The organism is Mycobacterium hainanense, assembly GCF_041890355.1.
Classification (GTDB): domain Bacteria; phylum Actinomycetota; class Actinomycetes; order Mycobacteriales; family Mycobacteriaceae; genus Mycobacterium; species Mycobacterium hainanense.
Window position 1 is genome coordinate 3,259,535 of record NZ_CP169059.1, and the last position, 57,671, is coordinate 3,317,205.

General features: G+C 69.0%; 48 protein-coding genes and 1 tRNA gene (2 of these 49 running past the window's edge). 21 read left to right on the top strand and 28 right to left on the bottom strand.

Features of this window, described 5'->3' with window-relative positions:
* From ACEL92_RS15095 to infC, 4 genes are all read right to left on the bottom strand, one after another.
* On the bottom strand, positions 1-266 hold the start of the coding sequence (locus ACEL92_RS15095; protein ID WP_374026226.1) for a TrmH family RNA methyltransferase. Its footprint begins 526 nt before the window's first position; the window shows 266 of its 792 coding nt (coding positions 1-266); the start codon lies at positions 264-266; the stop codon falls past the left edge of the window.
* 3 nt (positions 267-269) lie between these two features.
* Positions 270-665, bottom strand: coding sequence for a 50S ribosomal protein L20 (gene rplT, locus ACEL92_RS15100; RefSeq protein ID WP_067281580.1), 396 nt, complete (start codon positions 663-665; stop codon positions 270-272).
* 67 nt (positions 666-732) lie between these two features.
* Positions 733-927: a 50S ribosomal protein L35 gene (gene rpmI, locus ACEL92_RS15105; RefSeq protein WP_374021550.1), complete on the bottom strand. Its 195-nt coding sequence runs from the start codon at positions 925-927 to the stop codon at positions 733-735.
* A gap of 29 nt (positions 928-956) precedes the next feature.
* Positions 957-1,565, bottom strand: coding sequence for a translation initiation factor IF-3 (gene infC, locus ACEL92_RS15110; protein WP_082950068.1), 609 nt, complete (start codon positions 1,563-1,565; stop codon positions 957-959).
* 422 nt (positions 1,566-1,987) lie between these two features.
* Here infC and lysX point away from each other — a divergent pair, with 422 nt between their 5' ends.
* The 4 genes from lysX to ACEL92_RS15130 all read left to right on the top strand — a co-directional run bounded on the left by lysX (position 1,988) and on the right by ACEL92_RS15130 (position 9,085).
* Complete coding sequence (gene lysX, locus ACEL92_RS15115) at positions 1,988-5,329, top strand: bifunctional lysylphosphatidylglycerol synthetase/lysine--tRNA ligase LysX (RefSeq protein ID WP_374021551.1); 3,342 nt, start codon at positions 1,988-1,990, stop codon at positions 5,327-5,329.
* Positions 5,330-5,404: 75 nt separating this feature from the next.
* Positions 5,405-6,889 (top strand): alpha/beta hydrolase, encoded by a 1,485-nt coding sequence (locus tag ACEL92_RS15120; RefSeq protein ID WP_374021552.1) that lies wholly within the window; start codon positions 5,405-5,407, stop codon positions 6,887-6,889.
* Positions 6,890-7,068: 179 nt separating this feature from the next.
* A complete protein-coding gene (locus ACEL92_RS15125; protein WP_374021553.1) occupies positions 7,069-7,314 on the top strand; it encodes a hypothetical protein in 246 nt (81 codons plus the stop codon).
* Between the two features lie 31 nt (positions 7,315-7,345).
* Entirely contained in the window at positions 7,346-9,085 is a 1,740-nt protein-coding gene (locus ACEL92_RS15130) for a serine/threonine-protein kinase PknH/PknJ (protein WP_374021554.1), read from the top strand.
* Between the two features lie 6 nt (positions 9,086-9,091).
* On the opposite strand, the gene uvrA is transcribed toward ACEL92_RS15130, so the two are convergent.
* A complete protein-coding gene (gene uvrA / locus ACEL92_RS15135; protein ID WP_374021555.1) occupies positions 9,092-11,995 on the bottom strand; it encodes an excinuclease ABC subunit UvrA in 2,904 nt (967 codons plus the stop codon).
* 111 nt (positions 11,996-12,106) lie between these two features.
* On the opposite strand from uvrA, the gene ACEL92_RS15140 reads away from it, so the two are divergent.
* Positions 12,107-12,793, top strand: a complete 687-nt coding sequence (locus tag ACEL92_RS15140; protein ID WP_374021556.1) for an MBL fold metallo-hydrolase — start codon at positions 12,107-12,109, stop codon at positions 12,791-12,793.
* A 90-nt stretch (positions 12,794-12,883) separates the two neighbouring features.
* Here the strand turns inward: ACEL92_RS15140 and ACEL92_RS15145 are convergent, their stop codons facing one another.
* Entirely contained in the window at positions 12,884-13,327 is a 444-nt protein-coding gene (locus ACEL92_RS15145; RefSeq protein ID WP_374021557.1) for a universal stress protein, read from the bottom strand.
* A gap of 284 nt (positions 13,328-13,611) precedes the next feature.
* Between ACEL92_RS15145 and ACEL92_RS15150 the strand changes: the two genes are divergently transcribed.
* Together ACEL92_RS15150 and ACEL92_RS15155 are read left to right on the top strand one after the other, a co-directional pair.
* Positions 13,612-15,177: a hypothetical protein gene (locus ACEL92_RS15150; protein ID WP_374021558.1), complete on the top strand. Its 1,566-nt coding sequence runs from the start codon at positions 13,612-13,614 to the stop codon at positions 15,175-15,177.
* Positions 15,178-15,229: 52 nt separating this feature from the next.
* Complete coding sequence (locus ACEL92_RS15155; protein ID WP_374021559.1) at positions 15,230-15,949, top strand: MgtC/SapB family protein; 720 nt, start codon at positions 15,230-15,232, stop codon at positions 15,947-15,949.
* 12 nt (positions 15,950-15,961) lie between these two features.
* On the opposite strand, the gene ACEL92_RS15160 is transcribed toward ACEL92_RS15155, so the two are convergent.
* From ACEL92_RS15160 to ACEL92_RS15170, 3 genes are all read right to left on the bottom strand, one after another.
* The gene (locus ACEL92_RS15160) at positions 15,962-17,368 is read right to left on the bottom strand and encodes an MFS transporter (RefSeq protein WP_374021560.1); all 1,407 of its coding nucleotides are present in this window, start codon (positions 17,366-17,368) and stop codon (positions 15,962-15,964) included.
* Between the two features lie 57 nt (positions 17,369-17,425).
* Complete coding sequence (uvrB, locus tag ACEL92_RS15165) at positions 17,426-19,585, bottom strand: excinuclease ABC subunit UvrB (protein WP_374021561.1); 2,160 nt, start codon at positions 19,583-19,585, stop codon at positions 17,426-17,428.
* A gap of 82 nt (positions 19,586-19,667) precedes the next feature.
* Positions 19,668-21,713, bottom strand: a complete 2,046-nt coding sequence (locus ACEL92_RS15170) for a serine/threonine-protein kinase (protein ID WP_374021562.1) — start codon at positions 21,711-21,713, stop codon at positions 19,668-19,670.
* 297 nt (positions 21,714-22,010) lie between these two features.
* On the opposite strand from ACEL92_RS15170, the gene ACEL92_RS15175 reads away from it, so the two are divergent.
* A complete protein-coding gene (locus tag ACEL92_RS15175) occupies positions 22,011-24,647 on the top strand; it encodes an FHA domain-containing protein (protein ID WP_374021563.1) in 2,637 nt (878 codons plus the stop codon).
* Positions 24,648-24,659: 12 nt separating this feature from the next.
* On the opposite strand, the gene ACEL92_RS15180 is transcribed toward ACEL92_RS15175, so the two are convergent.
* Entirely contained in the window at positions 24,660-25,406 is a 747-nt protein-coding gene (locus tag ACEL92_RS15180; protein ID WP_374021564.1) for an SDR family oxidoreductase, read from the bottom strand.
* Between the two features lie 84 nt (positions 25,407-25,490).
* Between ACEL92_RS15180 and ACEL92_RS15185 the strand changes: the two genes are divergently transcribed.
* From ACEL92_RS15185 to ACEL92_RS15195, 3 genes are read left to right on the top strand one after another with little or no spacing between them, the layout of a single operon-like run.
* Positions 25,491-25,931, top strand: coding sequence for a DUF402 domain-containing protein (locus ACEL92_RS15185; protein ID WP_374021565.1), 441 nt, complete (start codon positions 25,491-25,493; stop codon positions 25,929-25,931).
* Positions 25,916-26,899 (top strand): non-homologous end-joining DNA ligase, encoded by a 984-nt coding sequence (ligD, locus tag ACEL92_RS15190; RefSeq protein WP_374021566.1) that lies wholly within the window; start codon positions 25,916-25,918, stop codon positions 26,897-26,899. The genes ACEL92_RS15185 and ligD overlap by 16 nt, the downstream gene beginning before the upstream one ends.
* 41 nt (positions 26,900-26,940) lie before the next feature.
* Entirely contained in the window at positions 26,941-27,357 is a 417-nt protein-coding gene (locus ACEL92_RS15195) for a hypothetical protein (RefSeq protein WP_374021567.1), read from the top strand.
* 71 nt (positions 27,358-27,428) lie between these two features.
* Here ACEL92_RS15195 and ACEL92_RS15200 read toward each other — a convergent pair whose 3' ends face one another.
* From ACEL92_RS15200 to polA, 4 genes are all read right to left on the bottom strand, one after another.
* A complete protein-coding gene (locus tag ACEL92_RS15200) occupies positions 27,429-28,394 on the bottom strand; it encodes a DUF2889 domain-containing protein (RefSeq protein WP_374021568.1) in 966 nt (321 codons plus the stop codon).
* 6 nt (positions 28,395-28,400) lie between these two features.
* On the bottom strand, positions 28,401-29,615 hold the full coding sequence (gene coaE, locus ACEL92_RS15205; RefSeq protein ID WP_374021569.1) for a dephospho-CoA kinase: 1,215 nt from the start codon (positions 29,613-29,615) through the stop codon (positions 28,401-28,403).
* A 12-nt stretch (positions 29,616-29,627) separates the two neighbouring features.
* Positions 29,628-31,070 carry a 30S ribosomal protein S1 gene (gene rpsA / locus ACEL92_RS15210; RefSeq protein ID WP_374021570.1) on the bottom strand — a complete coding sequence of 481 codons (1,443 nt, stop codon included), beginning with the start codon at positions 31,068-31,070 and terminating at the stop codon, positions 29,628-29,630.
* A gap of 159 nt (positions 31,071-31,229) precedes the next feature.
* Positions 31,230-33,890 carry a DNA polymerase I gene (gene polA, locus ACEL92_RS15215; RefSeq protein ID WP_374026227.1) on the bottom strand — a complete coding sequence of 887 codons (2,661 nt, stop codon included), beginning with the start codon at positions 33,888-33,890 and terminating at the stop codon, positions 31,230-31,232.
* Between the two features lie 146 nt (positions 33,891-34,036).
* On the opposite strand from polA, the gene ACEL92_RS15220 reads away from it, so the two are divergent.
* Entirely contained in the window at positions 34,037-34,489 is a 453-nt protein-coding gene (locus ACEL92_RS15220) for a Zn-ribbon domain-containing OB-fold protein (protein ID WP_374021571.1), read from the top strand.
* Positions 34,489-35,685, top strand: coding sequence for a lipid-transfer protein (locus ACEL92_RS15225; RefSeq protein ID WP_374021572.1), 1,197 nt, complete (start codon positions 34,489-34,491; stop codon positions 35,683-35,685). Before ACEL92_RS15220 ends, ACEL92_RS15225 begins: the two co-directional genes overlap by 1 nt.
* Before the next feature lie 8 nt (positions 35,686-35,693).
* On the opposite strand, the gene ACEL92_RS15230 is transcribed toward ACEL92_RS15225, so the two are convergent.
* Positions 35,694-36,323 carry an ANTAR domain-containing response regulator gene (locus tag ACEL92_RS15230; protein WP_374021573.1) on the bottom strand — a complete coding sequence of 210 codons (630 nt, stop codon included), beginning with the start codon at positions 36,321-36,323 and terminating at the stop codon, positions 35,694-35,696.
* A 114-nt stretch (positions 36,324-36,437) separates the two neighbouring features.
* Here ACEL92_RS15230 and ACEL92_RS15235 point away from each other — a divergent pair.
* A tRNA-Leu gene (locus ACEL92_RS15235) sits at positions 36,438-36,514 on the top strand.
* A gap of 35 nt (positions 36,515-36,549) precedes the next feature.
* On the opposite strand, the gene ACEL92_RS15240 is transcribed toward ACEL92_RS15235, so the two are convergent.
* Complete coding sequence (locus ACEL92_RS15240; RefSeq protein ID WP_374021574.1) at positions 36,550-36,909, bottom strand: hypothetical protein; 360 nt, start codon at positions 36,907-36,909, stop codon at positions 36,550-36,552.
* Positions 36,910-37,068: 159 nt separating this feature from the next.
* Here ACEL92_RS15240 and ACEL92_RS15245 point away from each other — a divergent pair, with 159 nt between their 5' ends.
* The 6 genes from ACEL92_RS15245 to cydC all read left to right on the top strand — a co-directional run bounded on the left by ACEL92_RS15245 (position 37,069) and on the right by cydC (position 44,985).
* A complete protein-coding gene (locus tag ACEL92_RS15245) occupies positions 37,069-38,409 on the top strand; it encodes an adenylate/guanylate cyclase domain-containing protein (protein ID WP_374021575.1) in 1,341 nt (446 codons plus the stop codon).
* A 28-nt stretch (positions 38,410-38,437) separates the two neighbouring features.
* Complete coding sequence (locus tag ACEL92_RS15250) at positions 38,438-39,028, top strand: HdeD family acid-resistance protein (RefSeq protein ID WP_374021576.1); 591 nt, start codon at positions 38,438-38,440, stop codon at positions 39,026-39,028.
* Positions 39,029-39,113: 85 nt separating this feature from the next.
* A complete protein-coding gene (locus ACEL92_RS15255) occupies positions 39,114-40,586 on the top strand; it encodes a cytochrome ubiquinol oxidase subunit I (protein ID WP_374021577.1) in 1,473 nt (490 codons plus the stop codon).
* Positions 40,587-40,623: 37 nt separating this feature from the next.
* Complete coding sequence (gene cydB, locus ACEL92_RS15260; protein WP_374021578.1) at positions 40,624-41,664, top strand: cytochrome d ubiquinol oxidase subunit II; 1,041 nt, start codon at positions 40,624-40,626, stop codon at positions 41,662-41,664.
* A gap of 74 nt (positions 41,665-41,738) precedes the next feature.
* Positions 41,739-43,352, top strand: coding sequence for a thiol reductant ABC exporter subunit CydD (gene cydD / locus ACEL92_RS15265; protein ID WP_374026228.1), 1,614 nt, complete (start codon positions 41,739-41,741; stop codon positions 43,350-43,352).
* On the top strand, positions 43,339-44,985 hold the full coding sequence (gene cydC / locus ACEL92_RS15270; protein WP_374021579.1) for a thiol reductant ABC exporter subunit CydC: 1,647 nt from the start codon (positions 43,339-43,341) through the stop codon (positions 44,983-44,985). The genes cydD and cydC overlap by 14 nt, the downstream gene beginning before the upstream one ends.
* On the opposite strand, the gene ACEL92_RS15275 is transcribed toward cydC, so the two are convergent.
* The 11 genes from ACEL92_RS15275 to ACEL92_RS15325 all read right to left on the bottom strand — a co-directional run bounded on the left by ACEL92_RS15275 (position 44,969) and on the right by ACEL92_RS15325 (position 56,905).
* Entirely contained in the window at positions 44,969-45,886 is a 918-nt protein-coding gene (locus ACEL92_RS15275; RefSeq protein WP_374021580.1) for an LLM class F420-dependent oxidoreductase, read from the bottom strand. The genes cydC and ACEL92_RS15275 overlap by 17 nt on opposite strands.
* 43 nt (positions 45,887-45,929) lie before the next feature.
* Complete coding sequence (locus ACEL92_RS15280) at positions 45,930-47,327, bottom strand: bifunctional lysylphosphatidylglycerol flippase/synthetase MprF (protein WP_374021581.1); 1,398 nt, start codon at positions 47,325-47,327, stop codon at positions 45,930-45,932.
* Positions 47,328-47,470: 143 nt separating this feature from the next.
* A complete protein-coding gene (locus ACEL92_RS15285) occupies positions 47,471-48,412 on the bottom strand; it encodes an acyl-CoA thioesterase II (RefSeq protein ID WP_374021582.1) in 942 nt (313 codons plus the stop codon).
* Complete coding sequence (gene pyk, locus ACEL92_RS15290) at positions 48,381-49,799, bottom strand: pyruvate kinase (RefSeq protein ID WP_374021583.1); 1,419 nt, start codon at positions 49,797-49,799, stop codon at positions 48,381-48,383. Before pyk ends, ACEL92_RS15285 begins: the two co-directional genes overlap by 32 nt.
* Positions 49,800-49,865: 66 nt before the next feature.
* Entirely contained in the window at positions 49,866-50,297 is a 432-nt protein-coding gene (locus ACEL92_RS15295) for a DUF2752 domain-containing protein (protein ID WP_374021584.1), read from the bottom strand.
* Positions 50,298-50,326: 29 nt separating this feature from the next.
* Positions 50,327-51,613 carry a prolipoprotein diacylglyceryl transferase gene (locus ACEL92_RS15300; protein ID WP_374021585.1) on the bottom strand — a complete coding sequence of 429 codons (1,287 nt, stop codon included), beginning with the start codon at positions 51,611-51,613 and terminating at the stop codon, positions 50,327-50,329.
* Positions 51,613-52,425, bottom strand: coding sequence for a tryptophan synthase subunit alpha (trpA, locus tag ACEL92_RS15305; protein ID WP_374021586.1), 813 nt, complete (start codon positions 52,423-52,425; stop codon positions 51,613-51,615). Before trpA ends, ACEL92_RS15300 begins: the two co-directional genes overlap by 1 nt.
* Positions 52,422-53,684 (bottom strand): tryptophan synthase subunit beta, encoded by a 1,263-nt coding sequence (gene trpB, locus ACEL92_RS15310; RefSeq protein WP_374021587.1) that lies wholly within the window; start codon positions 53,682-53,684, stop codon positions 52,422-52,424. Before trpB ends, trpA begins: the two co-directional genes overlap by 4 nt.
* A 74-nt stretch (positions 53,685-53,758) precedes the next feature.
* Complete coding sequence (gene trpC, locus ACEL92_RS15315) at positions 53,759-54,577, bottom strand: indole-3-glycerol phosphate synthase TrpC (RefSeq protein WP_374021588.1); 819 nt, start codon at positions 54,575-54,577, stop codon at positions 53,759-53,761.
* Positions 54,578-54,690: 113 nt separating this feature from the next.
* The gene (locus ACEL92_RS15320) at positions 54,691-55,374 is read right to left on the bottom strand and encodes a TIGR02234 family membrane protein (protein ID WP_374021589.1); all 684 of its coding nucleotides are present in this window, start codon (positions 55,372-55,374) and stop codon (positions 54,691-54,693) included.
* Positions 55,367-56,905, bottom strand: coding sequence for an anthranilate synthase component I (locus ACEL92_RS15325; RefSeq protein WP_374021590.1), 1,539 nt, complete (start codon positions 56,903-56,905; stop codon positions 55,367-55,369). Before ACEL92_RS15325 ends, ACEL92_RS15320 begins: the two co-directional genes overlap by 8 nt.
* A 163-nt stretch (positions 56,906-57,068) precedes the next feature.
* On the opposite strand from ACEL92_RS15325, the gene ACEL92_RS15330 reads away from it, so the two are divergent.
* Positions 57,069-57,539 (top strand): peroxiredoxin, encoded by a 471-nt coding sequence (locus ACEL92_RS15330; RefSeq protein ID WP_374021591.1) that lies wholly within the window; start codon positions 57,069-57,071, stop codon positions 57,537-57,539.
* Here ACEL92_RS15330 and ACEL92_RS15335 read toward each other — a convergent pair.
* Positions 57,529-57,671: the 3' end of a calcium:proton antiporter gene (locus tag ACEL92_RS15335; protein ID WP_374021592.1), read on the bottom strand. Its footprint extends 952 nt past the window's final position; only the last 143 of its 1,095 coding nucleotides appear in the window; its start codon lies off the right edge, out of view; its stop codon occupies positions 57,529-57,531. The two genes, ACEL92_RS15330 and ACEL92_RS15335, sit on opposite strands and share 11 nt — an antisense overlap.

Genomic DNA, 57,671 nt, shown 5'->3' on the forward strand with positions numbered 1-57,671 from the left:
ACCAGCCCGGCCGGGGTGACGGTGTCCGACAGCGCCTTTGCCGCCCGCTCGGTGACCAGCTGCACCGAATCACGCTGGGCCTCGAGCAAAGCCGCATATCGTTGCGCGGCGGCCTCGGTGACGAAGACATCGCGGACCAGGCCGCGGGCGGCCGCGGCCTGGACCAGGTTGGGGCCCTCGGCCAGGAATCGGCCCGCCCGCCGCCGGCCGACGTGCCGATGCAGTTTGACCGCCGCGGCGACGCGGGCCGAACGTTCGGTCAGCAGGGGCTAGGCGGCCTCTCCGGAATCCGACGGGGCGTTGACGTCCTCGGGCAGCGCGGCCCGGGCGACGTCAACCAGCGCGGTGAACGCCGCGGGGTCGGTGATCGCGATGTCGGCGAGGTTCTTGCGGTCCACTTCCACACCGGCGGCCTTCAGACCCTGGATCAGCCGGTTGTAGGTGATGTCGTTGGCGCGCGCCGCCGCATTGATCCGCGAGATCCACAGTTTGCGGAACTCGCCCTTGCGCGCGCGGCGGTCGCGGTAGGCGTAGTTCAGCGAATGCAGTTGCTGCTCTTTGGCTTTGCGGTAGAGCCGCGAGCGCTGGCCGCGATAGCCCTTCGAGGCCTTGAGAATGCTGCGCCTCTTCTTTTGGGCGTTGACCGCCCGCTTCACGCGTGCCATGGATGTTCCTACTCTCTAAGTAATGGTCGGGTGCCGGCAGCGGTGCCGGCACTCGGCTTGTTGTCGGTCAGCCGTTCAGCAGCTTGTTGACCCGCTTGGTGTCGTTGGCCGACACGTTGGTGCGGCCTTCCAGACGACGGGTCCGGGTGGACGGCTTGTGCTCGAACAGGTGCCGGCGGTTGGCTTTCTCGCGCAGGATCTTGCCGGTTCCGGTGCGCCGGAACCGCTTCGAAGCCCCGCTGTGGGTCTTGGCCTTGGGCATGTTTCCTCTGATTCTCGATTCGTGCCGGGTCAGTTGGGTGAAGGGTTGGTGTCGGCGCCCGCATCGGCGTCCGATGCCGCGCCCTCCCCGGGTCCTTCGGGGTGCCGCGCCCTGGCGCGGGTTTTCGCGCCGCGGTGCGGGGCCAGCACCATCGTCATGTTGCGGCCGTCCTGCTTGGCGGACGTCTCGACGAAGCCGTATTCGGCGACGTCCGCGCCCAGCCGCTGCAGCAAGCGGTAGCCCAGTTCGGGCCGCGACTGCTCGCGTCCGCGGAACATGATGGTGACCTTCACCTTCGAACCCGCCTCCAGGAAGCGGATCACGTGACCCTTTTTGGTCTCGTAATCGTGATCGTCGATCTTGGGTCGCAGCTTCTGCTCTTTGACGACGGTCTGCTGCTGGTTGCGGCGGGATTCGCGCGCCTTCTGCGCCGCCTCGTATTTGAACTTGCCGTAGTCCATGATCTTGCAGACCGGGGGTCTGGCGTTCGGGGCGACTTCGACAAGGTCGAGATCGGCGTCCGCAGCGACGCGCAGTGCGTCTTCGATGCGCACTATGCCTACCTGCTCTCCCCCGGGGCCGATCAATCTGACTTCAGGTACGCGGATGCGCTCGTTGACGCGGGTCTCAGTGCTGATGGGGCCTCCCTTGTTGGGCTTATACGTGTCGCGACCGGGCCTGGGTCGGATCCAGCGGCGGAAACACCACACCACCAGCAGAAAAGCCCTGCAATAGCAGGGCCCAATGCCGACCGATCGAGGCTTGCCAATGGCGAAGCCGCCCGCGTCGCTCGCGGAACAGACACGCATGCGCGATGCCTGTGACCGGACCGCGAAGCCTTGAAAGAAATCGTGGCTCGCGGTGGGAGTGGGACTCCACTTACTGTTTCCTGGCCTTCGCCGGGATGGTCGCAATCGCCAGTTTAGCAGCCACGGGACGGCTTTCCGTACTTCGCCCTTCGACCCCCTGCGGCGGCGTCGGGCGACGAGGCGAACTATTGCCAGCCGCTCTTAGCGCTTCGCCAAGCTTTTCACGGATTGAGGGCATATCCTCGCGGTCTGTGACACTCGCTTCATCTCGTTCGGGGCCCCGTTCGGGGGCCCGCGGTCGGTCGCAGTCCCGGTATCGCTGGGTACCGGCGGCGGCCGGGTGGACCGTGGGCGTCATCGCCACGGTGTCATTGCTGGCCAGTGTGTCCCCGGCCCTGCGGTGGCTGATCAAAGTCCCGCACGAGTTCATCAACAACTACCTGTTCAACTTCCCCGACACCAGCATCGCGTGGTCGTTCGTGCTGGCGCTGCTGGCGGCCGCCCTGACCGCGCGGAAACGGATCGCCTGGCTGGTGCTGCTGGGCCAGATGATCCTGGCCGCGGCGTTGAACGCCGCCGACATCGCCGCGGGCGACAACACCGCCGCCGAGACCTTCGGGGAGAACCTCGGGTTCGCGGTGCACATCGTCGCGATCGTGCTGCTGGTGCTGGCCTACCGGGAGTTCTGGGCCAAGGTCAGAAAGGGCGCGCTGGTCAAGGCCGCCGCGGTGCTCGTCGCCGGCGACGTGATCGGGATTTTGGTGTCCTGGGGCCTGGTCGAGTTGTGGCCGGGGACGCTGGCGCGCCAGGACCGCCTGCCCTACGTCGCCAACCGGGTGGTCGGCTTCGCCCTGGCCGACCCCGACCTGTTCACCGGCAAGCCGCACGTCTTCCTCAACGCGATCTTCGGACTGTTCGGCGCGCTGGCGCTGATCATGGCGACCATCGTGCTGTTCCAATCCCAGCGGGCCGAAAACGCGCTGACGGGCGAGGACGAGTCGGCCATCCGCGGGCTCCTCGAGCTGTACGGCAAGAACGACTCGCTGGGCTACTTCGCGACCCGCCGCGACAAGTCGGTGGTCTTCGCGCCCAGCGGCCGCGCCGCGATCACCTACCGCGTGGAGGTCGGCGTGTGCCTGGCCAGCGGCGACCCGATCGGCGAGCCGCGGGCGTGGCCGCAGGCCATCGACGCCTGGCTGGGCCTGTGCCAGACCTACGGCTGGGCGCCGGGTGTCATGGGCGCCAGCACGCAGGGGGCGCGGGTGTATCGGGAAGCCGGGCTGAACGCGCTGGAGCTGGGCGACGAGGCGATCCTGCGGACCGCCGACTTCCGGCTGTCCGGTCCCGACATGCGCGGTGTGCGCCAAGCCGTGACCCGGGCCCGCCGGGCCGGACTGACCGTGCGGATTCGGCGGCACCGGGACATCTCGGCCGAGGAGATGGCCGAGACCATCACCCGCGCCGACGCCTGGCGTGACACCCAGACCGAGCGCGGCTTCTCCATGGCGCTGGGCCGGCTCGGCGATCCGGCGGACGGGGACTGCCTGCTGGTCGAGGCGCTGGACCGGGACGGCGCCGTCGTGGCGATGCTGTCGCTGGTCCCGTGGGGAACCACGGGCGTCTCCCTGGACCTGATGCGACGTTCCCCGCAATCCCCCAACGGCACCATCGAGCTGATGGTCAGTGAGCTCGCCCTGACCGCCGAAACCCTTGGCATCAGCCGGATTTCGCTGAACTTCGCGATGTTCCGCTCGGCGTTCGAACAGGGCGCCCAGCTCGGCGCCGGCCCGGTCGCCCGGTTGTGGCGGGGGCTGCTGTTGTTCTTCTCCCGGTGGTGGCAGCTGGAGACGCTGTACCGGTCGAACATGAAGTACCAACCCGAATGGGTTCCCCGCTACGCCTGCTACGAGGACGCGCGGCTGATCCCCCGCGTGGGCGTCGCCTCGGTGATCGCGGAGGGCTTCCTGGTGCTGCCGTTCACCCGGCGCGACAGGGTGCACACCGGCCATCACCCCGCCGTGCCCGCCCGGCTGGCGGAGTCGGGCCTGCTGCATCACGACGGCTCGGCGCCCGACGTCAGCGAGCTGCAGCAGCGACGCGACGACGCCGAACTGGAAGAGTCCAGGGCGCGCCTGCCCGAGCAGGTCCGGGTCCGGCTGGCCAAGCTGAAGATCCTGCAGCGCAAGGGGATCGACGCCTACCCGGTCGGCTCCCCGCCCACCCACACGGTCTCGCGGGCACTGGACGCGGACGACCAGGAGACCGTCTCGGTGTCGGGCCGGATCTTACGGATCCGCGACTACGGCGGCGTGCTGTTCGCCCAGCTGCGGGACTGGTCGGGCGAATTGCAGGTGCTGCTGGACAATTCACGCCTGGAGCGCGGCCGCACCGCAGATTTCACGGCGGCCATCGACCTCGGCGACCTGGTCGAGATGACCGGGCACATGGGTTTCTCCAAGAACGGAACCCGCTCGTTGATCGTGCGCGACTGGCGGATGATCGGAAAGTGCCTGCGGCCGCTGCCCAACAAGTGGAACGGGTTGACCGACCCGGAGGCGCGGGTGCGGACCCGCTACGTCGACCTGGCCGTCAACCCGGAATCCCGCGAGCTGATCACGGCCCGCAGCAGCGTCCTGCGCTCCGTCCGGGAAACGTTGTTCGCCAAGGGTTTCATCGAGGTCGAGACGCCGATTCTGCAGCAGATCCACGGCGGGGCGACCGCCCGGCCGTTCGTCACCCACATCAACACCTACGACATGGACCTGTTCCTGCGCATCGCGCCGGAGCTGTACCTGAAGCGGTTGTGCGTCGGCGGCGTGGAGCGGGTGTTCGAGCTGGGCCGCGCCTTCCGCAACGAGGGCGTGGACTTCAGCCACAACCCGGAGTTCACGCTGCTGGAGGCCTACCAGGCGCACGCCGACTACACCGTCTGGATCGACGGCTGCCGCGAGCTCATCCAGAACGCCGCGCAGGCGGCCCACGGGGAGCAGATCGTGCTGCGACCCCGCGGCGACGGCGACGGCGGGCTGCATCCGGTCGACATCTCCGGGGACTGGCCGGTCAAGACGGTGCACGACGCGGTGTCCGAGGCGCTCGGGGAACACATCGATCCGGACACGCCCCTGTCCGTGCTGCGCAAACTTTCCGACGCCGCCCACATCCCGTATCGCGCGCAGTGGGACAGCGGCGCCGTGGTGCTGGAGCTCTACGAACACCTGGTCGAGGACCGCACCGAGGGGCCAACCTTCTACATCGACTTCCCGACGTCCGTCTCGCCGCTGACCCGGCCCCACCGCAGCCGGCACGGTGTCGCCGAACGATGGGACCTGGTGGCCTGGGGCGTCGAGCTGGGGACCGCCTACAGCGAGCTCACCGATCCGGTGGAGCAGCGGCGCCGCCTGCAGGAGCAGTCGCTGCTGGCCGCCGGCGGCGACCCCGAGGCGATGGAGCTCGACGAGGACTTCCTGCAGGCGATGGAGTACGCGATGCCGCCCACCGGCGGCCTCGGCATGGGCATCGATCGGCTCGTCATGCTCATAACGGGTCGCAGCATCCGTGAGACGCTGCCATTCCCGCTGGCCAAGCCGCACTGACCCGCCCCGCCAGGGGTGGGCCTCGACGGCGAACATTCGGTGAACATGTTCCAGCCCGGTTAACAATCGCTCACAATGAATGCCGTGACCGCGTCGACGACCTACGCCACGACGCAGTTGCTGGCAAGTAGTCACACGTCCCTGATGCACGGCTGGGTGCCCATCACGATCCAGGTGATGACCGCCGTGGTGCTGACGCTGGCCGTGGGCTGGCGATCGCGCCGGTGGCGGACGGTGTGGCTGCCGGCGGCCGCGTCGCTCGGCGCTGCCGCCGCCTACCTGACCCACTGGTACATCGTCGACCGCGGCCTGTCCGACGAGCCGGCGCCGGCCGCCCTATGGCTCTGGATCACCCTGACGGGCACCGCGGCGGCGGTGCTGATCCTCGGATGGCGCAGCGCGCGCGGCTGGCGGCGCGGCGCCGGGCTGCTGGCCATACCGCTGTGCGCACTGTGCGCGGCCCTGGTGCTCAACCTCTGGGTCGGCTACTTCCCCACCGTGCAGGCCGCGTGGAGCCAGCTCACCTCCGGCCCGCTGCCCGACCAGACCGACCCGGCCACCGTCACCGCCATGGCCGCCAAGCGGGCGCGGCCGCCGCACGGCAGCGTGGTCCCGGTGGTGATCCCCTCCGACGCGTCGCATTTCAAGCACCGCGGCGAGCTGGTTTACCTGCCGCCCGAATGGTTCACCAGCAGCCCGCCGCCGGCTCTGCCGACGGTCATGATGATCGGGGGCCAGTACAACACCCCCGCGGACTGGACCAGGGCGGGCAACGCGGTCAGGACGATCGACGACTTCGCGGCCGCGCACGACGGCAAGGCCCCGGTGCTGGTGTTCGTCGACTCCGGCGGGGCCTTCAACAACGACACCGAATGCGTCAACGGCGTCCGCGGTAACGCCGCCGACCATCTGACCAAAGATGTTGTGCCGTACCTGATTTCCAAATTCGGCGTGAGCCGGGACCGGACCAATTGGGGCGTCGCCGGCTGGTCCATGGGCGGGACCTGCGCGGTGGACCTGACCGTGATGCACCCCGACATGTTCAGCGCGTTCGTCGACGTGGCCGGCGATTTCTTCCCCAACGCCGGGAACAGGGCACAGACCATCGCCCGGCTCTTCGGCGGAAACGCCGACGCGTGGGCCGCGTTCGACCCCACGACGGTGATCAGCCGGCACGGGCCGTACAAAGACGTGGCCGGCTGGTTCGCGATCTCCTCCGAGGGGCCACCCGCCGGGCGGCACGACCCGCTCATGACCGACAACGGCGCGATTCGGCTGGCCGGTCGGGCGGCCGCGGCCGACCCCGGCAACCAGACCGCGGCCGCCTATTCGCTGTGCGCGCTCGGGCGCGCCAACGGCATCGACTGCGCGGTGCTGGCGCAGCCCGGCAAGCACGACTGGCCGTTCGCCGACCGGGCCTTCGCCACCGCGCTGCCGTGGCTGGCCGGCCGGCTGGGCACGCCGGGGATTCCGCGGACCCCGCTGCCCGGCGCCGCACCGCCCGCGCCCGGCGCCGCGGTCGTCGTCCCGGCGGACCGTTCCAACCCGGCCCGGCGGTAGCCGCGGGTGCCTTCCGTTGCGCGGGTCGAGCGTGCGGTCTTTGCGCGGCGTTGCCATCCGTGTAGCGCCTGGACCCGCTGGGACAGCACACCGCTGATCCTGGTGCCGCCGTGGCAGATGGTGCGCTTATGGGAGCGCGAGCGGCGGGACCGGGCCGGGCTTTTAGTAGCGTAATCACCATGCCCGACGAACCAGCGACGCCCGGCACCGCGCCGACCGACGGGTACGACAGCGCGGGCGTGCCCACCTTCGAGTCCGTGCGCGAGAAGATCGAAAATCGCTACGCGACGTCGCTGGGCGGCGCGGAACTGGACGCCGAGTCCCCCGAGGGCCGTTCGGTCGCCGAGCAATACGACGAGCGCGAGCGCGCCGCCGCCGAGCGGTTGGCCCAGATCCGCGAGTCGATGCGCGCGGACGAGGGCTAGGGAAGCCGGCTTAGCGTCGGGGGGGACGTCGATGAGTGAAACGCAGCCCACTTCGCGGATTGGGAGCAGGTTCGGGCCCTACCAACTGCGGCGACTGCTGGGTCGCGGCGGGATGGGCGAGGTCTACGAGGCCTACGACACCGTCAAGGACCGCGTGGTGGCGCTCAAGCTGATGTCCGAGCAAGTGAGCTCGGATGACTCGTTTCGGCGGCGCATGCAGCGCGAGGCCCGGACTGCGGGCCGGCTGCAGGAACCGCACATCGTGCCGATTCACGATTTCGGCGAAATCGACGGTCAGGTGTTCATCGACATGCGCCTCATCGAGGGGCGCGACGTGGGAGCGGTGCTGAGCCGCACCGGGCCGCTACCACCGCCGCGCGCGGTCGCGATCGTCGAACAGGTCGCCGCCGCCCTTGATGCCGCGCACCGCGCCGGGGTCATCCATCGCGACATCAAACCCGAGAACATCCTGCTCGCCGAGGGCGACTTCGCCTACCTGGTCGACTTTGGCATCGCCGCCGCGGCCACCGACGAGCGGGTAACCAAGACCGGCGCCGCCATCGGCAGCTGGAACTACATGGCACCCGAGCGCTTCGGCAACGACGAGCCCACCTACCGCGTCGACATCTACGCCCTGGCCTGTCTGCTCTTCGAATGCCTCACGGGCACAAGGCCGTTCCAGACCACCAGCCTGAGCAGCCTGATGGCCGCGCACCTGGTGGAGCCGGCGCCGCGGCCGAGCCAGCGCAATCCCGCCGTCCCGGCGGCGTTCGACGAGGTCGTCGCCCGCGGGATGGCCAAAGACCCGGGCGATCGTTACCTCACCGCGGGCGACCTGGCGAAGGCGGCCCTGCACGCGCTGAGCACGCCCGACCAACGCGCGGCGACCGAGCTGATCCAGCACAGCCAACATTTCGCGCCGCCGCGCGTGGAGCCGTTTGCCGGCCAGCCCGCGCCGCCGCATCCGGCGTGGTTCACGACTCCGCCGGGCGCGCCATGGCCGCCGCCCGCGCCGCCGCGGCGCAGGCTGGGGCTGGTCATCGGCGCCCTCGCGCTCGTCGTCGCGGTCATCGCGGGCACCGGGGTGTGGCTGGCGGTCGACAAGTCCGGGGCGACGCAGCCCGACAGCCCGAGCACCACCACCGCCGCCGCACCCCCGACGACGAGCGCGGCGACCACCACCAGCGCCGCCCCGACGGTGGTTCCCGCGCAACTGGATTCGCTCCTGCTTCCGGCCGACCAGATCAACACCCTGGTCGGTACCACCGGCATCATCGTCGACCACAACGTGACCGAGATGACGGACCCGGGCCCCGGCAACACGCTGTCGGATGACAAGTGCCTCGGGGCGCTGATCGGTTTCCAGACCCGGACGTACAAGAGCAGCGGCTACACCGCGATGCTCGCCCAGCTGCTGAAGAAGCCGCACAGCAACCCGGCCTACGTCGTGGTGCAGGGGGTGGTGATCTTCGCCTCCGCCGAGCAGGCCCGGGGATTCGTCAACGACCAGTCGAACCGATGGCGGGACTGCGCGGGGAAATCCGTGACACAGCCCGGCGACAAAGCCCCGCTCGAATGGACTTTCGGGCAGCTGAGCGGCAACCCGCCCAACATCGCTCTGCAGCACACCCTGGCCGACAACTCAGTGGTGTGCCAGCACGTCCTGCAGGCGGTGTCGAATGTGGTCCTCGACGTCAACGTCTGCGCGCCGGGAACCATCAACCAGGCCAGGTTGATCGCCAACCAGATGGCGACGAAGATCCCCGACTGAGGCCGATCAGGCGGTGACTTTGCGCCGCCGCTTCGGCCGCTGCGGCGGGGCGGCGCGGCCGATCACCTCGGCGAGGAATTTCCCGGTGTAGCTTTCCGGCACGGCGGCGATGTCCTCCGGGGTGCCCTCGGCCACAACGGTTCCGCCCTCCGCGCCACCCTCGGGCCCCATGTCGACGATCCAGTCGGACGTCTTGATGACGTCCAGGTTGTGCTCGATGACGATGACGGTGTTGCCCTTGTCCACCAGCCCATTGATCACGGTGAGCAGCTTGCGGATGTCGTCGAAATGCAGCCCGGTGGTCGGCTCGTCGAGGATGTAGATGGTCCGCCCCGTCGAGCGCTTCTGCAGCTCGGCGGCCAGCTTCACGCGCTGCGCCTCACCGCCGGACAGCGTCGGCGCGGGCTGGCCCAGCCGGACGTAGCCCAGGCCGACGTCGACCAGCGTGCGCAGGTAGCGGTGGATGCCGGTGATCGGCTCGAAGAACTCCGCCGCCTCCTCGATCGACATGTCCAGCACCTCGGAGATGGTCTTGCCCTTGTAGTGCACTTCCAGGGTTTCCCGGTTGTAGCGCGCGCCGTGGCACACCTCGCAGGGCACATACACGTCCGGCAGGAAGTTCATCTCGATCTTGATCGTGCCGTCACCCGTGCACGCCTCGCAGCGGCCGCCCTTGACGTTGAACGAGAACCGGCCCGGTTGGTAGCCACGGACTTTGGCCTCGGTGGTCGCCGCGAACAGCGTGCGGATCTTGTCGAACACGCCGGTGTAGGTGGCCGGGTTGGACCGTGGCGTGCGACCGATCGGCGACTGGTCGACGCGCACCAGCTTGTCCAGGTGGTCCAGGCCCGTCACCCGGGTGTGCCGCCCCGGCACCAGCCGGGCGCCGTTGAGCCGGTTGGCCAGCACCGTGGCCAGGATGTCGTTGACCAGCGTCGACTTGCCGGACCCGGACACCCCGGTCACGGAGGTGAGCACCCCGAGCGGGAACGACACGTCGATGCCGCGCAGGTTGTGCTCGCGCGCGCCGACGACCGTGAGCTGACGCTTGCGGTCTATCGCACGCCGGATCGCCGGCATCTCGATGGCCTCCTTGCCCGACAGGAAGGCACCGGTGATCGACTCCGTGTTGGCCAGCAGCTCGGCGTAGGTCCCGCTGTGCACGATCTGCCCGCCGTGCTCACCGGCGCGGGGACCGATGTCGACGATCCAGTCGGCGTGGGCGATGGTGTCCTCGTCGTGTTCGACGACGATCAGCGTGTTGCCCAAATCCCTTAGTCGCGTGAGGGTTTCGATGAGCCGACGGTTGTCGCGCTGGTGCAGCCCGATGGACGGCTCGTCGAGCACGTAGAGCACGCCCACCAGACCGGAGCCGATCTGGGTGGCCAGCCGGATGCGTTGGGCCTCACCGCCGGACAGCGTGGCCGCGGCGCGGGACAGCGACAGATAATCCAGCCCCACGTCGAGCAGGAAGCCCAGCCGGGACTGGATCTCCTTGAGCACCTGCCCGGCGATCGCCTGCTCGCGGGGGCCCAGCGTGAGCGCGTTCAGGAAGTCCGAGCAGTCCGAGATCGACAGCTCCGACACCTCGGCGATGGACTTGGTGCCCCGGTCCCCCGCGGACAGTGTCACCGCCAGGATCTCCGGCTTGAGCCGGGTGCCGTTGCATTCCGGGCAGGGCACGTCCCGCATGAAGCCCTCGTAGCGTTCCTTCATCTGCTCGGATTCGGTCTGCGCCATCTTGCGCTGCAGGAACGCCAGTACGCCCTCGAAGTCGGCGTAGTAGGAACGGGTTCGGCCGTAGCGGTTGCGGTAGCGCACGTGCACCTGGTGGTCGGAGCCCTCGAGAATCGCCTTGCGCGCCTTGGCCGGCAGCTTGCGCCACGGCGTGTCGACGTCGAAGCCCAGCTCGTCGCCGAGGCCGGCCATCATCCGGGTGAAGTACTCCGCGGTGTGGCCCGTCGACCACGGCGCCACCGCCCCCTCGGCCAGCGTGCGTTCCGGGTCGGGCACGACCAGGTCGGGGTCGACCTCCTTGCGGATGCCCAGGCCGGAGCATTCGGGGCAGGCGCCGTAGGGCGAGTTGAACGAGAACGACCGCGGCTCGAGGTCGTCGACCGCGAGCGGATGCCCGTTGGGGCAGGCCAGCTTCTCGGAGAACCGCTGCTCGCGGTTGTGGGCATCGTGTTCGTGGTCGACGAACTCCAGCACCACGATGCCGTCGGCCAGGTTCAGCGCGGTCTCCACCGAGTCGGTGAGCCGCTGCTTGGCGCTGGCCTTGACGGTGAGGCGGTCCACCACCACCTCGATGTCGTGCTTCTCCTGCTTCTTCAGCTTGGGCGGGTCGGTCAGCGGGTGCACCACGCCGTCGACCCGGACCCGGCTGTAGCCCTGTGCGTTCAGCTTCTCGAACAGGTCGGCGAACTCACCCTTGCGGGTGCGCACCACCGGGGCGAGCACCAGGAACCGGGTGCCTTCTGGCATCGCCAGCACCTGGTCGACGATTTGCTGGGGCGTCTGACGGGCGATCCGCTCACCGCAGACCGGGCAGTGCGGCGTTCCGGCGCGCGCGTAGAGCAGCCGGAGGTAGTCGTACACCTCGGTGATCGTCCCGACCGTCGACCTCGGGTTGCGGTTGGTCGACTTCTGGTCGATCGACACCGCCGGGGACAGGCCCTCGATGAAGTCGACGTCCGGCTTGTCCATCTGCCCCAGGAACTGACGGGCGTAGGCCGACAACGACTCCACGTACCGGCGCTGGCCCTCGGCGAAAATCGTGTCGAACGCCAGCGACGATTTGCCCGATCCCGACAGCCCGGTGAAGACGATCAACGCGTCGCGCGGTAGGTCGAGGTCGACGCCCCGCAGGTTGTGTTCGCGGGCGCCCTTGATGATCAGGCGGTCAGCCACGCTGCCCTCTCTCGGTGAATCTTTGACGTGCTGTGGACGTTGATGCGCACGGCGCATTCCATGCTATGTGCCCATACCGACAAGCAACGTTTGACCAGTAACGTGGCCGCTATGACTGCCTCGGTTGTTCCCAGCAACAACTACACCGGACACGTCGACCCTGGTACCGCGGCCCGCCGGACCCTACCCGGCGCCACGATCCTAAAGGTCTCGGTGGGCCCCATGGACAACAACGCCTATTTGGTGACTTGTTCCGCCACGGGCGAAACCCTGCTGATCGACGCCGCCAACGACGCCGACGTCCTGATCGACCTCATCCGGCAGAACGCGCCCAAGGTGTCGCTGATCGTGACCAGCCACCAGCACTTCGACCACTGGCAGGCGCTCGCGGCCGTGGCCGCGGCCACCGGCGCGCCGACCGCCGCCCACGAGATCGACGCCGAGCCGCTGCCGGTCAAGCCGGACCGTTTGCTGGCCGACGGCGACGTGGTCGGAATCGGCGAGCTGCAGTTCAAGGTCATCCACCTGCGCGGTCACACGCCTGGCTCGGTCGCGCTCGCCCTTGACGGGCCCGCGACGGGCGGGGTCACCCAGCTGTTCACCGGCGACTGCCTGTTCCCGGGCGGCGTCGGCAAGACGTGGCAGCCGGACGATTTCACCCAGCTGCTCGACGACGTCACCACCCGGGTTTTCGACGTGTACGACGATTCCACCGTTATTTATCCCGGCCACGGCGACGACACGGTGCTGGGCGCCGAGCGGCCACACCTGGCCGAATGGCGCGAGCGGGGCTGGTGAGTCGAGGCGCCGTGGCGATCGCGAGCGCGGCGTAGCCGGGCGATGGGGGCACCTCCCGCTTGCCGGGCGAAGCGGGTCGCCACCGTCGGATTAGGACGTGGTGTGCACGATCAGCACGTCGACCTTGGCCCGCCGCGAGACGTTGGCCGGCACCGATCCCAGCAATCGGCCGGCGATCGTGCTGAGGCCGACGTTTCCGACGACCAGCAGGTCGGCCTTTTCGTCCTCGGCGAGCTTGACCAGCGCGTCGACCGGGGCGCCGACGATCGGGCGCTCCTCCACGTTCTTGGCTCCGGCCTTGTGCGCCCGCTCCTTGGCGTCCTGCAGGATCGCGTAGATGGGCGCCGTGCCGGACACCTTGTAGCTTTCCTCGCGCAGGGCGTCGGCGGCCCGGGTGTCTTCGTGCTGGGGCAGGTACGCCGACGCGACGATCAGCTTGGCGTCCGTTCCCGCGATCTGCGCCGCCTTGTCTACCGCACGCATTGACGAGTCGGAGCCGTCGGTTCCCACCACCACAGTCCGATAGGCGCCCATTTACCCTCCCTGATTCGGTTGGTCAGCCAACTCAAGACACTATCGCGTTTGCCCGGTGCAGAGGGAAGAGATTAGACACACCACGTGGTCGGGCGTGTCGACAATTTGCGGCGCCCCGCTGCGTCAACGCAGAATATCGCCGATGACAAAACAATCAAATGGTCCGGCCGGGGACGGAAAGCGTTGCATAACGCCGCTTTTCGTGGAATGCGCACGCGGGGCCGAATACGCCGGAGCCGTTTTGTGACCCGCGTCGGCGATTCAGCTTTACAGTGACAAGCATCATGTCCATCGCCGAGCACCACGTCGCGGATGAGATCGAGGAACCCGCGCCCCCGCGTCCGCCCGGCCGATTGCTCGACCCGTGGGCCGTCGCCGTCTTCGCGGCCGTCGTCAGCGGCGCCTGGGCCTGCCGGCCGTCCCTGTGGTTCGACGAGGGGGCGACCATATCGGCCGCGGCGAGCCGGACGTTGGCCGAGCTGTGGCGGCTGCTGAGCCATATCGACGCCGTGCACGGGCTGTATTACCTGCTGATGCACGGCTGGTTCGCCGTTTTCCCGCCGACCGAGTTCTGGTCGCGGGCGCCCAGCGCCCTGGCGGTCGGCGCGGCCGCCGCCGGGGTCACGGTGTTCACCAGACAGTTCTCGACCCGGCCAGTCGCGGTGTGCGCGGGCGTCGTCTTCGCCATCTTGCCGCGCACCACCTGGGCCGGTATGGAGGCGCGCCCCTACGCCTTCGCGGCGGCCGCGGCGGTCTGGCTCACCGTATTGCTCGTCGCCACCGTCCGGCGCAACAAAGCCCGTTGGTGGATTTGCTATGCGCTGGCGTTAATGCTGTCGATTCTGCTCAATCTGAACATGGTGCTTATGGTGCCGGTTTATGCGGTAATGGTGCCGTTGTTGGCGCCGCAGAAAGCGCGCAAATCCCCCGTCATTCGGTGGGCGATCAGCTCGCTGGTCGCGGTCGCGGCCATGACGCAGTTCATGTTGTTCGCCCACGGCCAGGTTTGGCAGGTCAACTGGATTTACCCGGTCAGCTGGCATTACGCGTTCGACATCGTCCTGCGCCAGTATTTCGACCACAGCGTTCCGTTCGCGATCGGATCCGCGGTCCTCATCGTGGCCGCGATCGCGGCCCGGCTGGCGGGGGTCCGGCCGCCGGCCGGCGACATGCGCCGCCTGTTGATCGCCTGCGCGGCGTGGCTGGTGATTCCCACCGCGCTCGTGGTCCTGTATTCGGCCGTCAGCGAACCGATCTATTACCCGCGCTACCTGATCTTCACCGCGCCCGCGATGGCCGTCGTGCTCGCCGTGTGCATCGTGACGCTCGCCCGCAAACCGCGGGCGATCGCGGGTGTGGTGCTGGTATGCGCCGCGGCCGCGGTGCCCAACTACCTGTTCATCCAGCGCTGGCCGTACGCCAAGGAGGGCTGGGATTACAGCCAGGTCGCGGATTTGATCAGCTCGCAAGCGGCGCCGGGTGACTGCCTGATGGTGGACAACACCGTGCCGTGGCGGCCCGGACCGATCCGTGCCCTGCTGGCCACCCGGCCGGCGGCCTTCCGATCGCTGATCGACGTCGAACGGGGGGCGTACGGGCCGAAGGTCGGGTCACTATGGGACGGCCACGTCGCCGTGTGGCTGACCACGGCCAAAATCAACAAATGCCCCGCGATCTGGACCATTACCAACAAAGAAACGTCGCTGCCCGACCACCAATCCGGTGTGTCATTGCCGCCCGGATCCGCATTCGGCCGTTCCCCGGCCTATCGATTCCCCAGTTACCTCGGGTTCCGCATTGTCGAACGCTGGCAGTTCCATTACTCGCAGGTGGTGAAGTCCACGCGCTGATTGGCACTTTGCCGGCGGCGTGAACCGCCATGTGTTGGGTAGTTGATTGGGTATGCAAAACTGGCTGGCCGCCCCGATGCTGGGCGGCAACGTGCAGGGTCTCAGACACCTGGTCGAGCTGTTCGCCGCGTTCGGGCTGACCGCGCTCATCGGCCTCGAACGCACCATCCAGGGCAAGAGCGCCGGGCTGCGGACCCAGACGATCGTCGGGACGTCGGCGGCCTTGATCATGCTGGTCAGTAAGTACGGCTTCGCCGACGTCCTGTCGCCCGGCGCGGTCGTGCTGGACCCGTCCCGCGTCGCGGCCCAAATCGTTTCCGGCGTGGGCTTTCTGGGGGCCGGCATCATCATCACCCGGCGTGGCGCGGTGCACGGGCTCACGACGGCCGCCGCGGTGTGGGAATCGGCCGCGGTGGGCATGGCCGTGGGCGCAGGCCTGGTCCTGCTGGCCGGCGCCGTCGTGGCCCTGCACTTCGTCAGCGCGCTCGTCTTCAAGGCCGTCGAGGGGCGTCTGACGGCCCAGCTGCGCGGGACCATCCGGGTGCAGATCATCTACGAGAACGGCCGCGGCATGCTGCGGGAAGTGCTGCGGATCTGCGGGCAGCAAAACTGGCAGCTGACCGAGCTCGACGCGGACGCGCACGACATCGACGACGGCGAGGTGCGGGTGGCCATGACGTTGTCCGGCAGCAGGATCGCGAGCGCGCGACAGGTGTTGGGCGACGTCGACGGGGTGGTGGCGGTCTTCCAGGCCGACGACGACCCGGACTGACGACGCCGCGGGTCAGCCGATCGGCTGCGGCTGGCGCGCGCGGCTCGCGCCGTAAGACACCGCCACCCCGGCCGCGCAGAGCGCGGTGAACACCGTGAACAGCCAGTGCGCCGCCATCCCGTCGCCGCCCTTGGCGGTGTTGACCACCACCCCGGCCAGACCCGCGGCGATGGCCGCGGAGATCAGCTGGACGGTGTTGATCGCGGCGGACGCGGCGCCGCCCTCGGCCGGGTCGGCGACCGAGGACATCGCGCGCGCCGACAGATGCGGCCAGGCCATGCCGATCCCGGTGCCGGCAACCAGCAGCGCCACCGCCCACAACGCGGCCGTCCACGGGGATGCGTCACCGCGGCGGGCGACCGCGGCCAGGGCCAGGCCGGAGGCGGCCACGATCGGTGCCGCCACGATCACCCGCGCGATCGTGCGGGGGCGCTCCAGGGATGCGCTGAGGATCTCGCTGACGGTCCACCCCAGCGCGAGTGCCGCCCCCAGGAAGCCGGCCGCGATCGGGGTCAGGTGCGCCAGCCGCTGGCCGAACAGCGGCACGTAGGTGTTCACCATCGCGGCGCCCATCAGCGCGCCCATGGTCAGGTAGATCCACTTCAGCGGCCCGGGGCCGAAGACACTGGGCGGCAGGATCGCCGCGTGCGTCCGCCAATCGACGAACACGAACGCCACCACCAGGGCGACACCGACGGCGAGCAGGGCGAAGGTCGCCAGCGGGGAGCTCGGAATCTGGGCGACGCTGACCGCCAGCGCGGCCGAACCGATCAGCAGCAGCGACCGCACCGGGACCTTCATCGGGCCGACGACGGGCGTGCGCTCGACGCGGGCCAGGGCGACGGGCACCAGCAGGGCCATCAGGGCGGTCAGCACCGCCATCGCCACGAAGGCCCAGCGCCACAGGCCCAGCTGGGCGAACAGGCCGCCCGTCGTCGGGCCGACCACGGTCGCCACGCCCCACATCGCCGACACCAGCGCCGAGCCGCGCGTCCACAGCATGCGCGGGAGCGCGGAATTGATCAGCGCGTAGCCGAGGCCGGCCAGCAGCCCCCCGGCCACGCCCTGCAGGGCGCGCCCAGCTATCAGAACCTCCATGTTCGGCGCCGCCGCGCAAACCAGGCTGGAGACGCCGAATACCGCGAGACCGGTCAGGTAGCACGAGCGCGCCCCGACCCGCAGCAGCATCGGATTGACCATCGCGGCCGCCACCACCGACCCGACGAGGTACAGGGTCGTGACCCAGGCGTAGAGCCGGTTGCCGCCGATTTCGGCGACGGTGTTCGGCAGCAAGCTGGTGGTCAGGAACTCGTTTGTGGCGTACAGGCCCACCCCGCCGGCCAGCAGGATGGAGGTCCTCAGATACCTGGCACCGAGCAGCTGGCGCCAGCCGCCAGTCACTGTCGCGGTGTGGGTCACCCCTCTACCGTATGGGGTGTCTCGGTGCTGGAATTCGGAGATGCGCTGCCAGCAAACTCATTTCAGGCCGGCGGCGTCCATCCCCCGCAGCTCCTTCTTCAGGTCGGCGATCTCGTCGCGGAAGCGGGCGGCCAGCTCGAACTGCAGGTCCCGCGCGGCGGCCATCATCTGCTCGGTGAGGTCCTTGATCAGGTCGGCCAATTCGGCGCGCGGCATGCTGGCCGTGTCGCGACCCTCGAAGACGCCGGCGCTGACGGCTCGGCCCGGTTCACCCTGGGCGCGCCGGCCCCGGGACGAGTTGCGGCCTGAGCCGCCGACCCCCACCGTCTCGGTGTCGTCGGCCTCGCGATAGACCTGGTCGAGGATGTCGGCGATCTTCTTGCGCAGCGGCTGCGGGTCGATGCCGTGGGCCTCGTTGTAGGCGATCTGCTTGGCGCGGCGCCGTTCGGTCTCGTCGATCGCCTCCTTCATCGAGTCCGTGATCGAGTCCGCGTACATGTGCACTTCACCGGAGACGTTGCGGGCGGCGCGGCCGATGGTCTGGATCAGGCTGCGCGAGGACCGCAGGAAGCCCTCCTTGTCGGCGTCCAGGATCGCCACCAGCGAGACCTCGGGAAGGTCCAGGCCCTCGCGGAGCAGGTTGATGCCGACGAGCACGTCGTACTCGCCCAGCCGCAGCTGGCGCAGGAGTTCCACCCGGCGCAGCGTGTCGACCTCGGAGTGCAGGTAGCGCACCCGGATGCCCATCTCGAGCAGGTAATCGGTGAGGTCCTCGGCCATCTTCTTGGTCAGCGTGGTCACCAGCACCCGCTCGTCGGCGTCGGTGCGCTTGCGGATCTCGCCGATCAGGTCGTCGATCTGCCCCTTGGTCGGCTTGACCACCACCTTCGGGTCCACCAGGCCCGTCGGCCTGATGACCTGCTCGACGAACTCGCCGCCGGACTGGCTCAGCTCGTAGGGCCCGGGCGTGGCCGACAGGTACACCGTCTGCCCGATCCGGTCGGCGAATTCTTCCCAGGTCAGCGGGCGATTGTCGCACGCGGACGGCAGCCGGAACCCGTACTCGACCAGGTTGCGCTTGCGGGACATGTCGCCCTCGTACATCCCGCCGATCTGCGGAACAGTGACGTGCGACTCGTCGATGACCAGCAGGAAGTCCTCCGGGAAGTAGTCGAGCAGGGTCGCAGGCGGCGAGCCCGGGCCGCGGCCGTCGATGTGGCGCGAGTAGTTCTCGATGCCCGAGCAGAAGCCGACCTGGCGCATCATCTCGATGTCGTAGTTGGTGCGCATCCGCAGCCGCTGCGCCTCGAGCAGCTTGCCCTGGCCCTCCAACTCGGCCAGCCGTTGCGCCAGCTCCTCTTCGATCGTCGAGATCGCGTGGGCCATCCGTTCCGGCCCGGCGACGTAGTGGGTGGCCGGGAAGATCCGCAGCGAGTCGACCTGGCGGATGACGTCACCCGTCAACGGGTGCAGGTAGTACAGCGCCTCCACCTCGTCGCCGAAGAACTCGATGCGCACCGCCAGCTCCTCGTAAGACGGGATGATCTCGACGGTGTCGCCGCGCACCCGGAAGGAGCCGCGGGTGAAGGACAAATCGTTGCGGGTGTACTGCACGTCGACCAGCAGCCGCAGCAGCGCGTCGCGGGGCACCTCGGTGCCGACGCTGAGTTCCACGGAGCGGTCCAGGTAGGACTGGGGCGTGCCCAGGCCGTAGATGCACGACACCGAGGCCACCACGACCACGTCGCGCCGCGAGAGCAGCGACGACGTCGCGGAGTGCCGCAGCCGCTCCACGTCGTCGTTGATCGAGCTGTCCTTCTCGATGTAGGTGTCGGTCTGGGCGATGTACGCCTCCGGCTGGTAATAGTCGTAGTACGACACGAAGTATTCAACGGCGTTGTGCGGCAGCATTTCTCGCAGCTCGTTGGCAAGTTGGGCGGCCAGCGTCTTGTTCGGCGCCATGACCAGCGTGGGCCGCTGCAGCCGCTCGATGAGCCAGGCGGTGGTGGCCGACTTTCCGGTGCCGGTGGCGCCGAGCAGCACCACGTCACGCTCCCCCGCCTTGATGCGCCGTTCCAGCTCGTCGATGGCGGCCGGCTGGTCGCCGGCGGGCGAATGCGGGCTGACGACCTCGAAGCGGCCGCCGACGCGCACGACCTCGTCGACCGCGCGGTATTCCGAATGAGCGAGTACGGGATGTTCCGTGGCGAAAGCCATGCCACCAGGTTAGAACCGCGCACCGACAAGTGTCGCGGAGCCGGAGCTCGGAGTCACATCAGCCACACCAGCACCATAGGGGCTACCCCGCCGGGCGCGTCCAGGTCCGCGTGACGGGGTCGCACTGCAGCAGGTAGCCGTCGCTCGAGGTGGTCATGGCGAACACTGAGGTGCCCGGGCGGTCGCACGAGCTGCCGGAGGCGTGCACGCCCATCGTGATCGGGGCCTTGGCCCAGCTGTTGGCCTCGCAGACGATCTGCTCGCTGTTGGTCGGGTCATAGGCCAGCTTGCCGACGTCGCCGCACGCCGCACCGAGCACGGGCGGCGCCGGGGCGGCCGCGGCGGCCGACGTGGCGACGGCCTGGGCGGGATCGCCCAGGTTCACCCCGGCGGGCACGTCGCCAACCCGGGTGGCCACCACGGGCACCCGCACCACCGCGCCTTGCGCGCCGCACTCGTTGGTCAGCACGGTCTCGGTCACCGTGCCGCGCAGGGTGCCGTCGGCCTGGGGGGCCAGTGACCACGCCAGCGTCTCCTGCTGGGTCGCATTGGCCTGGCCGTTGGGCGGCGTGCAGTCCATCCGCTCCTGCTGCGGCGCGCCCTGCCAGTAGCCGCCGACGAACCGCAGCGTGTCCGTCGGGCCGTTCGCGGTCTGGTGGGTCCCGTTGTCCAGCCGGGCGCCGGAGGCCGCGCAGCCGTTCGTGGTGCACACGGAACGGAAGGCCCACCAGCCGGTGGCGGGGCCGTCGTGGCGGATCGCGACGCCGTTGGTGGTCCGCTTGCTCTGGTCGTAGTCCAGCCGGTAGCTGCCGGACAGCGTCGGTCCCCCGGACGTCGCGGGCGCCGGGACGGACGGTTTCGACGCGAGCGCCGGGTTGGCCGGCGGGGTGTCCGGCTCGAAGGAATACAGGACCGACCAGGTGGCCGCCACGGCGATGAGCATCGCGCACACCAACCCGACCGCCCACCGCGTCCGCGCCGAGAACCGGTGGTTCAACGCGGCGAGGGCGGCGCGCGGGCGGCTGCGGGGCGGCGTCGTCGCCGCGGTGCGGGCCCGGCCGCGGGGGGCTGGTTCCGCGGCGGTGTCGCACCGCTCGCTGACGGCGGCGGCGAACGCGCGGCACCGCTGGAAGCGGTCCTCGGGTTGTTTCGCCAGGGCCTTGCGGAACGCCTCGTCGAGATGCGCCAGCTCCGGGCGGTAATCGCTGAGCCGGGGCGGCTCCTCGTGCAGGTGCTGGCTGATCACCGCAATAGGATTCGAGTGCTGGAACGGCGGCGTGCCGGTCAACAGATGGAAAGCCGTTGCGGCCAAGGCGTATTGGTCGGCCCGCCCGTCGATGTTGGATCCCGTCAGTTGTTCCGGCGCGGCATAGGCCACCGTTCCCACCGCGACGTTGGTCTCGGTGATCCCGCTGATGTCGCCCAGGTGACGCGCGACGCCGAAGTCGGCCAACAGGATTCGTCGTTCGCCGTCGTCCGGATGGGTGAGCAGGATGTTCGCCGGTTTCACGTCGCGGTGCAGCAGCCCGCGGTCGTGGGCGTAGTCCAGGGCCCCCGCGACGGCGTGGACGATGGCGCATACCTCACCGACCGGCATCCCGTCGGGGTAGCGCTCCTTCACCAGCCGCGAGGCGTCGGTGCCTTCGACGTAGTCCATGGAGATCCAGAGGTGACCGTTGAATTCGCCGCGGTCGTGCACGCCGACGATGTGGGGATGCCACAGCGTCGCGGCGAGATCGGCCTCGCGGTTGAACCTTTCGCGGAACTCGGGATCGGCCGTGACCGCTTCGGCCAGGACTTTGATGACGTCGCGGCGCGGCAACCGGGGATGCAGCGCCAGATACACCTCGGCCATGCCGCCTGCGCCCAGCTGGCGCAGGATCGTGTAGCCGGCGAACGGTGCCCCGCTGGATATCGACGGGCGGGCGCCGTCGGCCTGGACGGGGCCGGCCCCGGGCTCCGCGTTCGGGGTCGAGCTGACCGGCGGGATGCGACGGAACAGATGGGCGACGGTGACGGCGGGCAGCGACTGAAACCCCGCGCGCAGGGCCGCACGGGCCTCGCGCGGGTTGCTCAGCAGCCGCCGTCCGGTGCCGATGCGCCGGGTTGTCCCCTTGTCTTCCTCCATCTACCGCCTCGCCCCCTCTCGTCGTTTGAGCCCGGCTTGCCGCAACCTGACACGGTGCGCACCGCCCCGGGCGCGTCCATCGCGATTGAGCCCCGCCTCGCCTCGGCGCTCCGGCCGGCACGACGATGTGCCCGTCGCGCACGCAAACGGCCCTCCCCTTCCGTTCAGATCATGCCGGATCCCGGTAGGGGCTTGTTCTCAGCGAGCTATGAACCGGCTATGAGTGGCCGGATCGAAACAAAGGGAAATCACAGGCGATCCCAATAGAGACCACTCACCGCCCGCACCGATACTTGAGTGGTGACTCGACCCGCTCCGCCCATCCTGACGATTCGGCACGACGGGTCCCAACGATCCTTCGCGGCCGGCCACGAGGTGGTCGTCGGCCGCGACGCCCAGGCCGACGTGCGCATCCCCGATCCCCGCATTTCCCGCTCCCACCTGATCCTGCGCTTCGACCAGGGCCGGTGGCTGGCCATCGACAACGGCTCGCTGAACGGTACCTATCTCAACGGCTACCGGATGCCGGTGATCGATGTCCACGACGGCCAGAGCATTCACGTCGGGAATCCGCGGGGGCCGCGGCTGACCTTCGCCGTCGGGCCGCAGCAGGGCTACGCCGAGCGCCCGGGCCGGACGCGGCCGGGCCCGGAGGCCGGCCCGCCGACGCTGGCCTGGTCCGCGCTGCCCGAGCCAACGAATCCCACCCGGCCGCCGCGGCCCGCGCCGCCCAGGCCGCCGGGTCGCCCACCGAATTCCCCGCTCCGCCAGCCCATGCCACCGCCCCGGCAGGCGCCGCCACCGCAGAGGCCCCTGCCGGCATCGGGCGGCCCGCCGCGCGGCACACCACCCGAGGAGCGGACCGACGTGCACGCGGGGGCGCCACGGCAGGCGTCGACGCCGCCCGCCGAACTCACCGTGGTCGACGCGAAGTCGGCCGACGTGTCGAACCTGGCGACGCGCTTTGTGAAGTTGCTCTCACCGCGCTCGTCGGCGGCCGCGGGCACCCGCGCCTTGACGATCGGGCGCGCCGCGGAGAACGACATCGTGGTCTCCGACGTGCTGGCCTCCCGTCAGCACGCGACATTGGTGCAGACGCCGCTGGGCACCGAGATCCGGGACAACAGCATCAACGGGACGTTCGTCAACGGCACCCGGGTCGGGTCGGCGATCCTGTCCGACGACGACGTCGTCACCATCGGCAACGTCGACCTCGTCTTCCGCGACGGCACCCTGACCGAACGCAGCGAGGCCGAGACCCGCACGGGCGGGCTGGAGGTGCGCAACGTCAAGTACGTCGTCGACAACGGCAAACAACTGCTGGACGACATCTCGCTGATCGCGCGGCCCGGAACGCTGACCGCCGTGATCGGCGGCTCCGGCGCGGGGAAGAGCACGCTGGCCAGGCTGATCGCCGGCTACACCACCCCCAGCTCTGGCTCGGTCACGTTCGAGGGCCACGACATTCACGCCGAATACGCGTCCCTACGCAGCCGCATCGGCATGGTCCCGCAGGACGACGTGGTGCACCGGCAGCTGACCATCAACCAGGCGCTCGGCTACGCCGCCGAGCTGCGGCTGCCGCCCGACACCAGCAAATCCGACCGGGCGAAGGTCGTCGCGCAGGTCCTCGACGAACTTGACCTGACCAAGCACGCCGACACCCGGGTCGACAAGCTGTCCGGCGGCCAGCGCAAGCGCGCTTCGGTGGCGCTCGAGCTGCTCACCGGCCCGTCGCTGCTGATCCTCGACGAGCCGACCTCCGGCCTGGACCCGGCGCTCGACCACCAGGTCATGACGATGCTGCGGCAGCTGGCCGACGCCGGCCGCGTGGTGATCGTGGTGACGCACATGCTGTCCTACCTCGACACCTGCGACCAGCTGCTGTTGGTGGCCCCGGGCGGCAAGACGGCCTACTGCGGCCCGCCCGACCAGATCGGCGCGGCGATGGGCACCACCAACTGGGCGAAGATCTTCACCAAGGTGGGCGCCGACCCCGACGAGGCCAACCGGCGCTTCATCGAGCAGCGTGACGCCGAGAAGCGGCCGCAGAAACCGGACAAGGCGGCCGAGCCGGGCGCCCTGGGCGAACCGGTGCACACCAGCGTGCGGCGGCAGATCTCGACGGTCGCCCGCCGGCAGATCCGGCTGGTCGTCGCCGACCGCGCCTACTTCATCTTCCTGGCGGTGTTGCCGTTCATCCTGGGTTCGCTGTCGCTGACCGTCCCGGGCAGCAACGGATTCCATCTACCCGGACCGAACGCCGGGACGCCCGACGAGGCGGCGCAGATCCTGGCGCTGCTGATGCCGGCCGCGGCGTTCATGGGCACCGCGCTGACGATCCGCGACCTGGTCGGCGAACGCGCGATCTTCCAGCGCGAGCAGGCGGTCGGGCTGTCGACGACGGCCTACCTGCTCGCGAAAACCGCGGTGTTCTGCGGGTTTGCCGTTGTGCAGTCGGCCATCATCACCGCGATCGTGGTGGTCGGCAAGAGCGCGCCGACGCGCGGCGGCGTCCTGCTCGGCCACTCGACGGTCGGGGCGACGGTCGAATTGTTCGTCACCGTCGCGGCCACCTGTGTCGCCTCGGCGATTCTCGGCCTGGCGATCTCGTCGCTGGTCCGCTCCAGCGAGCAGATCATGCCGCTGTTCGTGGTGACGGTGATGGCCCAGCTGGTGCTCTGCGGCGGCATGGTTCCCGTGACCGGCCGGCTGGGACTGGACCAGCTCTCCTTCGCGATGCCCGCACGCTGGGGCTACGCCGCGGCGGCGTCGACGGTGGATCTGCGGCACCTGGTGCCCGATTCGCTGCTGTCCCAGGACCGGTTCTGGCAGCACACGTCGAAGGCCTGGCTGCTGGACATGGGCATGCTGGCGGCGTTGTCGCTGCTCTATGCCGGCTTCGTGCGCTGGAGAATCCGCCTGCGCCGATAGGCCGGGTCGGCCTTAGATCTGCTCCGCACCGCCGTCGACGAAGACCTCGCTGCCGGTCATGAAGCTGCTCTCGTCCGACGCGAGGAAAAGCACCGCCGCGGCGACCTCCTCGGGCCTGCCGAGGCGGCCCATCGGGACCTTGGCCGCCTCGCCGTCGCGTATCTCCTGCTCCCGTCCGGCCGGCGCCAGCCCCAGCAGCCCCGGCGTCTCGACCGGGCCGGGAACGATCGTGTTGACCCGGATGCCGCGGCCCACGAGTTCGGCGGCCCAGGTCCGCCCGAACGAGCGGATCGCCGCCTTGGTCGCCGCGTACACGCTGAACGCGGGGGTGCCGTTGTAGGCGGCGGTCGAGCCGGTCAGCACGATCGACGAGCCGCGGTTGAGCAGCGGCAGCATGGCCTGCACGGTGAACAACGTGCCGCCCACATTGGTCATGAACGTGGACGTGAAGTGTTCGACCGAAATGTCGCCCAGCGCCGCGAATTCCCCGCCGCCCGCGTTGGCGAAGAGCACGTCGAGGCCCTGTCCGCGGGCCGCGACGACGTCGGCCACCGCCGCCACGTCGTCAACACTGGCCACGTCGGCGCGGATGCCCGTCGCGCAGTCACCGATCGAGGCCACCGCGGCGTCGATGGTCTGCTGGTTGCGACCGGTCAGGATGACGTGGGCGCCCGCGTCGGCCAGCCGCTGCGCGGCCGCCAACCCGATGCCCGAATTCCCGCCGGTGACGAGTGCCGTCTTTCCGCTGAGGTCGCTCACGGTGACTAGAGTAGGTGCATCCATCCGCCCAAGCACGAGACGTTCGACCTGATCGCCCGCACCAACACCGATCCCAAGGGCATCGTGCGGGACGTGGACGACTATGCGGTCCACCCGTGGGGCCTCTACGTGGCCCGGCCCACGCCCGGCCGCGCCCAGTTCCATTACCTCGAGTCCTGGCTGCTGCCCTCACTCGGCTTGCGCGCCACGGTGTTTCACTTCAATCCGGGCCACGAGCGTGACCATGACTACTACCTCGACGTGGGCGAATACACGCCCGGGCCCCAGGTGTGGCGTTCGGAGGATCACTACCTCGACATCGAGGTCCGCACCGGCGACGGCGCGGACCTGGCCGACGTCGACGAGTTGCTCGATGCCGTCCGGCATGGCCTGCTGACCCCCGAGGCCGCCGAGCGGGCGGTGCGGCACGCCGTGGACGCCGTCGCGGGCTTGGCCCGCAACGGCTATGACCTGTCACGCTGGCTGGGCGGCCAAGGGATGGAGCTGACGTGGCGCGGGACGTAGTCGCGGGCCTGCCCGATGAGCCGGTGCCCGACTGGCGATCCCCCACGCTGGCGACCCTGACCGACAAACGGTTCTCCGATCGGCACTGGATCTTCGAGCGCAAGTTCGACGGGATGCGCTGCCTGGCGTTCCGCGACGGTGACCGGGTGCGGCTGTTGTCGCGAAACCGCCAGCCGCTCAACGGAACCTACCCGGAACTCGTCGACGCGCTTGCCGCGCAGGGCGCGACGCGCTTCGTCGTCGACGGCGAGGTGGTGGCCTTCGTGGGGCGCCGCACCAGCTTCGCGCGGCTGCAGGGCCGGCTGGGCATCACCGACCCGCAGCTAGCCCGCGCGTCGCCGGTGGGCGTCTACTACTACGTCTTCGATCTGCTGCACCTGGACGGCAAGTCGACGGTCGACGCGCCGCTGCTGTGGCGTAAGCGGCTGCTGCGCAACGCGATCCAGTTCGCCGACCCGCTGCGATACACCCCGCACCGGGTCGAGGACGGCCTGGCCGCCTTCCGCGCCGCCTGCGAGCGTGGCGACGAAGGGGTGATCGCGAAGCTGGCCGATTCGCGATACGACGGTGGCCGGTCGAGGAATTGGCTGAAGTTCAAGTGCGTGCGGGACCAGGAGTTCGTGGTCGGCGGCTACACCAGCCCCAAGGGCAGCCGGGTGGAGCTCGGGGCGCTGCTGCTGGGTTATTACGACGGCCGCGACCTGGTCTACGCCGGCAAGGTCGGTACGGGTTTCGACGAGGCCACGCTGCACCGGCTGCACGAGCGGTTGTCGGCGATCGCCCGGGACACCCCGCCGTTCACCCGCGGCCTGGTGCGCGAAGCCGGCGCCCATTGGGCGCGGCCGGAGTTGGTGGTCCAGATCGGGTTCACCGAATGGACGCGCGGCGGGAAGCTGCGCCACCCACGGTATCTCGGCATCCGCACCGACAAGGACGCCGGCGAGGTCGTGCGGGAGAGCGGGGCCTAGTCCTTGGTTCCCTGATCGCGCTGGGCGTAATGTCAGCGGCTATGAGCTGCACCGGCCGCGGGCTCCTGCCGATCACCGCGGTGACCCTCATCGCCGTTGGCTCCCAGCTGAGTCCGGCGACCGCGCGCGCGGACCTGCACAACGTCACCTACCGCGCCCGGATCGATGCGCTGACGACCGGGAGCCAGGCCACCTTCGTCATCAACGGCGGCCAGACCAACACCACCAACCTGCCGTCCATGCCTGGCAACGTATTTGAGGCCAACACGGTGCTGCCCGATCCGGGGCAGGCGGGGATGCGGATAGTGCTGCGTTTCCCCTACGCGGCGAACGTGCACTGCGAGATCGACGTCGACGACGCCGTTTTCACCCAGGCCGACCAATTCGTCAAACCGGCGGCCGGAAACGTCGACCCCAACAGCGGCGCGCTGCAGTGCGGCGCACCGCCGCCCGCCTGAGATCGATTGCCCAAGTCCCACGCGGGATCCCGCGGACCTACAGGACATCGAGCACGAGATTGTCGACCTGCTTATCGGCTATCCAACAGGGCGTCCAGATCGGCGATCGCGCGCAACGTGTCGTTGAGGTGCGTGCAGGTGCTGGTGCCGACGAATTCGCCGCGGACGCGGTCGCGCAACTCGGCCAGAGTCATACCGCGGATGCGGGATGCGCTACCGATCGCCCCCGGGCACTCCTGCCAGGGCAACACCCGCACTTCCGCGTTCACCCCGGTGATTACCCGCCTCGAGATGTCAATCGTGCCGGCGACCGTGTACTCGTGCACGATCGTCTCCACCAAGTCGTCGTCTACGTGAGAGTCGCGGAAGTGGGCCTGGAAGTGCGCCGGCCCGGTATCGAAGTCCGCCAGATCCAGCCGTCGGTACCTGCGCATCCCGCGCGCTCGGAGCGGCTCCACTTCGTGTAGTCCGCTCAGCGGCGGCGCCACGGGTCCACGGCCCGTCGGGATGACATCGTGTCGCCGGGTGTACGCGATCAGCGAGGCGTCCGGCGCGAAACCGGCGCAGATCCCGGCCATCCGGTCGGCGATGCCCGGCGGCATCTTCTCTTCGACGCCGTCGACGATCGCCGCGTATTGGGTGGCGTATCCGGACACCAGGGTTGCACCGACCCAGTCGTCGAGCAGCAGATGCAGCAGGCTGGCGCGCTCCGCTTCCTCGGGGAACAGCCGGCCAACCCTTGCCCGGAATCCGGCGCCGACACGGCAGCCCAGCAGTGCGTCGAGACCGGCGGGCGCAGTGATGGCGTCGACGACCTGATCGGTGAGATGCGCCTCCATTCGGATCTCACCGAGTACCTCGACGCGTCCGTCCTCGGCGCCCACCACGTCGCGCGCCCGCAGGTCGGCCAGGGAGCCGCCCGCCCCATCCGGATGGGTGTCGATGGTGCTGGTGCGCCGCCGTCGTCCGGCCACCAGCTGCGGCGCCTCGTCCACGAAGGGCCGCCGCGGGCCCAGGATGTCGTTGACGAACGGCATGGTGGCTCAGGGCTTCCAGCCGGTGGCGTCGGCCCACTCCCACGCGCGCCGGTAGGCGTCGAGGAACCACGGCTCCTTGGCCTCGACGTACGCCACGGTGTCGCCGCCCGCCCGGGCCACGGCCGACCGCTTGACCGCCAGGTACTCGTCGCGGGCCTCGGGGTCGGCCGACAGCCACGCGACGAACAGCAGGGCGAACTGCTGGTTGGGCCAGCCGTCCACCCGGATGTGCACGTTGGTCGGGCGGCCCGGATCGGCCGAGGCGTGAATCCGCTTGCCCCACAACCCCGGATCGTCACTGCGGTCGTAGCGGGCGACGGCGCTGCGCGCATCGCGCTTGGCGACATCGGAGCTGATGTGCTCGATCCGCGGGTAACCGGCGGCGAGCAGCGGCTCCGCGAGTTCGTCCGCGACCGCCAAGGATTCGACCGTGATCTGCACGTCGATGACGTCCTTGGCGGGCAGATCCGGCACGGCGGTCGAACCGACGTGGTTTACCCGCATCGCCCGCTGGCCGCTCGCCGTCTTCAGCCGGTTGACGATCCGGCCGGCCTGATCCGGCCAGCTGGGGTCGGGCGGCACCAGCCGCGCCGGCGCCCGCGCAACCTGACGCCGACTCAGGTTGTGTGCGAACGGCAGTATCCGGTTGTCCCACAGCTCATGGGCTAGCCGCACCAGGTCCTCCGGGCTGCCGGAGTTGTCCACCCAGATATCGGCGACGGCGCGGCGCTGCTCGTCGCTGGCCTGCGCGGCGATCCGCGCGCGGGCGTCGGCTTCGGGCATCCCGCGCTGGTCGACCAGCCGTCGCAGCCGCACCTCGACGTCGGCGTACACGATGACGACGAGCGGGAACAGCGGCGCCATCCCCGATTCCACCAGCAGCGGAATGTCCTCCACGACAACCGAATCCGCGGGCACCGAGGCGATGATCTCGGCGCGTCGCTTGCCGACCAGCGGGTGGACGATGCCGTTCAGCCGCTGCCGCGCTTCGTCGTCCCCGAAGGCCTTGGCGGCCAAGGCCGGACGGTCCAGCGCTCCGTCGGGCAGCAGGATGTCGTCACCGAACGCCGCCACGAGCGCCTCGAGGCCCTCGGTGCCCGGTTGGACCACCTCGCGCGCGATGACGTCGCCGTCGACGATGACCGCGCCGCATTTGGCGAAGGTGGCCGACAGGGCCGACTTGCCGGCGCCGATGCCACCGGTCAACCCGATACGCAGCATGCGTGAACGCTATTAGGCGTTGCCGGCGAGCTTCTCCCGCAGAGCGGCCAACTGCGCGTCGCTGGCCAGCGAGCCACCGGCCGCCTTCTCCGACGGCGCGCCGTTGCCCGAGGACTGCTCGGAACCGTGCCCGGCGGCCTCGGCCGCGGCGAACTTCTCCATCTGCGCGGTGTGCATCTTGTGCCGGCGCTCGGCCTCGGCGTAGCGGGCCTCCCACTCGGCGCGCTGGGCGTCGAAGCCCTCGAGCCACTCGTTGGTTTCGGCGTCGAAGCCCTCGGGGAAGATGTAGTTGCCCTGCTCGTCGTAACTGTCGGCCATGCCGTACTTCGCAGGGTCGAACTCCTCGGTGTAGTCCTCGTTGGCCTGCTTGAGCGACAACGAGATCCGGCGCCGCTCCAGGTCGATGTCGATGACCTTGACCATGGCGTCGTCGCCGACGGCGACCACCTGGTCGGGCACCTCGACGTGGCGCTCGGCCAGCTCCGAGATGTGCACCAGACCCTCGATGCCCTCCTCGACGCGGACGAACGCGCCGAACGGAACCAGCTTGGTGACCTTGCCGGGCACGATCTGGCCGATGGCGTGGGTGCGGGCGAAGTGCCGCCACGGGTCTTCCTGAGTGGCCTTGAGCGACAACGAAACCCGCTCGCGATCCATGTCGACGTCGAGCACCTCGACGGTGACCTCGTCGCCCACCTGGACGACCTCGGACGGGTGGTCGATGTGCTTCCAACTCAGCTCGGAGACGTGCACCAGACCGTCCACACCGCCGAGGTCGACGAACGCGCCGAAGTTGACGATGGAGGAGACGACACCCTTGCGGATGGCGCCCTTCTGCAGCTGGTTGAGGAACTCGCTGCGCACCTCGGACTGGGTCTGCTCCAGCCAGGCCCGGCGGGACAGCACCACGTTGTTGCGGTTCTTGTCCAGCTCGATGATCTTTGCCTCGATCTCCTTGCCGATGTACGGCTGCAAATCGCGGACCCGGCGCATCTCGACCAGGGACGCGGGCAGGAAGCCGCGCAGCCCGATGTCGAGGATCAGGCCACCCTTGACGACCTCGATGACGGTGCCCTTGACGGCCTCGTCCTTCTCCTTGAGCGCCTCGATGGTGCCCCAGGCGCGCTCGTACTGCGCGCGCTTCTTGGACAGGATCAGGCGGCCCTCTTTGTCCTCCTTGGTGAGAACCAGGGCCTCGACCTCATCGCCGACGGAAACGACCTCACTGGGGTCGACATCGTGCTTGATGGAGAGCTCGCGGGCGGGGATGACGCCCTCGGTCTTGTAGCCGATGTCGAGGAGCACCTCGTCCCGGTCCACTTTGACGATCGTCCCCTCGACGATGTCGCCATCGTTGAAGTACTTGATCGTTTTGTCTATTGCGGCAAGAAAGTCCTCGCTGGAGCCAATGTCGTTGACGGCTACTTGGGGCGAGGTGACGGTGGGACTCGGCATGTGGTGGGTTGCTCCGGACAGGTTGGGTCGTAGGGACAAATCTGGGATTTACCTATTTAGGCTACTCGACTGCATACACGCTGGCCAAACCCGGACGTTCCAGGCTGCGCGTTTTCTGACGGGAAAATGACGTTTAAGCAAAATTCGGGGGCCGAAGCGCTAATGCGCGGCCGCGTCCCACGAGCGGCCGTAACCCACCGACACCTCCAGGGGGACGTCGAGCGGATAGGCGCCGCCCATCTTGTCGCGGGCCAGGGCCTCGACCCGGTCCCGCTCGCCGGGCGCGATTTCGAACAGGAGTTCGTCGTGCACCTGCAGCAGCATGCGCGACTTCAGCCCGGCGGCCTTGATCGCCTTGTCCACCTCGATCATCGCCACCTTGATGATGTCGGCGGCGCTGCCCTGGATGGGGGCGTTGAGCGCCGCGCGCTCGGCGGCCTCCCGCACCTGGCGGTTGCTGCTGTCCAGCTCGGGCAGGTACCGGCGGCGGCCCAGCACCGTCGAGGTGTAGCCGTCCTTACGCGCCTGCTCCACGACGTTCATCAGATAGTCGCGCACGCCGCCGAACCGGGCGAAGTAGGCGTCCATCTGCTCCTTGGCCTCCTCGGTGGAGATCTTCAGCTGCTGCGACAGCCCGTAGGCGCTCAACCCGTAGGCCAGGCCGTACGACATCGCCTTGACGCGGCGGCGCAGCTCGGGGGTGACCTCCTCGATCGGCACCCCGAACGCCCGCGAGGCGACGAACGAATGCAAGTCCTCCCCCGTGTTGAAGGCTTCGATGAGGCCCTCGTCGCGCGACAGGTGCGCCATGATGCGCATCTCGATCTGGCTGTAGTCGGCGGTCATCAGCTCGCTGTAGCCGTCACCCACCACGAACGCGTCCCGGATCCGCCGGCCGGCCTCGGTGCGGATCGGAATGTTCTGCAGGTTCGGCTCGGTCGACGACAGCCGTCCCGTCGCCGCGATGGTCTGGTTGAACGTGGTGTGGATGCGCCCGTCGGAGGCCACCGAATTCAGCAACCCGTCCACCGTCACCTTGAGCCGGGTGGCGTCGCGGTGCGTCAGAAGGTGTTGCAGGAACGGGTGCCCCGTCTTGTCGAACAGCGACTGCAGGGCGTCGGCGTCGGTGGTGTAGCCGGTCTTGGTGCGCTTGGTCTTCGGCATCTCCAGCTCGTCGAAGAGCACCGCCTGCAACTGCTTCGGCGAACCCAGGTTGATCTGCTTGCCGATCACCGCGTACGCCGCTTCGGCGGCGTCACGGATCTGGTGGGCGAAATCGCTCTGCAGCTCGCCGAGCAGATCCAAATCGACTGCGATGCCGGTGTGTTCCATCCCGGCCAGCACCCGCTGCACCGGCAGCTCCATGCCGTCCAACAGCGACGTGGAGTTGATCCGGGCGAGTTCCTCGTCGAGTGCGTCGGCCAGGTCCAGCACCGCCACGGCCCGCAGGATCAGGGTCTGCACGGCCTGGTCGTCCGTTCCCTCCGAGTCGTCGAGCAGCGAAAGCTGTTGCTGCTCAGCGGTTTCCGCGCGCAGTTCGCGGCGCAGATAGCGCAGCGAGAGGTCCTCGAGGGAGAAGCTGCGCTGCCCGGGCCGCACCAGGTAGGCGGCCAGCGCGGTATCGGAGGTCACGCCGGCCAGCGTCCAGCCCCGGCCGGCGAGGTCGTGCATCGCCAGCTTGGCCTCGTGCAGCGCCTTGGGCGGACCCGGATCGGCCAGCCACGACGCCAGCGCCGCCTCGTCGTCGGGATCCAGCGCCGAGGTGTCGATGTAGCGGCCCTCCCCGTCGGCGGACACGATGGCCAGCGCGGTGGCGTCGGCGTCGTAGGCCAGGTGAGTGCCGACGACGGCCAGGCCGAACCGCTTGCCCGAGCTGTGTTCGGCCAGCCACACGGCCAGCTCACCCGGCTGCAGCGCCCCGCCGCGCACGTCAAATCCCGCGTCGACTTCGGGCTCCACCGCGGCCAGGGTGTCGAACAGCCGGTCGCGCAAGACCCGGAACTCCAGGTCGTCGAACAGGCGGTGGATGTGGTCGCGGTCCCACGGCAGCATGCGCAGCGTGTCCGGGGTCTGCGCCAGCGGCACGTCCTTGACCAGGTCGGTGAGCTCGCGGTTGCGGATCACCCCGGCGAGGTTGGCCCGCAGCGCGTCGCCGACCTTGCCGCGCACCGAGTCGACGTTGTCCACCAGGCCCTGCAGCGACCCGTATTCGGCGATCCACTTCGACGCGGTCTTCTCCCCCACGCCCGGGATGCCGGGCAGGTTGTCGCTGGGGTCGCCGCGCAGGGCCGCGAAGTCGGGGTACTGCGTGGGGGTCAGCCCGTACTTCTCGACGACGGCCTCCGGCGTGAACCGGGTGAGTTCGCTGACGCCCTTACGCGGGTAGAGGACGGTGACGTCGTCGCTGACCAGCTGCAGGGAGTCCCGGTCGCCGGTGACCACCAGGACGCGGAAGCCCTCGTTCTCGGCCTGGGTGGCGAGCGTCGCGATCAGGTCGTCGGCCTCGAAGCCGGGCTCGGCCAGCACCGTGATGCCCAACGCATTGAGCACTTCCTTGGTGATGTCGATCTGGCCGTGAAACTCGTCGGGCGTCGACGAGCGGTTCGCCTTGTACTCGGGGTAACGCTCGGAGCGGAACGTCTGCCTCGACACGTCGAACGCCGCGGCGACGTGGGTGGGGGCCTCGTCGCGCAGCAGGTTGATCAGCATCGCGGTGAAGCCGTAGACCGCGTTGGTGGTCAGGCCGCCGCGGGTCTTGAAGTTCTCGGCGGGCAGCGCGTAGAAGGCCCGAAACGCCAGCGAGTTGCCGTCGAGCAACATCAATGTCGGCTTGGTGGGTTCCTCGGTCTTTCGAGCGGGCGGAGCGGGCACGGCTATCACTCTAGGCACCCGGACCGACGGGCCGGCCGCTGCCGCGGAACTGCAACACGTTTCAGTTTCGTGTTGGGCCTGGGTAGTCTGGCCGAGTGCCAGAGGTCACCAGCCAAGAACCCGCGATCGACGGATGGTTTGCCACCGACTCGACTACTGACGGGGCCGGTGGCCCCTACCTGATCGGCAGCAAATGCCCCGAGTGCGGCACCTACGTCTTCCCGCCGCGGGAGAACAACTGCCCCAACCCCGGCTGCGCCAGCGACACACTGGAATCGGTGCCGTTGTCGACCCGGGGCAAGCTGTGGAGCTACACCGAGAACCGGTATCCGCCACCGCCGCCCTACCCCGCTCCGGATCCGTTCGACCCCTTCGCCATTGCCGCGGTCGAACTGGCCGACGAGGGAATCATCGTGCTTGGCAAGGTGGTCGAGGGCACGCTGGCCGCGGACTTGAAGGTCGGCATGGAAATGGAACTGACCACCATGCCGCTGTTCACCGGCGATGACGGCGTGCAGCGGATCGTCTACGCGTGGAGGATCGCCTGATGCCCGAACCGCTGTACATCCTGGGCGCCGGAATGCACCCCTGGGGCAAATGGGGCCGCGACTTCACCGAATACGGGGTAGTTGCCGCCCGCGCCGCGCTGGCCGAGGCGGGGCTGGACTGGCGGCAGATCCAGTTGGTCGCCGGCGCCGACACCATCCGCAACGGCTACCCGGGCTTCATCGCCGGGTCGACGTTCGCGCAGAAGCTCGGCTGGAACGGCGTGCCGGTGAGCTCCAGCTACGCCGCCTGCGCCAGCGGTTCCCAGGCGCTGCAGAGCGCGCGCGCCCACATCCTGGCCGGATTCTGCGACGTCGCGCTGGTGGTCGGCGCCGACACCACGCCCAAGGGCGCGTTCGCCCCGGTCGGCGGTGAGCGCAAGAACGACCCCGACTGGCAGCGATTCCACCTGATCGGCGCGATGAACCCGGTGTACTTCGCGCTGCTGGCGCGGCGCCGGATGGACCTCTACGGCGCGACGTCCGAGGACTTCGCGCAGGTGAAGGTGAAGAACTCCCGGCACGGGCTGCAGAACCCGAACGCCCGCTATCGCAAGGAGTCCTCGGTCGAGGACGTATTGGCGAGCCCGGTGGTCTCCGACCCGCTGCGCCAGCTCGACATCTGCGCCACCTCCGACGGCGCGGCTGCGCTGATCGTGGCCAGTGCCGAGTTCGCCCGCAAGCACCTCGGCTCTCTGGACGGCGTCCCTTCGGTGCGCGCCGTCAGCACGGTCACGCCGCAGTACCCGCAGCACCTGCCCGAATTGCCCGACATCGCAACGGATTCCACCGCGGTGGTGCCCGGGCCCGACCGGGTGTTCAAGGATCAGATCCTGGATGCCGCCTACGCCGAGGCCGGCATCGGCCCCGAGGACGTCAGCCTGGCCGAGGTTTACGACCTGTCCACCGCGCTGGAGCTCGACTGGTACGAGCACCTGGGGCTGTGCGCCAAGGGCGAGGCCGAGCAGCTGTTGCGCAGCGGCGCGACCGCGATCGGCGGCAAGGTGCCGGTCAACCCGTCCGGCGGGCTGGCGTGCTTCGGCGAGGCCATCCCCGCCCAGGCGATCGCGCAGGTCTGCGAGCTGACCTGGCAGCTGCGCGGTCAGGCCACCGGCCGACAGGTGGAGAACGCCACGGTCGGTGTCACCGCCAACCAGGGCCTGTTCGGCCACGGCTCCTCGGTGATCGTCGCGCGCTAGCGGACTCGCTATTCGGCGTCTTTGGCTGCGTCGTCGTTGCCCAGCGTTTCCAGGACGACTTCGGCGACCCGTTTCATGGTGGTCCGCCGGTCCATCGCGGCGCGCTGAATCCACTTGAACGCCTCGGGCTCGGTCATGCCCTGCTTGGTCTGCAGCAACCCCTTGGCGCGTTCGACGAGCTTGCGGGTCTCCAGCCGCTCGGACAGCGTCGCCACTTCGCGCTCCAGCTCACTGATCTCGGCGAAGCGGCTCACGGCCAACTCGATGGCCGGAATCAGGTCGCTGATCGTAAAGGGCTTCACCAGATAGGCCATCGCGCCGGCGTCGCGGGCGCGTTCGACCAAGTCCCGCTGGCTGAACGCGGTCAGCACCACGATCGGGGCGATGCGCTTACTGGCGATCTCCGACGCCGCGTCGATCCCGTCGCGGCGCGGCATCTTCACGTCCATGATCACCAGGTCGGGCCGGTGGCGCTCGGCCAGCTCGACGGCTTCCTGGCCGTCGCCGGCCTCCCCGACGATCTCGTACCCCTCCTCTCGGAGCATCTCGGCGAGGTCCAGTCGGATGAGCGCTTCGTCCTCGGCGATCAGGACCCGGCGCGGCACAGCGGCGTCGGTGTCGGTCGTGGGGCCTGTCATGACGGACATTGTGTCGTGAACGCCTCGAAGCAGCGACCTCGGGGGCGGTGAGATGGGGGCCGGCACCAAATCCTTTAAGGTGGGAGGCTGCCTCTAACGTATGAGGCCGAGTAAGCCCTCGTATCCCAACTGGCAGAGGAAACGGACTCAAAACCCGTCCAGTGTGGGTTCGAATCCCACCGAGGGCACCAGGACTGGCGTCGTGGGGGTGCGGCGGCAAACCCCCTCACGTCGTATGGCGTTGACCGCCACGCTCACGGCGACCGCTTGCGCTGACCACATGCAAAAGGCTCACCATCACCGCGAGCGCGGTGACGACCACGGTGGTGAGCACCGCCGCCCACACGTCAACGACTGGACGGCCTGTCCACGATTGATCGCGATAACACTCCTCGAGTTGCCCCGACTCGGGCGACACTTCCAACCGCTGATACAGCGGATCCCTGACTTGGTGCAAGACGCACGAGGCGGCCATCGGGCCGTCAGCGCGGTAGCGACGGGCGGAGCTTACTGGCTGGGCCACGGCGATGTAGCCGGCGACAATCAACACCAGCAACCCGCCGGCCAACAGTCGGCGCAGCATCATGGCCTACCCCCCACCGCGCTATACCACGCATGTTCCGGTAAGCATTCCCGGTGGGCCTCGTCGTCACACCTCGGCGCTGGCACCCCGGCGCCGGCCTGGGGCTGATCCACCCACCCCGGGGGGCCCACAAACCCGAGCTCACCGGGTTACGCTTTGAACGTGGCGGCCAAGAAGTGCGGTGCCCCACCGGTGTCAGGCGGCGAGTCGGGACGCCCGGACTGCGTAGCCGCGGTGCGGGCGCAGACGCGTGACCGCAACCAGCACTACGTCGCCAGCGCCGCGCGCCGCGCCCGGGTCCTGACCATCACCGCGTGGCTGGCCGTCCTGGTGAGCGTGAGCTTCGTCCTGGTGCAGATCCTGGGCGGATCCTGGTTGTGGCAGGTCAGCTCGATCAACGTCCTCGGCGCCATGGTCTTCGCAATGGTCCCGTGGCTGCAGCGATTCGGCGAACTCGTCGCCCCCCTGACGTTTTTGGGCACGGCCTACGTGTCGGTCTTCGCCAGCTGCGTCGACGTCGGCACCGGGTCCGGCGCTCAGTTCTTCTTCCTGGTGGGCGCCTGCATCGTCGTACTCCTGCTGGGCATCGAGCACATCGTCTTGGCGTCCGCGCTCGCCGCCGTCGCCGCCGGCCTGATCATCGCCGTCGAGTTCCTGATCCCGCGCGACACCGGCTTGCAGCCGGCCTGGGCCCAGTCGGCGGGCTTTGTCATCACCGCGATTTCCAGTGTCGTGATGGTCGTCGTGACGGTGTGGTTCGCCCTGCGTGACACCGCGCGCGCCGAGGCCGTGATGGAGGCGCAGTACGAGCGCTCCGAGGCGCTGTTGGCCAACATGTTGCCGGCCAGCATCGCCGAGCGGCTCAAGGAGCCGGACCGCAGCGTCATCGCCGACAAGTACGACGTCGCCTCCGTCCTCTTCGCCGACATCGTCGGCTTCACCGAACGGGCCAGCAGCACGGCCCCAGCCGACCTGGTGCGCTTCCTCGACCGCCTCTACGGCGCGTTCGACGCGCTCGTGGACAAGCACGGGCTGGAGAAGATCAAGGTCAGCGGGGACTCCTACATGGTGGTCAGCGGGGTGCCGCGCGCCCGCCCCGATCACGCCCAGGCGCTCGCGGACTTCGCCCTCGACATGGCGAATGCCGCTGCCGGACTGCAGGATCCGCACGGCAACGCGGTCCGGCTGCGGGTGGGCATGGCCTGCGGGCCGGTGGTCGCCGGCGTCGTGGGTGCCCGCCGCTTCTTCTATGACGTATGGGGCGATGCGGTCAACGTCGCGTCGCGGATGGAAACCACCGACTCGGTCGGCCGAATCCAGGTGCCTGAGGCCATGTACGAGCGTCTCAAGGATGAGTTCGTCTTGCAGGAGCGCGGCCACATCGACGTGAAAGGTAAAGGCCTCATGCGCACCTGGTATCTGATCGGGCGCAAGGGGGCCAGCGAAACCTCCGAGGAAGCGCGCGACCTGGTGTCCGAGGATTCACGCACCGCCCACGTATAGCCAAAGTGCCCTATACCAGGGGCAGCGTTTGTGCCAGACTGCGGCCATGCAAACCACACCTGGATCTCCCCCTGCTCCAAGTCTGTTGCCGCATCTGTGGAAATCAACTCTGTTATCGGGAATTCTGTCGCTGGCCCTCGGCGTCGTGGTGCTCGCGTGGCCGGGAAAGACAATCCTGGTCGCCGCGGTCGCCTTCGGCATCTATCTATTGATCACCGGCGCCGCGCAGGTGTTCTTCGCGTTCACCCTGCACGTGTCGGCGGGCAGCCGGATTCTGCTTTTCATCAGCGGCGCCGCGTCACTCATTTTGGCGCTGTTGGCGTTTCGTCATTTCGGTAACGCAATCCTGTTGCTGGCCATCTGGATTGGCATCGGATTCATCTTCCGCGGCGTCGGCACGACGGTTTCGGCCCTCCAGGACCCGCTGCTGCCGGGGCGGGGGTGGTCGATCTTCATCGGCGTGATCAGCCTGCTCGCCGGCATCGTCGTCCTGGCGTCGCCGCTCGAATCGATTGTCACGCTGGCCCTCGTGGTCGGGGTGTGGTTCGTGGTCATCGGCGTGTTCGAGATCGTCTCGTCCTTCGGCATTCGCAAGGCTTCCAAGACTCTGACCGGGTAACGGCGGCTCGCTAGCGCCGGCACCACCCTTCTACTACACTCGGTAGTAGCCGTGCCCACGGCTCCGCTGGTTTGGGAGATGACAGATGAATGTCGTCGATATTTCGCGGTGGCAGTTCGGTATCACCACCGTCTACCACTTCATCTTCGTGCCGCTCACGATCGGCCTGGCCCCGCTGCTCGCCGTCATGCAGACGGTGTGGGTGGTGACGGACAACGTCGCGTGGTACCGCCTCACCAAGTTCTTCGGCAAGTTGTTCCTGATCAACTTCGCCATCGGCGTGGCGACGGGGATCGTCCAGGAGTTCCAATTCGGGATGAACTGGTCGGAGTATTCGAGGTTCGTCGGCGACATCTTCGGCGCGCCCCTGGCCATGGAGGGGTTGTTCGCGTTCTTCTTCGAATCCACCTTCATCGGGTTGTGGATCTTCGGCTGGGGCCGCCTGCCGAAACTGATCCACCTGGCCTGCATCTGGATCGTCGCGATCGGTGTCAACATGTCCGCGTTCTTCATCATCGTGGCGAACTCGTTCATGCAACATCCGGTCGGAGCGCACTACAACCCGGCGACGCACCGGGCCGAGCTCGACAGCATCGCCGCGCTGCTGACCAATAACACTGCGCGATGGGCGTTTACCCACACGGTGACCGGCGCGTTGCTGACCGCGGCGACGTTCGTCGCGGCGATCAGCGCGTGGTTCCTGGTCCGCTCCCGCGGCCCGGAAACCGCCAACCCCGCCGCCGAATCGAACGCGCGCACCATGTTTCGGCCCGCGGCGATCCTGGGCTGCTGGGTGGTGCTGATCGCCGCCGTCGGCCTGTTCTTCACCGGCGACCGCCAGGGCAAACTGATGTTCGTCCAGCAACCGATGAAGATGGCGTCGGCAGAATCGTTGTGCGCCACCGAAACCGACCCGGACTTCTCGATCCTCACCGTCGGCACGCACAACAACTGCGACAGCATCACCCGGGTGATCGAGGTCCCCTACGTGCTGCCGTTCCTCGCCGAGGGCAAAACCAGCGGCGTGACGCTGCAGGGGGTCCGCAACATCCAGCAGGACTTCGAGCATCGATTCGGCCCGAACGACTACCGGCCCAACCTGTTCGTCACCTACTGGTCGTTCCGCATGATGATCGGTTTCCTGGCGGTACCCATTCTGTTCGCGCTCGCGACGCTGTGGCTCACCCGCGGCGGCCGGATGCCCAACCAGCGCTGGTTCTCCTGGCTGGCGCTGCTGACCATCCCCACGCCGTTCCTGGCGAACATCTCCGGGTGGGTGTTCACCGAAATGGGCCGGCAACCCTGGATCGTCGTCCCGAATCCGACCGGCGACCAACAGGTTCGGTTCACCGTTCATGAGGCCGTGTCCAATCATGTGCCCGGCATGGTCATCACGTCGCTGGTGACCTTCACCCTGGTCTACGCCACGCTGGCGGTGATCTGGTTCTTCCTGCTCAAGCGCTACGTCACCGAAGGGCCGCGGGAACACGACGCCGAACCGGCTCCCCCGCCGGCGCCCGGCGACGACGAAGTGGCGCCGCTTTCGTTCGCCTACTAGGGCCCGGACCCCCGCACTGAAGGAAGGGAGCTGACCGATGGGACTGCAGCAATTGTGGTTCGGCATCATCGGATTGCTGTTCCTCGGCTTCTTCGTCTTGGAGGGCTTCGACTTCGGCGTGGGCATGCTGATGGAACCGCTCGCGCGGGTCGGCATCGGTGAGCCCGAACCGATTCGGCGCACGGCGCTGAACACCATCGGCCCGATCTGGGACGGCAACGAGGTCTGGCTGATCGTCGGCGGCGCAGCGATGTTCGCCGCCTTCCCGGGCTGGTACGCCACGGTGTTCTCGACGCTGTACCTGCCGCTGCTGGCCATCCTGTTCGGCATGATCCTGCGGGCCGTGGCGATCGAATGGCGCGGCAAGATCGACGACACGAGGTGGCGGGGCTGGGCCGATTTCGGCATCGCGGCCGGGTCTTGGCTGCCGGCCATCCTGTGGGGGGTGGCTTTCGCCATCCTGGTCCGCGGGCTGCCAGTGGGCGCCGACGGCGCGGTCCACCTGTCGATCACCGATGTGCTGAACGCCTACACGCTGCTGGGCGGTGCGGCCACCGCCGGACTGTTCCTGTTCTACGGCGCGGTGTTCATCTCGCTGAAGACCTCCGGCGCCATCCGCGACGACGCCCACCGGCTGGCGGTGTGGCTGTCGCTACCGGTGACCGGACTGGTTGCGGGGTTTGGGATCTGGACGCAACTGGCCCACGGTAAGGACTGGACCTGGCTGGTGGTCGGGGTGGCGGTTCTGGCGCAGCTGGCGGCGGTGCTGCTGGTGTGGCGGCGCCTGTCCGACGGCTGGGCGTTCGCCTGCACAGCGACCGTCGTGCTGTCGGTGGTGATCCTGTTGTTCGGCGCGCTGTACCCGAACCTGGTGCCCTCGACGCTGAACAGGCAGTGGAGCCTGACCATCTACAACGCGTCGTCGACGCCCTACACGCTCAAGGTCATGACATGGGTGACCGCGTTCATGGCTCCGCTGACGGTGGTGTATCAGGCGTGGACGTATTGGGTGTTCCGGCAACGCATCTCGGCGGATCGGATCCCGCCGTCCATCGGCCTGGCGAGGCGGGTGTCCTGAGCGCGACGCAACCACTAGGCGGCTCGAAAGCGCGGGGCCCGCTGGACCCGCGACTGTGGCGGGCGTCGATCGCCCTGCGCCGCTACCTGACGGCCACAGTCTGCTGCGGCGTGGTGGTCGCCGGGTGTGCGATCGGCTCGGCGATCGTGCTGGCAAACGTCGTCGCCCGCGCCGTCAGCGATCACTCGGCGCACGGCCTGCGTCCCTGGATCGGACCGCTGTCGATTTTCGTGCTGCTGTGGACGGTTCGCACGCTGGCAACGTGGCTGCAGGCCCGGTTGGGTCAACGCGGCGCCAGCGCGGTGATCGCCGACCTGTCCGCTCAGGTGCTGACGGCGGTCACCGCCCGGCAGCCGGGGGAACTCGCCGCCCAACGGGACGCCGCCGCCGTGGTGGTCACCCGGGGCCTCGACGGCCTACGCCCCTACTTCACCGGCTATCTGCCCACGCTGGTGCTCGCCGGAATCCTGACCCCGGCGACCGTGGCCGTCGTGGCGGTCTACGACCCGAAATCGGCGGCGATCGTGGCGATCACCCTGCCGCTCATACCCATATTCATGGTGCTGATCGGCCTGGCCACCGCCGACCGGTCGGCGGCCGCGCTGGCCGCCATGACCACGCTGCAGGGGCGGCTGCTCGATCTCATCGCCGGCATCCCGACGCTGCGGGCGCTGGGCCGCGCCCGCGGGCCCGAACGGCGCATCGCCGAACTCGCTGCGGCGCACCGCCGCTCGGCCATGGCCACGCTCCGGATCGCCTTCCTGTCGGCGCTGGTGCTGGAGTTGCTGGCGACGCTGGGCGTGGCGCTGATCGCGGTGGGGATCGGGCTGCGCCTGGTGTTCGGCGAGATGACGCTCGCGACCGGACTCACGGTGCTGCTGCTGGCGCCCGACGTCTACTGGCCGCTGCGCCGGATCGGCGTCGAATTCCATGCCGCGCAGGACGGCAGGACCGCCGCCGAGAAGGCCTTCGCCCTCATCGGCGAGCCGACTCCCCTGCGGGCCGGGGATCGGACGGTCGACGCCCGCGGGGCGCAGATAAGGCTCGACGGGCTCAGCGTCGCGGGCCGCGACGGTCAAGCGCCGTGTGACCTCACCGCGCTCATCGAACCGGGCTCGGTGACGGTGCTGACCGGACGCAACGGGGCCGGCAAGAGCACGGCCCTGCAGGCGATCGCCGGAATCACCGCACCGACGTCGGGCCGCGTGACGGTGGCCGGCATTGACGTCGCCGACCTGGAGCCGGGCGAATGGTGGCGGCAGCTGTCCTGGCTGCCGCAACGCCCGGCTCTGGTCCCGGGCACGGTCCGGGACAACCTGATGCTGTTCGGCGACCTGGGTGATCTGGAGACGGCTTGCGCGGCTGTGGGTTTCGATGCGGTGCTGGCCGACCTTCCTCTGGGGCTGGACACCGTTCTGGGCCGTGGTGGCGTCGGCCTGTCGCTGGGCCAGCGGCAACGGCTCGGCCTCGCCCGGACGCTCGGATCGGCCGCGCCCGTGCTATTGCTCGACGAGCCCACCGCGCACCTGGACGCCCGCGCCGAGCAACGCGTGCTGCGCGCCATCGTGGAGCGCGCCCACGCCGGTGCGACCGTCGTCGTCGTCGGACACCGGGAACCGGTGCTGGCCATCGGTGACCGGGTGGTGGAGGTGGCCGCCGGCAGCGGAGCGCGTTATGCCGCAATCTGATCCGCTGCGGGCCGCCCTGCCGCTGCTGCGCCCGAGCCTTCCCCGCATCGCGGCGGCGATCGCGCTGGGCGTGCTGTCGCTGGGCAGCGCGCTGGCGCTGGCCGGCGTCTCGGCCTGGCTGATCACCCGGGCCTGGCAGATGCCGCCGGTGCTGGACCTGTCGGTCGCGGTGGTCGCGGTGCGCGCGTTCGCCATCTCGCGGGGCGTGTTGCACTACTGCGAGCGGCTGGTCACCCACGACGCCGCGCTGCGGGGGGCGGGCACCGCGCGGGCGCGGATCTACGATCGCCTGGCGCGCGGGCCGGCGGCGGCCGCGGTTCGCCTGCACAGCGGTGAGCTGGTGGCACGCGTGGGCTCCGACGTCGACGAACTGGCCAACGTGCTGGTGCGTGTGGTGGTGCCGATCGGGGTCGCGGCGGTGCTGGGGTTGGCGGCGACGGCCGTGGTCGCGGCCATCTCACCGCCGGCGGCGGTGATCCTGGCGGTCTGCCTGCTGGTGGCCGGCTTCGTCGCCCCGCGGTTTGCCGCTGGGGCCGCGGCCCGCCAGGAACGCCTTGCGCGGCAGCATCATTCCGAGCGGGACACGTCGACCATGATCGCCCTCGAGCACGCGCCCGAGCTTCGTGTCGCCGGCCTGCTCCCCCGCGTCATCGCCGAATCGCAACGCCGGCAACGGGACTGGGGGGCCGCGCTCGATGCCGCCGCCAGACCGGCCGCCATCGCCGAGGCCGTGCCCACCGCCGCGATCGCGGCCAGCGTGCTCGGCGCGGTGGTGGCCGGCATCGGGTTGGCACCGTCGGTCGCGCCCACCACCCTGGCCGTCCTGATGTTGTTGCCGCTGTCCGCCTTCGAGGCGATGACGCCGTTGCCGGCGGCCGCCGTCCAGCTGACGCGATCGCGCATCGCGGCGCGCCGGTTGCTGGACCTGACGGCCGACGATCACCCGCAACCCGAGACGCCCACGGCGGCCCCGCCAGAGCCGGCCGCCGTGTTGTCGGCCGACATCCGCTTTGGCCACACCGACGCCACCCGGTCGAACCGCGTAGCGCTCGACCTGCCGCCGGGGGCCCGGCTGGCCGTCACCGGCGCCAGTGGCTCCGGCAAGACGACGCTGTTGATGACGCTCGCCGGGCTACTGCCCCCGCTGCGAGGACGGGTGACGTTGGGCGGCACCGACCTCTTCGAGTTGGACGAGGGGGAATTGCGTTGCGCCGTCGGCTTTTTCGCCGAGGACGCGCATGTCTTCGCCACCACCGTCCGGGACAACTTGCTGGTCGCCCGCGGCGACTGCCGAGACGACGAACTGACGGCCGCGCTGGACGCGGTCGGGCTCGGCGCCTGGCTCGCCGGTCTGCCCGACGGCCTCTCGACGGTGCTGACCGGTGGGGCGCAGGCGCTTTCGGGCGGTCAGCGCAGACGGCTGCTGCTGGCGCGCGCCGCGCTCTCGCCCGCCCGGATCGTGCTGCTCGACGAGCCAACCGAGCACCTGGACGCGGCCGACGCCGAGCCGATTCTGCGCGACCTGTTAAGCCAGACCGGCCTCATGCGCGCCGACCGGACCGTCGTGGTGGCCACTCACCACTTGCCCGACGGGGTCGGATGTCGCGAACTGTCGCTCACAGCGCGGCGGTAAGCCTCCAAAGCGCCTCCCGGTCAACCGATTCGGACGGGTCCAGCGCGCTGATCACCAGGTCCGTCGCCCCCGCATCCAGGTAGCGGCGCAACTGCTTGACGACGGACTCCTCGGGCCCGACCGCGGCAAGCTCGGTGACGCTGCCGACGCCTTCGCGCGCGATCACCTTTTGATACGACGGGATGGTCTGGTAGAAGCTCAGCTGTTCGGCGGCAACGGAGCGCGCGGCGTCGGCATCGTCGGACAAGACCACAGGCACCGCGGCGACGATGCGCGGCGCGGGGCGGCCCGCGGCGGCGGCCGCCTTGTTGATCGCCGGTGCGATGAACTCGCCGATGGTGCGCGGCCCGGCCAAATACGGCAGCGTCCCATCGGCGAGCTCGCCGGTCACCCGCAACGCCTGCGGGCCCATCGCGGCAACATAGACAGGCACGGGGGTGCCGCCGGGGACGTGCACGGGCCATTGCGGGCCGGCGCTCAGCTCGGTGCCGTGGACGTCGACGCTGCCGCTGTCGAAGATGGCCCGCAGGATCGTCAGATGCTCACGCAGCCGCTGAATGGTGTTCGACCAGTCGATGCCGAACGTCTGGCGTTCTATCGCTCGGGCGCCCAGGCCAAGACCGAGGCTGAAGTTGCCGTGCGAGGCGGCCTGCGCCGTCTGCGCCAGCGAGGCGACGATCAACGGATGGCGCGGGTTGATCGGCACCACCGAGGTTCCTACCCCGAGCCCGGGCACGGCGGCCCCGACCAACCCCGCCAGCGCGATCGCGTCGTAGTCCGCCCGCTGCGCGAGCCACACCTGTGCGACGCCGAGTTCGTATGCGCGCCTTGCCTGTCCAATTACGTCGTCAACGAGGTTTTGTGCATTCGGGCGCGCGGTGATGATGATTCCGGTGGTCATGCCGTTACCCAACGCGCGGAGACGACGCGGGGATTCCCGTCGCTCAGAGACGTCGCCGGCGCGGCATGAACTCCAGCGACAGCAACACGATCAACAGCGTGCCGATCTGCGTCATCGACACCAGGGCGTAGCGCCGGGCGTCGAGCGCATGGAACTTGCGCACGTACCGGTAGAGCGACTCCAGCGCGATCAACGGGTCGAGGACGTGGATCAGCCGATAGAAGACGCGCTGGGTGCGGCTGCGGTTCTTCTCGTCGAAGATCTCCGGGAACGCCGCGAAGGCGAGCGAAAGCCGTTGGGCGCCGTTCTCTTTGCCGGCCATGATCATGTCGATGCTGAGCCGCTCGTCGATGCCGTTGGGGGCCCCGCGCCGCCGCCACGGTACGTCGAGGGTGATGTCGCTGCCGCCGCCGGCCGTCGCATACCGGTGGAAGCCCTGCACCTTGCCCGAGGCGTCCCTCGCGAGGATCAGCTGGATGCCCGGGAACCTGCCCTCCAGCACTCCATCGAGGTTCATGTGGAATCCGCGCTCGGTGTGCGCCGCTTTGCTCGAGGCCCGCACCACCTCGGTCAACTCGGCGAGTTGCTCGGCGGTGAGCTCCTGTTCGGCGACGATCTCGGTGGTGATGCCGCAGTTGTGCGAGCGCTTCACCGCTTGACGCAGGTTGCGGAACTTGCGGCCAACCATGTCGAAAGTGGTGACGTCGATCACCACGTCGCGCCCGATCGGCACCGCCCGCAACGACTGCCCGAGCAGCGCGGCGTCGCTCCACAGGCCCAGCCGCCGCTCGCCGCAACCCACGACCGCGATCCGCCAACCGTGGGCGTGGCACATGGCGGCGAAGTCGGCGACCAGTTCGGGGAATCGGGCCTCGTCGCCGATCGGGTCACCGCCGACCACCGCGATGCCAAGGCGGGTCCGGTAGGCCAGCGCCGCGCTGCCGTCGGCGGTGAAGTGGTAGCTCTTGCCGGTCTGCATCGCGAACGGCGCCAGCGGGTCATCCTTGGTGGCCTGGATCAACGTCCAGATCCGGGGCAGGTCCTCGGGAAGCGGGTGCGACGACGTCGGCCACATCAGGACCAGGCCGGAGCTGGCGATCACCAGGTCGCCCAGCAGATCGAACGACAGCACGTGCAGGCCCAGGCCCGCCAGCACGAACCCGGCGGCCGCGGCGGCATGCATAGCCGTCACGGGACGGCCCAGGAAGATGCCGCGGGCGATCCAGGCGACCGCCACCAGCACCGTCAACGACCAGGCCAGCCGATCGGTGTAGTGCCACGCCGGGTGGTGGTGGTGGCGAACGAGGATTTCGGCCAACCAGCAGGTGGCGCTCAACAGCGCGAGGGCTCCGATCAGCCGGGCGGCCCGCGAATCGACAGAGACGACCACCCGTTCCCGCCCGCGAGCCTTCGCTGAGACGTCGACCAATGGCCCGCTCACACTCACCTCCCGATGCGCTGACATTCCAGCTGGGCGGCTATCTGCCGCCTCTGCACCGAATACCCGGCTGCTATGAACTTACGCCCGGTCGGGGCCCCGACGGGCCCGAATCACGGCGATGTCCTGCGGATATTCCGCCCTTTCTATCGGCGGGCGGGCGGAAAGTATTTCAGCACGCCTTCTTGCACCACCGTCGCGAGCAGCTGGCCGGAGCGATCGAAAAAGTGGCCGGTGCCCAGCCCGCGCGAATCCGCGGCCACCGGCGACGACGTCGAATACAGCACCCAGTCGTCGAAGTTCACCTGCCGGTGAAACCACACCGAATGGTTGGCGGAGGCGGCGAAGATGCGGTCGAACCCCCAAGAGAGCCCGTGTCGGGTGATCACCGAGTCCAGCACCGTGGTGTCGGAGGAGTACACCATGGTCGCGGTGTGCAGGACCGGGTCGTCCGGCAGCTTGCCGCCCGCCTTCATCCAAACCCGGTTGTGCGGCAGCCGATCGCCCTTCTCGCGCATCACCCACGCCGGGTCGTTGGTGTAGCGCCACTCGATCGGCTGCAGGGCGTTGACGAAGTGCGGAACGGTTTCCTCGTATCCGCGGAGTAACTCGCTGATCGGCGGCTGCGTTTCTGGCTCGCCCACCTGCGGGGGCTCCACACCGTGTTCCAGGCCAGGGCCGCCGGCCATGTAGGAGATCATCGCCGACGACAGCAGCATGCCGTCCTGCACGGCGTCCACGCGCCGATTGGCGAAGCGCCGCTCGTCGCGCAGCCGGGTGACGTGGAATTCGATGTCCTTGGCGGTGTCTCCCCCGTTGACGAAGTGCACGGACAGCGCGCTGGGCGGCAGGTCGTCCCGGACCAGCGTGCGGCTGCCGGCGACGAACGACTGGGCCATCAGTTGACCACCGAACGTCCGCATCGGGTTCTTGGTCGGATGAGACCCGACGAAACGGTCGTCGGCGACCCGGGTGAGGTCGAGGGTCGCAAGCAGTTCCTTGAAATCGGAATCGGTGCTGATCGCGGCCTCTCCTTGGCTCGGTCGCCCGGACGGGCTAGACGTCGTCCTCCCCGATGCGGTGCACATGGATGAGGTTGGTCGACCCTACTGTGCCAGGTGGCGCGCCGGCCACGATCACCACCAGGTCCCCGCGCTTGTAGCGGCCCAGTTCCAGCAGCGACTTGTCGACCTGGCGGATCATGCCGTCGGTGGACGTCATCATCGGGACGATGAACGTCTCGGTGCCCCACGTCATCGCGAGTTGGCTGCGCACCTCGGGCCACGCGGTGAAGGCCAGCAGCGGCAGCGGGGTATGCAGCCGCGCCAGCCGCTTGACGGTGTCGCCCGACTGGGTGAAGGCGACCAGCGCCTTGGCGTCCAGGCGCTCGCCGATGTCGCGGGCGGCGTAGGAGATCACTCCGCGCTTGGTGCGCGGCACGTGCGTCAGCGGCGGGGCGGCGGTGGAGTTGTCCTCGACGGCGCAGATGATCCGGGACATGGTTCGCACCGCCGCCAGCGGATACTTGCCCACCGACGTCTCGCCGGACAGCATCACCGCGTCGGCGCCGTCGAGCACGGCGTTGGCGACGTCGGACGCCTCGGCGCGCGTCGGCCGCGAGTTCTCGATCATCGACTCGAGCATCTGGGTTGCCACGATGACGGGTTTGGCGTTCTCCCGGGCCATTTGGATGGCCCGCTTCTGCACCAGCGGCACCTCTTCGAGCGGCAGCTCGACGCCCAGGTCGCCGCGCGCCACCATGATGGCGTCGAACGCGAGCACGATCGCTTCCAGGTTGTCGACGGCCTCAGGCTTCTCCAGCTTGGCGATCACCGGCACCCGCCGGCCGACCCGGTCCATCACCTCGTGGACCAGCTCGACGTCGGACGGCGAACGCACGAACGACAGCGCGACCAGGTCGACCCCGAGGTCGAGCGCAAAGGTGAGATCCTCGATGTCCTTGTCGGACAAGGCAGGGGCTGACACGTTCATGCCAGGCAGCGACATGCCCTTGTTGTTGCTGACCGGACCGCCCTCGACGACGGAGCAGACGACGTCGTCGCCGTCGATGGCATCGACCACCAGACCGACGTTGCCGTCGTCGACCAGCACCCGGTCGCCGACGACTGCATCCTTGGCCAGCCTCTTGTAGGTGGTCGACACCCGGTCATGCGTGCCCTCGCAGTCCGCGACAGTGATGCGCACCGTCTCCCCGTCGGCCCAATAGGTGGGCCCGGTGGCGAAACGCCCCAGCCGGATCTTCGGGCCCTGCAGGTCGGCAAGTACACCGACCGCGCGGCCGGTGGTGTCGGAAGCGGCCCGCACCCGCTCGTAGGCGGCTTTGTGGTCGGAGTAGTCGCCGTGACTGAAGTTCAACCGGGCGACGTCCATTCCCGCCTCGACCAGCGCCAGAATCAGCTCGTCCGAATTCGTCGCAGGGCCAAGGGTGCAGACGATCTTCCCGCGTCTACTCACGCCGACCCAGCATAGTCGCGTGGGCCCCCCACGGTCCTACTTAACGGGTTGTCGACCTGTGAGCGGCTACCCACTCTGAATCGCCGGCAACAGCGGGAAGCCGGGCAGGTTACGCAGCACCGTCCACGCGATGACGGCCAGCAGCATAAAAACCCAGGCCGCCGTGGACAGCGCGGGGTTGCCGCGGCCGCGGCCAACCAGCAGCCAGCCGGCCAGCATCGGGATGCCGACCAGCAGGAAAACATTGTCGTTGACGGCGGCGGCCAGGTGGCCGTGCAACAGGTCGTGAGTCATGCGCAGGCCCCCGCAGAACGGGCAGTTCCAGCCCGTGAGCCATTTGAAGGGGCATTGGGGATACAACGAATTCGTGTTGTGCGGGTCGACCAGGGCGACGTAGCCGAGCGCGCCGCCCAGCACGACGGCGGTGCCGGCGGCGACGTAACGGCGTGGTCCGTGACGCCGTTCTACCGCTTGGCCGACGGAATGCGGTTGCGTCACGCCCTCAGCATGCCAGACCGAGCCGGTCGTCAGCTGTTCGACGGCCGGTTCCTTCGCAACCTCCAGCGGCTGCGTGGCGTCTGGTACGGCTCGGCGGCCGAGGCCGGTTCGGCCGAATCCTGTTTCGGCTTGGGCTCGGGTTCGTCGGCCGCGGCTTCGGGTTCCTCGGGTTCGGGCGCTTCGGCTTCAGGCTCTTCGGGCTCTTCCGCTTCGGCTTCGGGTTCTTCCCCCTCGGCCTCCTCGGCTTGGGCCTCGTGGGTTTCCGCCGAATCCGCGTCGACCGTCTCGACCTCCGCGGTTTCCGGCTCGTCGACCTTGTCGGCCTTGCCCGTTTCCGCGCCGCCGGCGGAATCCGCATCCGCCGTGCCCGCCGCGGCCGAGACGGTCGATGCCCCCGCGGCGACGGTCGCGAGCTCTTCCGTCGGCTCCGCTGCCGCCGACTCCTCGGCCTCCTTGCCGCGCAGGCTCTCGGGGGCATCCCGCCCCTTCGGCGCCACCATGATGTACACCACGGCCCCGATGAACACGAAGGTCGACGTGAACGAGTTGATCCGGATGCCCGCGATGTGGGTGGCGGTGTCGTCGCGCAGCAGCTCGACGCCGAACCGCCCGACGCAGTAGCTGGCCACATACAGCGCGAACAGTCGCCCGTGGCCTAACGTGAACCGCCGGTCCGCGTAGATCAAGATGGCGAAAACCACCACGTTCCAGATCAACTCGTACAGGAACGTCGGCTGCACGACGAGTGCCACCTGCCCCGTCGAGACACCGTCCAGCGAATGGGGGTCGATGTAGCCGGAGGGGTCGCGGCGGTAGAAGATCTCCAGACCCCACGGCAGGGTGGTTTCGCGGCCGTAGAGCTCCTGGTTGAAATAGTTGCCCAGCCGGCCGATGGCCTGCGCCAGGACCAGACCCGGCGCCACCGCGTCGGCGAAGGCCGGCAGCGGAATGCCGTGCCGTCGGCACCCGATCCACCCGCCCACGCAACCGAGCGCCACCGCGCCCCAGATGCCCAGCCCGCCGTCCCAAATGCGCACCGCGGCACCCAATCCGGCGCCGCCGGGCCCCCAATAGGTCCGCCAGTCGGTGGCCAGGTGATAGAGCCGCCCACCCACCAGCCCGAACGGCACGACCCACAACGCGATGTCGTAGATGACGCCGCGCTGTCCGCCGCGGGCCTCCCAGCGGCGGTCGCCGATCAGCAGCGCCACCACGATGCCGGTGATGATGAACAGTGCGTACGCGCGAATCGGCAGGGGCCCCAGGTGCCAGACACCCTGGGGCGGGCTGGGGAAGTACGTCGGCAACGTGGTCATCACGCGGAGGCCTTTTGCCGAACACCGGCGGCGAGCTCCTCGGTCAGTTCGCGCAACGCGGGCAACCCCCCCTCACCGAGCGCCGACACCAGCGCCGAGCCGACGATGACCCCGTCGGCGTAGCTGCCGATCTGGGCGGCCTGCTCCCGCGACCGCACGCCGAGGCCGACGCCCACGGGGATGTCCGACACCGCCTTCACGCGCTGCACCAGCTCGGGGGCGGCCTGCGACACCGCGTCACGCGCCCCGGTGACCCCCATCGTGGAAGCGGCGTAGACGAATCCGCGTGACGCCTCGACGGTCATGGCCAAGCGTTCCGGCGTGGACGACGGCGCGACGAGAAAAATGCGATCCAACCGATGCTCCTCAGCTGCGGTCAGCCACTGCCCGGCCTCGTCGGGGATGAGGTCCGGGGTGATCAAACCCTGCCCGCCGGCCGCCGCGAGATCCCGCGCGAACGCGTCGACCCCGTAGCGCAGCACGGGATTCCAATAGGTCATCACCACCGCGCGGCCGCCGGCCGCGCTGATCGCCTCCACCGCGGCCAGGGTGTCGCGGACCCGCACTCCCCCTTGCAGCGCGGCCTCCGTGGCCCGGGCGATGGTCGGCCCGTCCATGCCGGGGTCCGAGTAGGGCACGCCCACTTCGATGATGTCGCAACCGGATTCGACCAGCGCGAGCATTCCGTCCACCGAGCCCGGCACGTCGGGGTAGCCGGTGGGCAGGTAGCCGATCAGGGCAGCGCGATTTTCCTTGCGGCACACGTCGAAGACTGGCCCGAGCCTGCTGGCTTGCCGCTGTTGCACACTCATCGCTCGCTGGGCCCCATCAGGCCGAACCATTTGGCGGCAGTCTCGACATCCTTGTCACCGCGTCCCGACAGGTTCACCACGATGATCGCGCCCTGCCCCAACTCGAGGCCCAGCTTGACCGCACCCGCGACCGCGTGGGCCGATTCGATGGCCGGGATGATGCCCTCGGTGCGGCACAGCAGGGCGAACGCGTCCATCGCTTCCGCGTCGGTGACCGGGCGGTATTCCGCGCGCCCGATCTCCTTGAGGTACGCGTGCTCGGGACCTACCCCCGGGTAGTCGAGACCCGCTGAGATCGAATGGGATTCGATGGTCTGGCCGTCCTCGTCCTGCAGCAGGTACGAGAAGGATCCTTGGAAGGCCCCCGGCGATCCGCCGGCGAAAGTCGCGGCGTGCCTTCCCGTTTCGACACCGTCACCGGCCGCCTCGAAGCCGACCAGGCGCACCCCCGGATCGTCGATGAACGGGTGGAAGATGCCGATGGCGTTGGATCCGCCGCCCACACAGGCCACGACCGCGTCGGGCAACCGGCCGGCCTGGGCCTGGATCTGCACGCGCGCCTCCAAGCCGATGATCCGCTGGAAATCGCGCACCATCGCCGGAAAGGGATGCGGCCCGGCCGCGGTGCCGAAGCAGTAGTAGGTCCGGTCGGCGTTGGTCACCCAGTCGCGGAACGCCTCGTTGATCGCGTCTTTGAGCGTCTTGGAGCCGCTCTCGACCGACACCACCTCGGCGCCCAGCAGTCGCATCCGTGCCACGTTGAGCGCCTGGCGCGCGGTGTCCACGGCACCCATGTAGATGACGCACTGAAGGCCGAGCAGGGCGCAGGCGGTGGCCGTGGCGACGCCGTGCTGCCCGGCCCCGGTCTCGGCGATGACCCGGTTCTTGCCCATCCTCTTGGCCAGCAGCGCCTGACCGAGAACGTTGTTGATCTTGTGAGAACCGGTGTGGTTCAGGTCTTCTCGCTTGAGGAAGATGCGCGCCGACCCGGCATGCCCGGACAGCCTGGTGGCCTCGTACAGCGGTGACGGCCGGCCGGCGTAATTGGCCTGCAAGTCGTCCAACGTGTCCAGGAAATCGGGGTTGATGCGTTCCTTTTCGTAGGCGGCGGTGACCTCTTCGATCACCGCCATCAACGCCTCCGCCACATAGCGGCCGCCGTACACGCCGAAATGGCCGCCAGCATCGGGTTCGTGGCTGGAGGGTTCGGCGACGGCTGCACTCGGAAGGGGAAGATCCGGGCGGGACAGATTGACCATCACCAAGGCTCTACGCGGGGACGGCTCATGAGGTTCAACGTTTCAGCGCCGGGACTCTTCAAGTGACTTGACGACTAGCGAGACGGTTTCGGACAGGACGGGTGGGTGCCCGCGGTGACCAGGTCGGCGACCGCGGCACGCGGGTCACCGCTTTTGACCAGACCCTCGCCCACCAAGACGGCGTCCGCGCCCGCGCCGGCGTACGCCAACAGGTCGCCGGTGCCGCGGACACCGGACTCGGCGATCCTGATCACGTTGCTCGGCAGCCCGGGGGCGATGCGCGCGAAGCAATCGCGGTCGACCTCCAACGTGGCGAGATCACGTGCGTTGACACCGATTACGTTGGCCCCGGCCTTCAGCGCCCGGTCGGCCTCCTCCTCGGTGTGCACTTCGACAAGGGCCGTCATGCCCAGCGATTCGGTGCGGTCCAGCATCGACACCAGCGCCGACTGGTCCAGCGCGGCAACGATGAGCAGCAGCATGTCGGCGCCGTGCGCGCGGGCTTCGTGGATCTGATACGGCTGCACGACAAAGTCTTTGCGCAATACCGGGATCGAGACCGCGGCGCGAACCGCGTCGAGGTCGTCGAGCGATCCGTGAAAGCGCCGCTCCTCGGTCAAGACGCTGATGATCCGCGCCCCGCCGTCCTCGTAGGCGCGGGCCAGCTTCGCCGGATCGGCAATGGTGGCCAGCGAACCCGCCGACGGGCTGGCGCGCTTGACTTCGGCGATGACACCGATGCCGGGCTCGCGCAGGGCGGCCATCACGTCGAGCGGCGGCGGCGCGGCGGCGGCGGCGGCTTTGATTTCGGAAAGGCTGATGAGGGCTTCACGCGCCGCAACGTCGGCCCGGACTCCCTCGAGGATGGAGTCAAGCACGGTAGCCGGACTCATGCCTGTTGCTTCCCTTCGCGCTGTTACCCATCGTCACCCCGCGGCCAACCTGACAACTCTGAGCCGATTGTGACGACGTGAATGAAGGGTAGCGGCCCTCGGCACGCGGCCCGTCACCGACCCTCGGTGTCCGAGTCGCGCGGCCGATCTGTCGGGTCGCGCGTCGGGTCACAGCCCTCGTCAAGCGCGTCCCAGATCATCCGCTCCGACATTTCCGGCGTCTCCGCCTTCTCCAGCATCGCGCCATCGGCGTCATCGCGGAGCACATTTGAGCGACGCGTCGCGGGCGCGGCATACTTTTCCGCGCTCGACCGGGCCGCCCCCGGATCGCCGGCCGAGCGCAGCAACAGGACCGCCGCGATCAGGGTGCATGCGGCGGCGGCCACCGCGATGCCCGCGCCGACGTACCGCCGCTCGCTGCCCACCAGCGACATCACGGCGACGTGCGCCAGCTCGGCCCCGCGTACGGCGACGTCCGGGAGCGCCCACAGGCTGACCCCGAGGTAGCCGACCGCCAGGCTGGCCAACGCCAGCAGTGCCGCCAGCGCGCGCAGCGGCCAGCCCCGCACCGCGATCGCCGCCACGGCCGCCGCGAGCATCAGCACCGCCAACGGCAGCAGCGCCGTCGACCACGACGCGCCGGACAACGTCACGTCGCGGGGCGGACTCAGCCCGTCGAACGACCGGATCACCACCCACGGCAGCCGGGACGCCGCCCAAAACGCCGCGGCCGACAGCACCAGCAATGCCTGCGCCACTGCCACGGATAGCCGGGCACGCCGCCGCGCCTCAGTCACGGTGGTCGGCGTCCGGCGCCGTCAGCGTCTCCGCGGCCGCGATCGCGTTGAGCACCGCGCGCGCCTTGTTGGAAGCCTCGGTGTATTCGTACGGACCGTTGGAGTCGGCCACCACCCCGCCGCCGGCCTGGACATAGGCCTTCCCGTCGCGCATCAGCGCGGTGCGGATGGCGATTGCGAAATCGGCGTTGCCGGCGAAATCGAGGTAACCGACGACACCGCCGTAGAGGCCGCGGCGGGTCTTCTCCACCTCCTCGATCAGCTCCATGGCCCGCACCTTCGGCGCGCCCGACAGCGTGCCGGCCGGGAAGCAGGCCGTCACGGCGTCCAGCGCGGTCCGGCCCTCGGCCAGCATCCCGGTCACCGTCGACACCAAGTGCATGACGTGGCTGTAACGCTCGATGTGGCTGTAGTCCTCGACGCGCACGGTGCCCGGCGCGCAGACCCGGCCAAGGTCGTTGCGGCCCAGGTCAACCAGCATCAGGTGCTCGGCACGCTCCTTCTCGTCGGCCAGCAGTTCCTTTTCCAGGAGCTGGTCCTCTTCGTCGGTCTCGCCGCGCCACCGGGTTCCGGCGATCGGATGCGTCGTCGCCCAGCCGTCGTGGACGGTCACCAGGGCCTCGGGGCTGGAGCCCACGACCGAAAAGTCGGTTCCGCCAGCGCCGTTCGGGACGTGCAGCAGGTACATGTAGGGGCTCGGGTTGGTGACGCGCAGCATCCGGTACACGTCGATCGGATCGACGTCGGTGTCCATCTCAAAGCGCTGCGAGGGCACGACCTGGAAGGCCTCGCCTGCGGCGATCTGCTCGACCAGGTAGTCGACGATCTTGCCGTATTCCTCGACGCTGCGCTGCGAGCGGTACTGCGGGTCGGGCCGGTCGAACGTGGCGACCGTGGACGGCAGCGGCTGGCCCAGCGCCGCGGTCATCACGTCCAGGCGGGCGACCGCGTCGTCGTAGGCCTCGTCGACGCGCTCGTCGGTGCCGTTCCAGTTGACCGCGTTGGCGATCAGCGTGATGGTGCCCTCGTGGTGGTCGACCGCGGCCACGTCGGTGGCCAGCAGCAGCAGCATGTCGGGCAGGTGCAGGTCGTCGACGGCCAGCTCCGGTAAGCGCTCCAGCCGCCGCACCATGTCGTAGGCGAACAAACCGACCATGCCGCCCGACAGCGGCGGCAGCCCGGGCAGCGCGCCGGTGGCGAGCAGCTCGCACGTGGCTTGCAGCGCGCGCAGCGGGTCGCCGCCGGTGGGTGCGTCCTGCGGCACCGCACCCAACCACACCGCCTCGCCGTCGCGGACGGTCAGCGCCGACGGCGCGCCCGCACCGATGAAGGACCAGCGCGACCAGGATCGGCCGTGCTCGGCGGATTCCAGCAGGAACGTGCCCGGGCGGTTGGCGGCCAGTTTGCGGTAGGCCGACAGCGGCGTCTCGCTGTCGGCCAGCACCTTGCGGGTCACCGGAACCACGCGGTGCTCGGCCGCCAGCTGGCGGAAATCCTCTCGTGAGGTCGTCGCGGCGAGGTGGGCGTGCACCGGACCATCCTCGCAGATGGGCGCGTCGCGCCATCCGCGCAGCCTGACGACGATGCGGCCCGGAACGGGCCGAAGAGAAGTCAGGCCATCCGCGCAGCCTGACGACGATGCGGCCCGGAACGGGCCGAAGAGAAGTCAGGCCATCCGGCGTAGCGTGTCGGCCATGAAAACTGGTGACACGGTGGCGGACTTCGAACTTCCCGACCAGACCGGCACGCCGCGCAGGCTCAGCGAGTTGCTGTCCGGCGGTCCGGTGGTGCTGTTCTTCTACCCTGCCGCGATGACGCCCGGGTGCACCAAGGAGGCCTGCCACTTCCGGGACCTGGGCGCGGAATTCGCCGCCGTCGGCGCCAATCGGGTTGGCATCAGCGCCGATCCGGTGCAGAAGCAGGCCAAGTTCGCCGACATGCAGAAGTTCGACTACCCGCTGCTGTCGGACACCGAGGGCACCGTCGCCACGCAGTTCGGCGTCAAGCGCGGCCTGCTGGGCAAGCTGCTGCCGGTCAAGCGCACCACCTTCGTCATCGACACCGATCGCACGGTGCTCAACGTGATCTCCAGCGAGTTCAGCATGGACACCCACGCCGACAAGGCGCTGGAGACCCTGCGCGGCCGGTCAGCGGCTACGGGCTGATCGCCAGGAACACGTAGGCGGCGAGCAGCACCAGGTGCAGCTCGCCCTGCAGCCGGGTGGCGCGTCCCGGAACGACCGTCAGCATGCTGATCACGACGGTCAGCGCCAGCAGCACCAGCTGAACCGGGCCCA

Bases quoted from the DNA above. Each gene is read 5' to 3' on its own strand.
- ACEL92_RS15255 (WP_374021577.1), top strand. From the start codon at position 39,114: ATGAATGTCGTCGATATTTCGCGGTGGCAGTTCGGTATCACCACCGTC.
- polA (WP_374026227.1), bottom strand. From the start codon at position 33,890: ATGTTGCTCGACGGCAACTCGCTGGCGTTTCGGGCCTTCTACGCGCTG.
- ACEL92_RS15125 (WP_374021553.1), top strand. From the start codon at position 7,069: ATGCCCGACGAACCAGCGACGCCCGGCACCGCGCCGACCGACGGGTAC.
- cydB (WP_374021578.1), top strand. From the start codon at position 40,624: ATGGGACTGCAGCAATTGTGGTTCGGCATCATCGGATTGCTGTTCCTC.
- ACEL92_RS15150 (WP_374021558.1), top strand. From the start codon at position 13,612: ATGTCCATCGCCGAGCACCACGTCGCGGATGAGATCGAGGAACCCGCG.
- ACEL92_RS15120 (WP_374021552.1), top strand. From the start codon at position 5,405: ATGAATGCCGTGACCGCGTCGACGACCTACGCCACGACGCAGTTGCTG.
- ACEL92_RS15155 (WP_374021559.1), top strand. From the start codon at position 15,230: ATGCAAAACTGGCTGGCCGCCCCGATGCTGGGCGGCAACGTGCAGGGT.
- ACEL92_RS15170 (WP_374021562.1), bottom strand. From the start codon at position 21,713: ATGGAGGAAGACAAGGGGACAACCCGGCGCATCGGCACCGGACGGCGG.
- ACEL92_RS15230 (WP_374021573.1), bottom strand. From the start codon at position 36,323: ATGACAGGCCCCACGACCGACACCGACGCCGCTGTGCCGCGCCGGGTC.
- rplT (WP_067281580.1), bottom strand. From the start codon at position 665: ATGGCACGCGTGAAGCGGGCGGTCAACGCCCAAAAGAAGAGGCGCAGC.
- ACEL92_RS15140 (WP_374021556.1), top strand. From the start codon at position 12,107: ATGACTGCCTCGGTTGTTCCCAGCAACAACTACACCGGACACGTCGAC.
- rpsA (WP_374021570.1), bottom strand. From the start codon at position 31,070: ATGCCGAGTCCCACCGTCACCTCGCCCCAAGTAGCCGTCAACGACATT.
- trpA (WP_374021586.1), bottom strand. From the start codon at position 52,425: ATGAGTGTGCAACAGCGGCAAGCCAGCAGGCTCGGGCCAGTCTTCGAC.
- rpmI (WP_374021550.1), bottom strand. From the start codon at position 927: ATGCCCAAGGCCAAGACCCACAGCGGGGCTTCGAAGCGGTTCCGGCGC.
- ACEL92_RS15145 (WP_374021557.1), bottom strand. From the start codon at position 13,327: ATGGGCGCCTATCGGACTGTGGTGGTGGGAACCGACGGCTCCGACTCG.
- ACEL92_RS15285 (WP_374021582.1), bottom strand. From the start codon at position 48,412: ATGTGCACCGCATCGGGGAGGACGACGTCTAGCCCGTCCGGGCGACCG.
- ACEL92_RS15330 (WP_374021591.1), top strand. From the start codon at position 57,069: ATGAAAACTGGTGACACGGTGGCGGACTTCGAACTTCCCGACCAGACC.
- ACEL92_RS15240 (WP_374021574.1), bottom strand. From the start codon at position 36,909: ATGATGCTGCGCCGACTGTTGGCCGGCGGGTTGCTGGTGTTGATTGTC.
- coaE (WP_374021569.1), bottom strand. From the start codon at position 29,615: ATGCTGCGTATCGGGTTGACCGGTGGCATCGGCGCCGGCAAGTCGGCC.
- ACEL92_RS15200 (WP_374021568.1), bottom strand. From the start codon at position 28,394: ATGCCGTTCGTCAACGACATCCTGGGCCCGCGGCGGCCCTTCGTGGAC.
- cydC (WP_374021579.1), top strand. From the start codon at position 43,339: ATGCCGCAATCTGATCCGCTGCGGGCCGCCCTGCCGCTGCTGCGCCCG.
- trpC (WP_374021588.1), bottom strand. From the start codon at position 54,577: ATGAGTCCGGCTACCGTGCTTGACTCCATCCTCGAGGGAGTCCGGGCC.
- ACEL92_RS15225 (WP_374021572.1), top strand. From the start codon at position 34,489: ATGCCCGAACCGCTGTACATCCTGGGCGCCGGAATGCACCCCTGGGGC.
- uvrB (WP_374021561.1), bottom strand. From the start codon at position 19,585: ATGGCTTTCGCCACGGAACATCCCGTACTCGCTCATTCGGAATACCGC.
- trpB (WP_374021587.1), bottom strand. From the start codon at position 53,684: ATGGTCAATCTGTCCCGCCCGGATCTTCCCCTTCCGAGTGCAGCCGTC.
- ACEL92_RS15300 (WP_374021585.1), bottom strand. From the start codon at position 51,613: ATGACCACGTTGCCGACGTACTTCCCCAGCCCGCCCCAGGGTGTCTGG.
- ACEL92_RS15130 (WP_374021554.1), top strand. From the start codon at position 7,346: ATGAGTGAAACGCAGCCCACTTCGCGGATTGGGAGCAGGTTCGGGCCC.
- ACEL92_RS15195 (WP_374021567.1), top strand. From the start codon at position 26,941: ATGAGCTGCACCGGCCGCGGGCTCCTGCCGATCACCGCGGTGACCCTC.
- ACEL92_RS15275 (WP_374021580.1), bottom strand. From the start codon at position 45,886: ATGACCACCGGAATCATCATCACCGCGCGCCCGAATGCACAAAACCTC.